57 protein-coding genes (2 of these 57 cut by a window edge) are annotated in these 56710 nt (G+C 59.8%); 17 read left to right on the forward strand and 40 right to left on the reverse strand.

Annotated features, from left to right (window positions below; all coding sequences use genetic code 11):
* Positions 1 to 553 carry the 5' portion of a L,D-transpeptidase gene (locus AC07UB_RS08120; RefSeq protein ID WP_494652649.1) on the reverse strand. It extends 686 nt beyond the left edge of the window, so the window shows 553 of its 1239 coding nt (coding positions 1–553); it begins with the start codon at positions 551 to 553; its stop codon lies off the left edge, out of view.
* 387 nt (positions 554 to 940) lie between these two features.
* Between AC07UB_RS08120 and AC07UB_RS08125 the strand changes: the two genes are divergently transcribed.
* Positions 941 to 1903: a hypothetical protein gene (locus tag AC07UB_RS08125; RefSeq protein WP_494651430.1), complete on the forward strand. Its 963-nt coding sequence runs from the start codon at positions 941 to 943 to the stop codon at positions 1901 to 1903.
* A 42-nt stretch (positions 1904 to 1945) separates the two neighbouring features.
* Here the strand turns inward: AC07UB_RS08125 and AC07UB_RS08130 are convergent, their stop codons facing one another.
* The 5 genes from AC07UB_RS08130 to AC07UB_RS08150 all read right to left on the reverse strand — a co-directional run bounded on the left by AC07UB_RS08130 (position 1946) and on the right by AC07UB_RS08150 (position 6226).
* The gene (locus tag AC07UB_RS08130; protein ID WP_492792457.1) at positions 1946 to 2416 is read right to left on the reverse strand and encodes a GNAT family N-acetyltransferase; all 471 of its coding nucleotides are present in this window, start codon (positions 2414 to 2416) and stop codon (positions 1946 to 1948) included.
* Positions 2417 to 2448: 32 nt separating this feature from the next.
* A complete protein-coding gene (sseA, locus tag AC07UB_RS08135; RefSeq protein ID WP_492792456.1) occupies positions 2449 to 3300 on the reverse strand; it encodes a 3-mercaptopyruvate sulfurtransferase in 852 nt (283 codons plus the stop codon).
* Positions 3301 to 3346: 46 nt separating this feature from the next.
* The gene (locus AC07UB_RS08140) at positions 3347 to 4354 is read right to left on the reverse strand and encodes an NADP-dependent oxidoreductase (RefSeq protein ID WP_492792455.1); all 1008 of its coding nucleotides are present in this window, start codon (positions 4352 to 4354) and stop codon (positions 3347 to 3349) included.
* A 63-nt stretch (positions 4355 to 4417) separates the two neighbouring features.
* On the reverse strand, positions 4418 to 4846 hold the full coding sequence (locus AC07UB_RS08145; protein WP_492792454.1) for a rhodanese-like domain-containing protein: 429 nt from the start codon (positions 4844 to 4846) through the stop codon (positions 4418 to 4420).
* Between the two features lie 204 nt (positions 4847 to 5050).
* On the reverse strand, positions 5051 to 6226 hold the full coding sequence (locus AC07UB_RS08150; RefSeq protein ID WP_492792453.1) for a vWA domain-containing protein: 1176 nt from the start codon (positions 6224 to 6226) through the stop codon (positions 5051 to 5053).
* Positions 6227 to 6477: 251 nt separating this feature from the next.
* Here AC07UB_RS08150 and AC07UB_RS08155 point away from each other — a divergent pair, with 251 nt between their 5' ends.
* Together AC07UB_RS08155 and AC07UB_RS08160 are read left to right on the forward strand one after the other, a co-directional pair.
* Positions 6478 to 6732 carry a GlsB/YeaQ/YmgE family stress response membrane protein gene (locus AC07UB_RS08155; RefSeq protein WP_492792452.1) on the forward strand — a complete coding sequence of 85 codons (255 nt, stop codon included), beginning with the start codon at positions 6478 to 6480 and terminating at the stop codon, positions 6730 to 6732.
* A gap of 109 nt (positions 6733 to 6841) precedes the next feature.
* Complete coding sequence (locus AC07UB_RS08160; protein ID WP_492792451.1) at positions 6842 to 7684, forward strand: AAA family ATPase; 843 nt, start codon at positions 6842 to 6844, stop codon at positions 7682 to 7684.
* A 90-nt stretch (positions 7685 to 7774) separates the two neighbouring features.
* Here AC07UB_RS08160 and AC07UB_RS08165 read toward each other — a convergent pair whose 3' ends face one another.
* Complete coding sequence (locus AC07UB_RS08165) at positions 7775 to 8098, reverse strand: hypothetical protein (protein ID WP_494651427.1); 324 nt, start codon at positions 8096 to 8098, stop codon at positions 7775 to 7777.
* Positions 8099 to 8276: 178 nt separating this feature from the next.
* Between AC07UB_RS08165 and AC07UB_RS08170 the strand changes: the two genes are divergently transcribed.
* Positions 8277 to 9698, forward strand: coding sequence for an alpha/beta fold hydrolase (locus AC07UB_RS08170; RefSeq protein ID WP_494651425.1), 1422 nt, complete (start codon positions 8277 to 8279; stop codon positions 9696 to 9698).
* 469 nt (positions 9699 to 10167) lie between these two features.
* Here the strand turns inward: AC07UB_RS08170 and AC07UB_RS08175 are convergent, their stop codons facing one another.
* The 5 genes from AC07UB_RS08175 to AC07UB_RS08195 all read right to left on the reverse strand — a co-directional run bounded on the left by AC07UB_RS08175 (position 10168) and on the right by AC07UB_RS08195 (position 14171).
* Positions 10168 to 10758 carry a GNAT family N-acetyltransferase gene (locus tag AC07UB_RS08175; protein WP_494651424.1) on the reverse strand — a complete coding sequence of 197 codons (591 nt, stop codon included), beginning with the start codon at positions 10756 to 10758 and terminating at the stop codon, positions 10168 to 10170.
* Positions 10759 to 10910: 152 nt separating this feature from the next.
* Positions 10911 to 11843 carry an SMP-30/gluconolactonase/LRE family protein gene (locus AC07UB_RS08180; RefSeq protein WP_494651422.1) on the reverse strand — a complete coding sequence of 311 codons (933 nt, stop codon included), beginning with the start codon at positions 11841 to 11843 and terminating at the stop codon, positions 10911 to 10913.
* A 272-nt stretch (positions 11844 to 12115) separates the two neighbouring features.
* Complete coding sequence (lhpI, locus tag AC07UB_RS08185) at positions 12116 to 13081, reverse strand: bifunctional Delta(1)-pyrroline-2-carboxylate/Delta(1)-piperideine-2-carboxylate reductase (RefSeq protein WP_494651420.1); 966 nt, start codon at positions 13079 to 13081, stop codon at positions 12116 to 12118.
* Positions 13082 to 13473: 392 nt separating this feature from the next.
* The gene (locus AC07UB_RS08190; protein WP_492792799.1) at positions 13474 to 13725 is read right to left on the reverse strand and encodes a GIY-YIG nuclease family protein; all 252 of its coding nucleotides are present in this window, start codon (positions 13723 to 13725) and stop codon (positions 13474 to 13476) included.
* Between the two features lie 92 nt (positions 13726 to 13817).
* On the reverse strand, positions 13818 to 14171 hold the full coding sequence (locus AC07UB_RS08195; protein WP_494652647.1) for a hypothetical protein: 354 nt from the start codon (positions 14169 to 14171) through the stop codon (positions 13818 to 13820).
* Positions 14172 to 14482: 311 nt separating this feature from the next.
* On the opposite strand from AC07UB_RS08195, the gene AC07UB_RS08200 reads away from it, so the two are divergent.
* The 3 genes from AC07UB_RS08200 to AC07UB_RS08210 all read left to right on the forward strand — a co-directional run bounded on the left by AC07UB_RS08200 (position 14483) and on the right by AC07UB_RS08210 (position 15872).
* Positions 14483 to 15385 carry a dihydrodipicolinate synthase family protein gene (locus AC07UB_RS08200; RefSeq protein ID WP_494651418.1) on the forward strand — a complete coding sequence of 301 codons (903 nt, stop codon included), beginning with the start codon at positions 14483 to 14485 and terminating at the stop codon, positions 15383 to 15385.
* 26 nt (positions 15386 to 15411) lie between these two features.
* The gene (locus AC07UB_RS08205) at positions 15412 to 15663 is read left to right on the forward strand and encodes a DUF2188 domain-containing protein (RefSeq protein ID WP_492792444.1); all 252 of its coding nucleotides are present in this window, start codon (positions 15412 to 15414) and stop codon (positions 15661 to 15663) included.
* 74 nt (positions 15664 to 15737) lie between these two features.
* Positions 15738 to 15872: a hypothetical protein gene (locus AC07UB_RS08210; RefSeq protein ID WP_492792443.1), complete on the forward strand. Its 135-nt coding sequence runs from the start codon at positions 15738 to 15740 to the stop codon at positions 15870 to 15872.
* Between the two features lie 15 nt (positions 15873 to 15887).
* Here AC07UB_RS08210 and AC07UB_RS08215 read toward each other — a convergent pair whose 3' ends face one another.
* Genes AC07UB_RS08215 through AC07UB_RS08225 form a run of 3 tightly spaced genes read right to left on the reverse strand, consistent with a single transcriptional unit; the run spans position 15888 to position 16974 of the window.
* Positions 15888 to 16130, reverse strand: coding sequence for a DUF3297 family protein (locus tag AC07UB_RS08215; protein ID WP_494651415.1), 243 nt, complete (start codon positions 16128 to 16130; stop codon positions 15888 to 15890).
* A gap of 58 nt (positions 16131 to 16188) precedes the next feature.
* Positions 16189 to 16668 (reverse strand): glutathione peroxidase, encoded by a 480-nt coding sequence (locus tag AC07UB_RS08220; RefSeq protein WP_492792441.1) that lies wholly within the window; start codon positions 16666 to 16668, stop codon positions 16189 to 16191.
* A 12-nt stretch (positions 16669 to 16680) separates the two neighbouring features.
* Positions 16681 to 16974: a hypothetical protein gene (locus AC07UB_RS08225; RefSeq protein WP_492792440.1), complete on the reverse strand. Its 294-nt coding sequence runs from the start codon at positions 16972 to 16974 to the stop codon at positions 16681 to 16683.
* 274 nt (positions 16975 to 17248) lie between these two features.
* On the opposite strand from AC07UB_RS08225, the gene AC07UB_RS08230 reads away from it, so the two are divergent.
* Complete coding sequence (locus tag AC07UB_RS08230) at positions 17249 to 17905, forward strand: hypothetical protein (RefSeq protein ID WP_492792439.1); 657 nt, start codon at positions 17249 to 17251, stop codon at positions 17903 to 17905.
* Between the two features lie 110 nt (positions 17906 to 18015).
* On the opposite strand, the gene AC07UB_RS08235 is transcribed toward AC07UB_RS08230, so the two are convergent.
* The 12 genes from AC07UB_RS08235 to AC07UB_RS08290 form a co-directional block, all read right to left on the reverse strand.
* Entirely contained in the window at positions 18016 to 18789 is a 774-nt protein-coding gene (locus AC07UB_RS08235; RefSeq protein ID WP_494651414.1) for a fumarylacetoacetate hydrolase family protein, read from the reverse strand.
* Between the two features lie 225 nt (positions 18790 to 19014).
* On the reverse strand, positions 19015 to 19989 hold the full coding sequence (locus AC07UB_RS08240; RefSeq protein WP_492792437.1) for a 2-dehydropantoate 2-reductase: 975 nt from the start codon (positions 19987 to 19989) through the stop codon (positions 19015 to 19017).
* Between the two features lie 202 nt (positions 19990 to 20191).
* The gene (locus AC07UB_RS08245; RefSeq protein WP_492792436.1) at positions 20192 to 20638 is read right to left on the reverse strand and encodes a CBS domain-containing protein; all 447 of its coding nucleotides are present in this window, start codon (positions 20636 to 20638) and stop codon (positions 20192 to 20194) included.
* A gap of 573 nt (positions 20639 to 21211) precedes the next feature.
* On the reverse strand, positions 21212 to 22096 hold the full coding sequence (gene sucD / locus AC07UB_RS08250) for a succinate--CoA ligase subunit alpha (protein ID WP_492792435.1): 885 nt from the start codon (positions 22094 to 22096) through the stop codon (positions 21212 to 21214).
* A complete protein-coding gene (gene sucC / locus AC07UB_RS08255) occupies positions 22096 to 23298 on the reverse strand; it encodes an ADP-forming succinate--CoA ligase subunit beta (RefSeq protein WP_494651412.1) in 1203 nt (400 codons plus the stop codon). Before sucC ends, sucD begins: the two co-directional genes overlap by 1 nt.
* A gap of 201 nt (positions 23299 to 23499) precedes the next feature.
* Positions 23500 to 24795: an oxalate/formate MFS antiporter gene (oxlT, locus tag AC07UB_RS08260; RefSeq protein WP_494651411.1), complete on the reverse strand. Its 1296-nt coding sequence runs from the start codon at positions 24793 to 24795 to the stop codon at positions 23500 to 23502.
* A 313-nt stretch (positions 24796 to 25108) separates the two neighbouring features.
* Positions 25109 to 26620: a tripartite tricarboxylate transporter permease gene (locus tag AC07UB_RS08265; RefSeq protein WP_492792432.1), complete on the reverse strand. Its 1512-nt coding sequence runs from the start codon at positions 26618 to 26620 to the stop codon at positions 25109 to 25111.
* Positions 26621 to 26650: 30 nt separating this feature from the next.
* Positions 26651 to 27157: a tripartite tricarboxylate transporter TctB family protein gene (locus AC07UB_RS08270; protein ID WP_492792431.1), complete on the reverse strand. Its 507-nt coding sequence runs from the start codon at positions 27155 to 27157 to the stop codon at positions 26651 to 26653.
* Between the two features lie 65 nt (positions 27158 to 27222).
* A complete protein-coding gene (locus tag AC07UB_RS08275; RefSeq protein ID WP_492792430.1) occupies positions 27223 to 28239 on the reverse strand; it encodes a Bug family tripartite tricarboxylate transporter substrate binding protein in 1017 nt (338 codons plus the stop codon).
* A 905-nt stretch (positions 28240 to 29144) separates the two neighbouring features.
* The gene (gene frc / locus AC07UB_RS08280; RefSeq protein ID WP_492792429.1) at positions 29145 to 30425 is read right to left on the reverse strand and encodes a formyl-CoA transferase; all 1281 of its coding nucleotides are present in this window, start codon (positions 30423 to 30425) and stop codon (positions 29145 to 29147) included.
* A 90-nt stretch (positions 30426 to 30515) separates the two neighbouring features.
* Positions 30516 to 32258 (reverse strand): oxalyl-CoA decarboxylase, encoded by a 1743-nt coding sequence (oxc, locus tag AC07UB_RS08285; protein WP_492792428.1) that lies wholly within the window; start codon positions 32256 to 32258, stop codon positions 30516 to 30518.
* Positions 32259 to 32294: 36 nt separating this feature from the next.
* Complete coding sequence (locus AC07UB_RS08290) at positions 32295 to 33020, reverse strand: GntR family transcriptional regulator (RefSeq protein ID WP_492792427.1); 726 nt, start codon at positions 33018 to 33020, stop codon at positions 32295 to 32297.
* A gap of 295 nt (positions 33021 to 33315) precedes the next feature.
* Between AC07UB_RS08290 and AC07UB_RS08295 the strand changes: the two genes are divergently transcribed.
* From AC07UB_RS08295 to ppa, 7 genes are all read left to right on the forward strand, one after another.
* The gene (locus AC07UB_RS08295) at positions 33316 to 35484 is read left to right on the forward strand and encodes an acetate--CoA ligase family protein (protein ID WP_492792426.1); all 2169 of its coding nucleotides are present in this window, start codon (positions 33316 to 33318) and stop codon (positions 35482 to 35484) included.
* Positions 35485 to 35596: 112 nt separating this feature from the next.
* A complete protein-coding gene (locus AC07UB_RS08300) occupies positions 35597 to 36448 on the forward strand; it encodes an IclR family transcriptional regulator (protein WP_492792425.1) in 852 nt (283 codons plus the stop codon).
* Positions 36449 to 36595: 147 nt separating this feature from the next.
* Positions 36596 to 38395: a glyoxylate carboligase gene (gene gcl / locus AC07UB_RS08305; protein WP_494651409.1), complete on the forward strand. Its 1800-nt coding sequence runs from the start codon at positions 36596 to 36598 to the stop codon at positions 38393 to 38395.
* Positions 38396 to 38449: 54 nt separating this feature from the next.
* Positions 38450 to 39235, forward strand: coding sequence for a hydroxypyruvate isomerase (gene hyi, locus AC07UB_RS08310; RefSeq protein ID WP_494651407.1), 786 nt, complete (start codon positions 38450 to 38452; stop codon positions 39233 to 39235).
* A gap of 22 nt (positions 39236 to 39257) precedes the next feature.
* Complete coding sequence (locus tag AC07UB_RS08315; RefSeq protein WP_494651405.1) at positions 39258 to 40145, forward strand: 2-hydroxy-3-oxopropionate reductase; 888 nt, start codon at positions 39258 to 39260, stop codon at positions 40143 to 40145.
* Positions 40146 to 40304: 159 nt separating this feature from the next.
* Positions 40305 to 40604: a putative quinol monooxygenase gene (locus tag AC07UB_RS08320; RefSeq protein ID WP_494651403.1), complete on the forward strand. Its 300-nt coding sequence runs from the start codon at positions 40305 to 40307 to the stop codon at positions 40602 to 40604.
* A gap of 63 nt (positions 40605 to 40667) precedes the next feature.
* A complete protein-coding gene (gene ppa, locus AC07UB_RS08325; RefSeq protein WP_492792420.1) occupies positions 40668 to 41195 on the forward strand; it encodes an inorganic diphosphatase in 528 nt (175 codons plus the stop codon).
* Between the two features lie 108 nt (positions 41196 to 41303).
* Here the strand turns inward: ppa and AC07UB_RS08330 are convergent, their stop codons facing one another.
* The 4 genes from AC07UB_RS08330 to AC07UB_RS08345 form a co-directional block, all read right to left on the reverse strand.
* Positions 41304 to 41528 carry a hypothetical protein gene (locus AC07UB_RS08330; protein WP_492792419.1) on the reverse strand — a complete coding sequence of 75 codons (225 nt, stop codon included), beginning with the start codon at positions 41526 to 41528 and terminating at the stop codon, positions 41304 to 41306.
* 175 nt (positions 41529 to 41703) lie between these two features.
* On the reverse strand, positions 41704 to 42504 hold the full coding sequence (locus AC07UB_RS08335) for a crotonase/enoyl-CoA hydratase family protein (protein WP_494651401.1): 801 nt from the start codon (positions 42502 to 42504) through the stop codon (positions 41704 to 41706).
* A 5-nt stretch (positions 42505 to 42509) separates the two neighbouring features.
* Positions 42510 to 44294, reverse strand: a complete 1785-nt coding sequence (locus AC07UB_RS08340) for a feruloyl-CoA synthase (RefSeq protein ID WP_494651400.1) — start codon at positions 44292 to 44294, stop codon at positions 42510 to 42512.
* Between the two features lie 79 nt (positions 44295 to 44373).
* Complete coding sequence (locus AC07UB_RS08345) at positions 44374 to 45591, reverse strand: ABC transporter substrate-binding protein (protein ID WP_492792416.1); 1218 nt, start codon at positions 45589 to 45591, stop codon at positions 44374 to 44376.
* A gap of 114 nt (positions 45592 to 45705) precedes the next feature.
* On the opposite strand from AC07UB_RS08345, the gene AC07UB_RS08350 reads away from it, so the two are divergent.
* Positions 45706 to 46209, forward strand: coding sequence for a MarR family winged helix-turn-helix transcriptional regulator (locus tag AC07UB_RS08350; RefSeq protein ID WP_492792415.1), 504 nt, complete (start codon positions 45706 to 45708; stop codon positions 46207 to 46209).
* Between the two features lie 142 nt (positions 46210 to 46351).
* The gene (locus tag AC07UB_RS08355) at positions 46352 to 47221 is read left to right on the forward strand and encodes an amidohydrolase family protein (RefSeq protein ID WP_492792414.1); all 870 of its coding nucleotides are present in this window, start codon (positions 46352 to 46354) and stop codon (positions 47219 to 47221) included.
* 36 nt (positions 47222 to 47257) lie between these two features.
* On the opposite strand, the gene AC07UB_RS08360 is transcribed toward AC07UB_RS08355, so the two are convergent.
* The 9 genes from AC07UB_RS08360 to AC07UB_RS08400 all read right to left on the reverse strand — a co-directional run.
* Positions 47258 to 48160, reverse strand: coding sequence for an NAD(P)-dependent oxidoreductase (locus AC07UB_RS08360; RefSeq protein ID WP_492792413.1), 903 nt, complete (start codon positions 48158 to 48160; stop codon positions 47258 to 47260).
* 189 nt (positions 48161 to 48349) lie between these two features.
* Positions 48350 to 50059, reverse strand: coding sequence for a thiamine pyrophosphate-requiring protein (locus AC07UB_RS08365; RefSeq protein ID WP_492792412.1), 1710 nt, complete (start codon positions 50057 to 50059; stop codon positions 48350 to 48352).
* Positions 50060 to 50110: 51 nt separating this feature from the next.
* Positions 50111 to 50572, reverse strand: a complete 462-nt coding sequence (locus tag AC07UB_RS08370; RefSeq protein ID WP_492792411.1) for a DUF3237 domain-containing protein — start codon at positions 50570 to 50572, stop codon at positions 50111 to 50113.
* Between the two features lie 3 nt (positions 50573 to 50575).
* The gene (locus tag AC07UB_RS08375) at positions 50576 to 51880 is read right to left on the reverse strand and encodes a TRAP transporter large permease (protein WP_492792410.1); all 1305 of its coding nucleotides are present in this window, start codon (positions 51878 to 51880) and stop codon (positions 50576 to 50578) included.
* Between the two features lie 6 nt (positions 51881 to 51886).
* Positions 51887 to 52381 carry a TRAP transporter small permease gene (locus AC07UB_RS08380; protein WP_492792797.1) on the reverse strand — a complete coding sequence of 165 codons (495 nt, stop codon included), beginning with the start codon at positions 52379 to 52381 and terminating at the stop codon, positions 51887 to 51889.
* A gap of 142 nt (positions 52382 to 52523) precedes the next feature.
* Complete coding sequence (locus tag AC07UB_RS08385; protein WP_492792409.1) at positions 52524 to 53534, reverse strand: TRAP transporter substrate-binding protein; 1011 nt, start codon at positions 53532 to 53534, stop codon at positions 52524 to 52526.
* A 318-nt stretch (positions 53535 to 53852) separates the two neighbouring features.
* Entirely contained in the window at positions 53853 to 54626 is a 774-nt protein-coding gene (locus AC07UB_RS08390; RefSeq protein WP_492792408.1) for an SDR family NAD(P)-dependent oxidoreductase, read from the reverse strand.
* On the reverse strand, positions 54623 to 55930 hold the full coding sequence (gene hisD, locus AC07UB_RS08395) for a histidinol dehydrogenase (RefSeq protein ID WP_492792407.1): 1308 nt from the start codon (positions 55928 to 55930) through the stop codon (positions 54623 to 54625). The genes AC07UB_RS08390 and hisD overlap by 4 nt, the downstream gene beginning before the upstream one ends.
* Before the next feature lie 15 nt (positions 55931 to 55945).
* Positions 55946 to 56710, reverse strand: partial view of a cyclase family protein gene (locus tag AC07UB_RS08400; protein ID WP_492792406.1) — the 3' portion only. Its footprint extends 186 nt past the window's final position; only the last 765 of its 951 coding nucleotides appear in the window; its start codon lies beyond the right edge, outside the window; it ends in the stop codon at positions 55946 to 55948.

Below are 56710 nucleotides of genomic sequence, written 5' to 3' on the forward strand. Positions count from 1 at the left end.
ACAGCATCAGCGGACGGCCATCGCTGCCGATAGCGCCCTGCTGCGGCTGAACTGCGCTGGCCGCGCCACTATCGACTGCACCCGGCGGACGCGGACGATCGGTAAAATCGGCGCCCTGCGGCGGGCCACGGTCGGAGTAGATCGGCGCAGGGCCGCGATCCGAATTGGCGGGCGAAGGCCCGGAATAAATGGTTGGCCGGCCATAGCGCGGATCGTCCGGCGACATCACCGGGCCGCGCGGGTCCAGTCCCGGCTGCTGGTAGCTCTGTTGCTGCGGAGCGGACTGCTGGTAATTCGGCTGCTGCTGATAGCCCGGAGGCGACAGCGCGGTGGAACGGTCGTCTTCATCCAGCCGGTCGAAATCGGGCACGCCGCGGTCGCCGCGATAACCACCCGGCGCGCCATAGGGCGCGGGCTGCATCGGCTGTGAATAGCCGGGAGGCGGCGGATAAGACTGCGCCAGGGCCGCAGGTGCAGCCAGGCCAGCCACTGCAGAGACGGCAAAAGCCGTCGCGAGAGAACTCGCAAAAGAGTTGGAAAGGCGATTGAACATCATGCCCCTTGTATAGTGCGTAACCCGCCACCGTATCGTTAACGGCAGATCGCTCAGGATAGCGGCGCATTCAAGACATTACCGGAAAATATGGCCTGAATTGGCTGACTTTTTCGCGAGATCTTCGCGAGATTGCAGCCGGGCAACAGGTTCCCGCCAATATGGCGAAGTGCCGGGGGCGGTTGAACTTTTCTGCGGGTCCGTGTTGCCGCTTGCGGTATTCTTTCATCAGGCCTGATTCGCGGCCTTTTGCCTGCCATCCCAGCCGTGTTCCGGCCTCGTTTTTGCGTGCCGCGTATCGTTTTCCCGGTGTGGTGTTTTCCAGTGTTCGCAAGCGTCCCGTTTGGGTTCGATGATTTTCGTCACTGAAGGCAGGACTTAACCGACATGCTTCCCGGTTTCCGGTTTTTGTTCGCAACGGTTGTTCTCGCGGTCTCCGTGCTGGTGTTCGGCCTTGGGGCTGCGGCGCTGCTGCGCGCGGCGCATGAGGAATTCGTGAACCTGCCGTCGTGGCGGCTGGCCCAGCAGCCGGTGCTCGCGCCGCAGTTCGAAATGAGCGGGCCGACACTGGCAATGCTGCGGATCGAGGCGCTGGCGGCGAAGCCGTCGCTGGATAAGCCGCGGCAGCAGGCGATCATCCGGGACATCCCGCGCGATCTTCCGGACGCCAAGGCAGCCGAGACCGCCGCGCAGGACCGCAGGCTGTCCTTCGCTGCACCGGACATCGCCAAGCCGGACGTCATCCCGCAGGACGCCGTCCAGCAAGACATCGTCAAGCCGGACATCGTCACCCCGCAAAACATCCCGCAGGACAGAAGCGACGCGCCCGGGGAGACCGAACAGGTTGCAGCGCCGCAGGCGGTGCAGTTCGCCCTGAACGCGCAGGCCAGCGTCGTGGATCCTGCGCCATCCGAACAATCCGCGACCGAGCAAGCCAGCACCGACGAAGGCAAGACCGAAACCGTCAAAACCACCGAAACCAGAGTTGCCGAAACCAGAACCGCCGCTCTCTCCGAAGTCGCGAAGCCTGCGGGTGCCGCGGCGGCGTCCGAGTCGAAATCCTTCGAGGCCAAATCCTTTGAGGAAAAATCAGGCGCGAGCGAAGCCTCCGAACCGCGATCGACGGAAAGGATCGCCGCGATCGACCGATCGTCGGAAGCCACCGCATCCGCCACGCTGCCCGGTCCCGTGGTGAAGAAAGTCAGGCGCACCAACGTCCGCGCCATCCGGCAACGCCGCGCCGCCGCGATCGCCCGCGCACGGGCCGCCGCCCGCGCGCGCGCCATTCAGCAGCAGCAGGGACAGGCCTCCGATCCGTTCGGACTGTTCGGCACCGCGCCGCGTAGCTGACGGCATCTTGAATGCGGGCGGATCGTTCGCAGCGCCGCCGGATCAGACAGCCGTCAGCCGCTTGAACATCGGATAGCTCTCCGTACCGAACTTGAAGAACGGCGTTCCGCCGTCGCGATAGCCTGCCGCGCGGTAGAACCCGTGCGCGGTCTTCGTGCTGAACAGCGTCGCGCCGGCGTTTCCCTGCTTGAGGCTGACGCCTTCGAGACCCGCAAGCATCCTTTTGCTCACACCCTGAAACCGGAAATCCGGCGACACGTAGTTGCACGTGATCTCGCCGTCGTTGTTCACAGCCCCGACAGAGGCAATCAGCCCGCCGCGGTCCGCCACCAGAACCGTGTTGCCGGTATCCTTGAGCCACGCGGCGAAAACATCCGGCGTCTTGTTCGCCAGCCAGCGGCCGAGAATCGCGGTGTCGCCCCGGTGATCTGCGACGCACAACTCGGCGATCGAGCGCCGCATGGTCTCGCAGGCTTTCACGGCATCACTTAAAACGGCGGGGCGAATGTGCATCGGCGTTTTCTATCGGATGCTGGTGCTGCCGGCTACGCCGGCCCCGTCGCGACCGGAGGCCCGCCCTGCTCGCCCCACTCCGACCATGAGCCGTCGTAGAGCGCCGTGTCGGCGATGCCGAGCCGGTACAGCGCCAGCGTCAGCACGCCCGCCGACACGCCGGAGCCGCAACTCGTGACGATGGGCCTGTTCAGATCGACACCCGCGCCGGAAAATGCCGCGCGCAGGTCGTCCAGCGACTTCATCGCGCCGGTGCTGGCATCGAACAGGCCCGCGTAAGGCACGCTGCGCGCGCCGGGAATATGTCCGCCGCGCAGACCGGGGCGCGGCTCGGGCACGCTGCCCTCGAAGCGCGCGCTCGGCCGCGCATCGATCACCTGCTCGGCCTTGCTCTCAAGATTTCCGATCAGCTGCGCCATGCTACGCACGCGCTTCGCATCGAACGTCGCCTTGAACGTCGCGGGCTTAGGCAACGCCTCGCCGCTCTCGATTGTGCGGCCTTCCAGCAGCCACTTCTTCAATCCGCCGTCGAGCACGCGCACATTGGCGTGCCCGAACGACAGGAACATCCACCAGGCGCGGGGCGCCGCGACCCAGCCGCCACCATCATACACCACAACGGTATCGTCGTTGCCGATGCCGAGCGCACCAACATCGCGGCCGAACTGCGCGGCGTCCGGAAACATATGCGGCAACGAGCTTGAGTGATCCGACACGGCGTCGACATCGAAGAACACAGCGCCCGGAATGTGCTGCTGGAGATAATCCTCCTTCGGCAGCGGCGTGACGCCGGGCAGCTTGAACGACGCATCGATAATTTTCACGCGCGGGTCGTTGAGGTGCGCGGCCAGCCATTCGGTGGAAACGAGAGGATCGGTTGTCATGCTGATGCTAATTCCTGCTGAATGAAATTTCGGGACGTGAAGTGCGTCAGGCATCCATCGAGACGACGACCTTGCCCTTCGCGCGTCCGCTTTCGACATAGGCGAGAGCCTCGGAAATCTGCGCAAATGGAAATGTGCGATCGAGGATAACCTTGAGCTTTCTGCCTTCGATCAACGAGCCGAGTTCGGACAATCCGGCTCCGCTCGGATGCATGAAAAGATAGCGATAGGTCACGTTTGCGTCGCGGGCCTGCTGCCGGATTTTCAGGCTGATGATCCAGAACAAGAATGCGAGAAAGCGCCGGCCGCCGAGATCCTTCATCGCCGTCTCGGGCTCCGGCAGTGCGCCGACCGAAACAACCGTGGTGCCGGGCTTCATGATGCGGAACATTTTCGCCAGCGTCTCGCCGCCGATCAGATCGAACCCCGCATCGAATTGACGCCCGGCTTCCGCAATGTCCTGCGAGGTGTAATCGATGATGTCGTCGCAGCCGAGCGAGCGCACCAGGGCTTCGCCGCGTTTCGATGCCGTGGTCGTCACATGCGCACCAAGCCATTTGGCGAGCTGGATCGCAAAGGTGCCGACACCGCCTGCACCGCCTGAGATGAAGACCTTCTGCCCCGGCTTGATCTTGAGTTCGTCCCGCAGCGCCTGCAACGCGGTCAGGCCCGCCAGGGGGACCGCCGCGGCGGTGACGAAATCGATGTTCGCCGGAATATGCGCGGCGTAGTCCGCGTCGATACATGCCTGTTCGGCGAACGCGCCGCCACCTTCCTTCGCGACGCGTGCATACACACGATCGCCCGGACGAAAGGCTTTCACATCCTTGCCCACGGCAATCACTTCGCCAGCCAGTTCATTTCCAAGCACGAAAGGCAGCCGGGGCCGGTAAATCGCGCGAAGCTTTCCCTCGCGGAATTTGAAATCGACCGGATTCAACCCGGCGGCGCGAACCTTCACAAGAATTTCGTGAGGCGCGGGCGAAGGCGCGGGCACGTCCTCCAGCTTCGCGCCATCAGACCCGCCATAACGATGGAGAACGTAGGCCAGCATTCGCGTTCCTCTGCTCACCGTTCGAGAGTTCTACCGCCTTCGAGATGCCGATGAAGCCGCGGATCAATCCTTCTTCTTCGGCTCGACCTTCTCGATCGGGCCGCCCGCTTCACGCCACGCAGTGAAGCCGCCGCCGAGATGCGCGACCGGAGACAGCCCCATGTCCTGCGCGGTCTTGGCGGCCAGCGCGGAGCGCCAGCCCGACGCGCACTGGAAGACAAACTTCTTGTCCTCCTGAAAAATCGGCTTGGCGTAGGGACTTTCCGGATCGATCCAGAATTCCAGCATGCCGCGCGGACAGTGAAACGCGCCGGGAATGCGCCCCTCGCGCTCGATCTCGCGCGGATCGCGCAGATCGACGATCACCACATCGCTCAGGCCGACGCCGCCGTTGGGAAAACGTTCGACGGCTTCCGCCGCGTTGATGGTTTCGACCTGCCCGTTGGCCTCGTCGAGCAGCTTCTTGTAACCGCGGGTGATGGTGGATGGCATGGGGACTCGCTGATAAAAACGGGACGAAAAGCCTACCACGTTTCTCTCAACGAGTCGTCCCCGCGAAGACCGAGAATAGTATCTCCGTCATTCCGGAGCGCGAGCTTTTGCGAGCGAACCCGGAATCCAGTAGTCGGCCCGATGAACTCTTCGAGATTCCGGGCCCGCGCAAAGAGCGCGTCCCGGAATGACAATGCGGAGAACCTACCGCGTCAATTCCTTCATCGCGCCTTCGAGGCCCTCAAGCGTCAGCGGGAACATGCGTTCATTGAACGCCCGGCGGATGATCGTTGTGGACTCCGAATAGTCCCAGTGCTTGCGCGCGACGGGATTGAGCCAGACCGCGTGCGGATAGGTCCGCGTTACCCGCTCCAGCCAGACCGAGCCCGGCTCCTCGTTGACGTGCTCGACCGAACCGCCCGGCACCACGATCTCATACGGCGACATCGAAGCGTCGCCGACGAACACGACCTTATAGTCGTGCGGGTACTTGTGCAGAATATCCCAGGTCGGCGTGCGGTCGGTGAAGCGCCGCCGGTTGCTCTTCCACACGCCCTCATAGAGGCAGTTGTGGAAGTAGAAATATTCCATGTGCTTGAACTCGGTCTTCGCCGCCGAGAACAGTTCCTCGACCTGCTTGATGTGACCGTCCATCGAGCCACCGATATCGAAGAAGATCAGGACCTTCACCGCGTTGCGCCGCTCCGGGCGCATGTGCACATCGAGGTAGCCGTGGTTCACGGTTTCCTTGATCGTGGTGTCGAGATCGAGTTCGTCCGGCGCACCGGTGCGCGCGAACTTGCGCAGGCGGCGCAGCGCCACCTTGATGTTGCGGATGCCGAGTTCGACGTTGCCGTCGAGATCCTTGAACTCGCGCTTGTCCCAGACCTTGACCGCGGAGAAGTTGCGGTTCTTCTCCTGGCCGATGCGGATGCCCTCGGGATTGTAGCCGTTGGCGCCGAAGGGAGATGTGCCGCCGGTGCCGATCCACTTGTTGCCGCCCTCGTGGCGTTTCTTCTGTTCCTCGAGGCGCTTCTTGAGGGTCTCCATGAGCTTGTCCCAGCCCATGGCCTCGATCTGTTTCTTCTCTTCCTCGGTGAGATATTTCTCGGCCGCCTTGCGCAGCCACTCCGCCGGGATCTCGGCTTTCTCCATGGCGTCGAGCAGGCTTTCCAGCCCCTTGAACACCGTGCCGAACACGCGGTCGAACTTGTCGAGATTGCGCTCGTCCTTCACCAGCGAAGTGCGCGCGAGATAATAAAAATGCTCGACGCTCTGATCCGCGAGGTTGGCGTCGAGCGCCTCCATCAGCGTCAGATACTCGCGCAGCGTGACCGGAACCTGCGCGTCGCGCAGCGATGTGAAGAATTGCAGGAACATGTGTCTTAAATCGCCCGCGCCCATCCCCCCGTCAAGGGTTCGCCCCGTTCGCTGGGCGGGAAACCCTCCCCCGCAATGCTGGATTGCGTTCAAAAACAGCACTAGCCCCCGCTAGCGCCCCGTGCCATTTCATTTAAACTGTTGTTTGACGCCACCGGACCGCTCCAGCCGGAGACGATTCGCGGCGTTGACCGGGGACGCGATGGTTCCGGCGACGGACGCAATCGCGTTTAAAACAAGGGGTGTCGTTCATGGGCATTGAATCCATTATCGTTTGGCTGATCGTCGGCGCGATTGCCGGCTGGCTGGCCGGGTTGATCGTGAAAGGCGGCGGCTTCGGCCTGCTCGGGAACATCGTTATCGGCATCATCGGCGCGGTCGTCGCAGGCTGGCTGCTGCCGCAACTCGGCATCAATCTCGGCACCGGCATTGTCCGCGCCATCATCAACGCAGCCATTGGCGGCGTCATCGTTCTGGTCATCCTGTCATTGATCCGGCGGGCCTGACGAACTAAGCAGTTTTGGAAGCGACCGCCTCACAAAGCGGTCGCTTCTTGTTTGACGACACGGCGGCGGCATTCACTCCAGAGACAAAAAAATCACAAGGCAGACTTCGATGAAATTTACCGGCACCAAGAATTACGTCGCCACCGATGATCTGAAAGTCGCGGTCAACGCCGCGATCGTACTCGAACGCCCGTTGCTGGTGAAGGGCGAGCCCGGCACCGGCAAGACCGTGCTGGCCGAGGAAGTCGCGCAGGCGCTCGATGCGCCGCTGCTGACCTGGCACATCAAGTCCACAACCAAGGCGCAGCAGGGCCTCTACGAATACGACGCGGTGTCGCGGCTGCGCGACAGCCAGCTTGGCGATCCGCGCGTGTCCGACATTTCCAACTACATCAAGCGCGGCAAGCTGTGGGAGGCATTCACCAGCGCGAAGCGCCCAGTGCTGCTGATCGACGAAATCGACAAGGCCGACATCGAATTCCCGAACGACCTCTTGCTCGAACTCGACCGGATGGAATTCCACGTCTACGAGACCGGCGAAACCATCAAGGCGGCACAGCGCCCGATCATCATGATCACCTCGAACAACGAGAAGGAACTGCCGGACGCGTTCCTGCGCCGCTGTTTCTTCCACTACATCAAGTTCCCCGACATCGACACCATGAACGCCATCGTGGAAGTCCACTTCCCCGACATCAAGAAGCGCCTGGTGCAGGAAGCCATGAAGATCTTCTTCGAGGTGCGCGACGTGCCGGGCCTCAAGAAGAAGCCGTCGACCTCGGAGCTGCTCGACTGGCTCAAGCTCTTGCTCAACGAGGAGATGACGGTGGAGCAGCTCCGCGAACGCGATCCGCGCAAGCTGATCCCGCCGCTGCATGGCGCGCTGCTCAAGAACGAGCAGGACGTCCATCTGTTCGAGCGGCTGGCGTTCCTGAGCCGCCGGGAAGTTTAAGGCGGCGTCTCAATCGCCAAGTTGAATCAAGGCGAGAGAGCCCCGGCTCTCTCGCTTTTTCGATTCCGGGATTGATTTCAGACCTGCGAATTAGAACGGCACGCCGGCGCCGGCGCGGAATGCGCCGCTGCGTCCGTCATCGACGCCAACTGCGCCCTTCAGAATAACGGTCTTGTCGCCCACGCGAACGCCTAAGCCGCCGTTCCAGTCGCCGCCTACACCTGCCGAACCGTTGAGCGCCGAATAAGGATTCGCGCCGCCACCTGCGACGGTTCCAGCGGCGCCTCCCAGCACAGATCCCGCCACACCACCCGCTGCGCCGGTGACCCGGCTCGGAACCGATTGCGCCTGGGCACCAGAGGCGAACACCAGGGCAACGCAAATCACCCCATGCCTCAATGCAGATACCAACATGCTGGAACCCCCATGACCATCGAAACCAAACCGTGTCAGGAGTTTCACCCCAGAATGACGACAATTTCAATGTTCCATGTTCAAAGAAAATCCGCGTCGGCCAGTCAGCGCTCGAAGCAGCGATCCCACACTGGCCACTGCCGCCCGGCCCGCCTAAACTGGCCGCCTCGGATGCGAGGTGACCGTGACCAAAAAGCACGTCGATCGCCGCCTGGCCGCCATTTTCGCCGCGGACGTCGCCGGCTATAGCCGGCTGATGGGCGCTGACGAGGAAGGCACCCACGCACAATTGAAGGCGCACCGCCACGACCTGATCGACCGGCGGATCAAGAAGCACCGCGGACGCATCATCAACACCGCCGGCGATGGATTGCTGGCGGAATTCGCCAGTGCGGTCGACGCGGTGCGGTGCGGAGTCGAAATCCAGCGCGCGATGATCGAGCGAAACGCGAACGTGCCCGCCGAGAGCCGGCTCGAATTCCGCATCGGCATCAACATCGGCGACGTGATCGGGGATGGCAGCGAAATCTTCGGTGACGGCGTCAATGTCGCAGCCCGGCTGGAGAGTATCGCGCCGAGCGGCGGCATCTGTATTTCCCGGCAGGTGCTCGACCAGATCGAGGGCAAGCTCAGGCTTCAGTTCCGCGAGATGGGTCGCCAGAACCTGAAGAACATCGCACGGCCGATCGAGGTCTTTGCGATCGATCTTCATGACGGCGCATCCAAGGCGGCGCGCATCCTGACCGGCGCGAACCTCAAGCAGGAGATCCGCTATTGCAGGGCCGCCGATGGCGTCCGGCTGGCTTTTGCGAAGGTCGGCAACGGCCCGCCCTTGCTGCGAACGGCGCACTGGCTGGGACATCTCGAATACGACTGGGAGCTGCCGATCTTTCGCCGCCTCCTGCTCGAGCTGGCCTCGACCTTCTCGCTGGTCCGCTTCGACGCGCGCGGCAACGGGCTGTCGGATTGGGATGTCGGCAACATCTCGCTGGATCACTGGGTGAGCGATATGGAGAGCGTCGCAGACGCGGCGGGCCTCGACCGGTTTCCGATATTGGCGTTGTCGCAGGGATGCGCGGTCGCGATCGCGTTCGCGATCCGGCATCCGGAACGGGTGTCCCATCTGATCCTGTATGGAGGGTTTGCCGCCGGCATCTACAAAAGCCCGAACGTGACGCCCGCTGCGCGCGAGCAGTTCGACGCGATGAAAACGCTGATGAAGCTCGGCTGGGGCGCGAACCAGCCAACCTTCCGCCAGCTCTTCACGGCGTCGATGATCCCGACCGCGACGAAGGAACAGATGGACGCCTTCAACGAGGCCCAGCGCGTCAGCGCGTCGGCGGAGTGCGCCGTCAGATATCTGGAAACTGTTATAAATTTCGACGTCCGCGATCTGCTGCCCCAAGTCAAGGTACCCACCCTCGTCATGCATGTCCGCGATGACAGCAGAGTGCCGATTGCGTCTGGCCGCGAGATGGCGGCAGCCATTCCCGGTGCGCGGTTCGTCACGCTGCCCGGCAAAAACCATATCCCGCTCGAACAGGACCCCAGCCTGCCGATCTTTCTCGACGAGGTTCGCAGATTCCTCGGCAGCACCTAGCCGCGCCTGACCCGCTCACATTCTGCGGCGGAGCTTTTCCCGGTGCATGACGACAAGATGAGATCGCAGGCCGTAGCCGACGCCGATGCCTGCGGCGAACGCCAGGACAAGAAGAAATGCGGCCTCGGACATGGGCACCTCGCAAATGAGGGCCGCCGGACGCAGTATACCGGCCGACGGCCCCGCCGTGCTGGTTGCGGACGGGGGCAATTGTCCGCGATCGAACGTTAGTCCGACGGCATGCGCGCGCAATGACAGTTGTATTTAAACCTTAATGTCCGCTGCGCGGGTTAATTCTGGAACCGGGCTTGCTGCAATTGCAGCGTCATCCTGAGGTGCGCGTTCTTGCTTGCGGGCCTCGAAGGATGGCGACACTCACCAGAACTGTCATCCTTCGAGGCTCGCCGAAGTCGGCTCGCACCTCAGGATGACGCATCGCGCAGCATTCGCCCGCTCACGCTGCCGGCTGTTACCGCGCCTTCTCCAGCTGATACGTCAGATGCGCTTTCACCGTCGGCCATTCGGACGCGATGATGCTGTAGACCACCGTGTCGCGCAGCGTGCCGTTTCCCGCGATCTGGTGATTGCGCAGGATGCCGTCCTGTTTCGCCCCCAGTCGCTCGATACCGCGCCGCGACTGGTGATTGAAGAAGTGCGTGCGGAATTCCACCGCGATGCAGTCCAGTTGTTCAAACGCATGGGTGAGCAGCAGCAGCTTGCATTGCGTGTTGAGCGGCGTTCGCTGAACCCGCGCCGCGTACCAGGTCGAGCCGATCTCGACGCGGCGGTTGGCGGCATCCACATTCATGTAGGTCGACATGCCGGCGATGTTGCCGGCCGCGTCCTTCACCGTAAATGGCAGCATCGCGCCGCTGGCCTGCAAGCCCAGACGCCGCTCGATCTCGGTCTGCATCTTTTCGGGCGCAGGGATTGACGTGTACCAGAGCTTCCACAACTCGCCGTCCTTCACAGCATCAATCAGCCCGTCGCGATGGGACAGCGACAGCGGCTCAAGCCGCGCGTGAGGGCCGGTTAAGGTAACTGATTCAAGCCAAGGCATGTATGCTTCCCTTTGCCGGTCGATCATCTGCTCCCTCTCCCCGCTTGCGGGGAGAGGGTTGGGGTGAGGGGCATTTCAGTATTGGAGAAAACGCCCCTCACCCGACCGCGTTGCGGTCGACCTCTCCCCGTAAGAACGGGGCGAGGTAAGAGTCACTTGTTCAGAAAATTCAGCGGCAACCCGCCGCGCGGCCAGTCCATCGCCACCAGTTCGCCCTTGCCGGACAGCGTGATATAGGCGGTCTTCAAATCCGGCCCGCCGAACGCGATGTTGGTGGTGACGTTGTCGCCGGTCGGCACCTGCTCGACCAGTTTGCCGTCCGGCGCGATCACCGAGATGCAGCCCGTGATCAGCGTCGCGACACAGATGTTGCCGGAGGCTTCCACCGCGAGCGAGTCGAACATCTGGTAGCCGCCGAGACCCGCGAGCGGCTTGCCCATCTCGCCGCGATAGATCACAGGACCGGCCTTCACTTCACCGGGATTGCCGATATCGAACGCCCACAGCCGCGCGGTCGGCGTCTCGGCGACATAGACGGTCTTTTCATCCGGCGAAATGCCGACGCCGTTGGCGGGCAGCAGCGGATGCACCGCCTCGATCACTTCGGTCGCATTCGGCTTCATGTAATAGAGCGCGCCGACATCCATGTCGCGCGGGCGGCGCTTGCCGAGGTCGGTGAACCACAGCCCACCCTGCCTGTCGAACACCAGATCGTTCGGCCCTTTCAGCGGATGCTCGCCGCAATGGGTGAACAGCGTTTCGATCTTGCCGCTTTGCAGATCCACCCGCTGCAACGAACCGCCGATATATTCCGACGGGCGCGGCGCGCCGGGCATCAGATTGCCGCGCGGACCGGGCGCCCACGAGAAGCCGCCGTTGTTGCAGATGTACATCTTGCCGTCGGGGCCCAGTGCCGCGCCATTCGGCCCGCCGGGAATTTTCGCGATGGTCTCCTTGCGCCCGTCGGGATAAACGCGCGTCAGCTTCTGGGCGCGGATTTCCACCAGCACCACCGAGCCGTCGGGCATCACCACCGGTCCTTCGGGGAATTCGAGACCGGTTGCGAGCACGCGAAGATTTGACATGGAGACCTCCCGGACGAGTATTTTTGATTTTTGAGGCGCGAAACCTAGCGCGCGGTTTTGCCGATGACCAGCGCGCGGGCGCAGGGCTGGCTTGTCGGACGCCGAGGCGATCAGAGCGTTAGTTCACTGCGTCGTCCCCGCGAAAGCGGGGACCCATAACCACCGACCCGTCTATTCAAGACGGAAGCCAACCCCGCACACCATCGCAAGATGACAGGGATTATGGGTCCCCGCTTTCGCGGGGACGACATCGGATGTGTGGCTCAAACGCACTAGAGCCGCTCAATATTGAAATCCCGGTACACCAATCCCGCCGCCGCGATGTCCGACAGCGCGTTGCCGACCGCCTTGAAGACGGTGATCTCCTTGTCGCTCGCCCTGCCCTTGCGCTCGCCGCGGCACAGTTCGGCAACCGAACCGGCGACGTCATCGGCCTTGATGACGCTGTCGCGGATCGGATCGAGCAGTTCGCCGCTTTCCTTCAGCGCGTCATAGGTATCGAGCCAGACGCGGCCTTTGCGAAATACCTCATCGTCCGCCTCGCGCATGAACGGCGTGAAGCTGCCGATCAGGTCGAGGTGCACGCCCGGCTTCAGCCATGCGCCCTTGATGACCGGCCGCTCGGCCAGCGTCGCGCAGCTCACGATGTCCGCCTCGCCCACCGCCCGCTCAAGGTCCTGCACCACATGGGCGTCGATGCCCTTGGCGCGCAGGTCGAACACCAGCCGCGCGGCGCCGGCCTCGTTGATATTCCACACCGCGACTTTTCCGATCGGCCGCACCGCGCGGAACGCATCCGCCGCAAGGCTCGCGATGCGGCCTGAACCGACCACCAGCAGCTTTGTTGCATCCTTGCGCGCGAGAAAATCCGCGCCGAGCGCGGCAATCCCCGCCGTTCGCCGCGACGTGATCTCGTTGCCGTCGATCAGCGCGATATGCTGCCCGGTTTCGCCGTCACACAGCAGATAGCTCGAGAACAACCCCGGCAGCGCGCGCTTGCCGTTCTCCGGAAAAATGGTGACGATCTTGATGCCGATGAAGGCTCGCTGCCATGCCGGCATGATCAGGATGGTCGCGGTCGAGCCATCCGGCTGCGGCATGAAATGATGATGTCGCAGCGGCACGTCGGCGCCCACTGTAAAAGCCTCGCGCAGCGCCGCGATCAGTCGATCGAACGGCAGGCTGGCGCGGGTCTGAGCTGCGTCGATCACGACGGGGGATGCGGTGGCCGGGGTCACTTCGCGATGTCTCCAGGTCCCAAATGAAAAGCTACATTGAAAAGCTACATTAATGTCTATCTGCGAAACTGTCTCCAAGGGAGGAATTCGCCTTGGACGATTCATTTTTAATCAGATGCACGAAGTGCAAGGGAAGCTTCCGGGACAAGGCGCGGAGAATCCAAAATGGATATTCCCGGCAATGCCCCATGTGCGAACGTGTTCTGTTCTTCGAAGAGGGCACGCCGGACAAGAATGTCCAAAAAGCACTCGTCGAAGCGAGACAGTTGCGAAAAGCGCTCCGCGAATACGAGGCTCCCAAACGATCGGCGCCGTTCAAGTTCGGGCGATAAACACGTTGAGATTTTCCATGAATCTCACGTAAGTCCTGCCTGCCTCGCGCTTACACTCATTCAAGATACAGTCTGCGCCGTCCGCACCGCGTCCATCAGTTTCTTCCGGAATGCGCGGTCACGCTTGAGATGCCATTCGCGGCTCATGGCGGCGTTGCGCGTTTTGAAAGCCTCGGTGTGCAGCAGCGTCCAGACCCGTCCACGCGTCGAGCGCGCGCCGGTGCCCGCATTGTGCTTGCCGAGCCGCAGCGCGACGTCGTTGGTCCAGCCCACATAGGACGAGTAGCGGCCCTTGTGGAAACACCCGAGCACATAGACGAACGCAACGGGTTTGGATTTTGCCGCGCGTACTTTTGCTGCACGCGGTTTGGCCTTCGCTGCGCGAGGCTTGGCCACCGCCCGCTTCACTTCGCGGGCGAACCATTCGCCGGCGCTTTCGGCGCATCCTTCGCCGGCTCCGCAGGCTTCTTGCCCTGCGCCTGAACCTGCCCCTGCAACTGCGCGACGGTGTTCTGCAAACCGATCACGGCGGCCTTCAGCGCATCGATCTGCCGGTTGGCGGCATCGATCTTCTGCTGGCTCTCCAGCGAGGCCTTGGTCAGCGAGGCTTTCAGGAAATTGACGTTGCTTTGCAGGCAGCCGGTGCGGCGCTCCATGGTCTTTTCGGCGGTGCAGATCTCGATGCCGGGCACGTCCTGCGCCAGCGCGCCGCCCGCCGTCAGCGACAGCAGCCCCGCAAACATCATCCGCTTCATCATGCCGAACCTCATCGTTGCCGTGTCCGTATCGTGCGGCGTCGCGGCTTCCGGCGCAAACTGTCTCATAACGTGACGGCCATGCCGGTGCGGCGGTTGCCAAAAATTGCAAAGCCTTAAGCTTTGGAACGCGAGTGGAACGAAACGCGCCCGAATCAGCGATTCATACCATGAGCGGCTTTGTTCGCACCGACATCTTGTGTCGCAGCCGCGCATCGTGTCCAGATCAAGCGACGCCATTCGCCAAACATCCGCAAGATGTGCTTCAATCGTTAACGCCAACCGCAAGACCAATAACAAGAGTGACCCCCACAATGACCGACCTGCATGGTGTGTTTCCCTACCTCGTCTCCCCGATCACTGCCGACGGCGCCATCAAGACCGATGTTCTGGGCAGGCTCTGCGACGATCTCATCAAGTCCGGCGTCCATGGTCTGACGCCGCTGGGATCGACCGGCGAGTTCGCCTATCTGTCCGCTGCGCAGCGCACGACGGTGGTGAAGGCGACGGTGGAAGCCGCCGCAAGGCGCGTGCCGGTGGTCGCGGGCGTGGTCTCGACCTCCACCGCCGACGCAGTGGCGCAGGCGAAATCGTATCAGGCGCTCGGCGCGGACGGCATTCTGGCGATTCTCGAAGCTTATTTCCCGGTGAAGGACGCGCAGGTCGAGGCGTATTTCCGCGCCATCGCCGACGCGGTCGATATTCCGGTGGTGATGTACACCAATCCGAATTTCCAGCGCTCGGATCTCACGCTCGATGTCATCGCGCGGCTCGCGGAACATCCGCGCATCGTCGGCATCAAGGATGCCTCGAACAACACCGGCCGCCTGCTGTCGATCATGAATCGCTGCGGCGACAAGCTGAAAGTCCATGCAGCATCCGCGCATATCCCCGCCGCCGTCATGCTGATCGGCGGCGTCGGCTGGATGGCGGGCCCGGCCTGCATCGTGCCGCGCGAAAGCGTGCAACTCTATAACCTGTGCAAGGCCGGACGCTGGGACGAGGCGATGACGCTCCAGCGCAAGCTCTGGCGCATCAACGAGGTGTTCGCGCGGTTCAATCTCGCCGCCTGTATCAAGGCCGGGCTTGAAACCCAGGGTTACGCCGTCGGCGATCCGGTCCCGCCGCAGGCGCCCCTGACCGCCGAGGAACGCAAGATCGTCGAAGGCGTGTTGCGCGGGTTGGATTCCGCAAAACCGGCCATATCTACGGTCTAGTCAGGCCGCGAACCGAGGGTGCCAGCATGGTCAAGGTCGTTTACGAGGTGGTCGAGCACGATGGTGGCTGGGCTTACAAGTTCAACAACGTGTTTTCGGAGACCTTTCCGACCCATGAGGCCGCCCGCGCCGCGGCCGCCCGCGCCGCCGCCGAGCAGCGCGTGCCGGGCCGGACCGAAACGATCCAGTTCGAGGACGGTCAGGGCAACTGGCGCGAGGAAACCGCGCGGGGCAACGACCGGCCGGTCACCGAGGTGGTGGACAAAAAGACGCGGTAGCCGGGTTTAATTTGCGGCTCCCTGCGATCAGCGGAGCGATTGCAAGACGCTGCGGGGCCGTTTAGAAAGCCGCCATGGGCGTCGCAAGATCATTGCAGAACTGGCTGGATTCGCACGGGCTGGGCGCGATCATCGCCGCCGTGCTCGGCGTCATTGTCACGCTGGCGGTGATACTCGTGGTCGGCGGGTACTGGTACGTGACGCCGTAGGCGCGCGATCCAATCCTACTTCGCATCCCGGAAATACGGCTCGACGTCGCCGGTCAGCTTCATGGTCACCGGATTGCCGTGACGGTCCTTCGACGAACCCACCGCCACGCGCACCCATTTCTCGCTGACGCAGTATTCCTCGACGTTGTTTTTCTCGATGCCCTTGAAACGGATGCCGACATCGCGCGACAGCACCTCGGCGTTGTAATAGGGGCTGTTGGGATCGGTGGAGAGGCGGTCGGGCAGCTGGTCGGTCATGATCTCTTGTCCTGGTCTCATATCCTGAAGTGATGTCCTGAAGTAACAGTGTCCTGCTCTACAGCAGTTGTTCGATTTCTTTGGTCAGCGCCTGCGGCGGCGTGGTCGATCCGTGCCGCGCCACGACATTGCCGCTGCGATCCACCAGGAACTTGGTGAAGTTCCATTTGATCGCGGTCGAGCCGAGAAATCCCGGCTTCTGCTTTTTCAGATGCTCGAACAGCGGCAGCGCATTGTCGCCGTTCACGTCGACCTTGCCGAACATCGGAAACGTCACGTCATATTTCGTCGAACAGAACTCCGCGATCTGCTGCGCGCTGCCCGGCTCCTGTCCGCCGAACTGGTTGCAGGGAAATCCCAGCACCGAAAAACCGCGCGGCCCGAGTGTGCGCTGCAGTTCCTCGAGTTGCTGATACTGCGGCGTGAACCCGCACGCGCTCGCCGTGTTGACGATCAGCAGCACCTTGCCCTCGAAGGCCTTGAGCGGAAGCTCCTCGCCCTCCAGCGTCGCCGCCTTGAAATCGTAAACCGTCGTCACGGGTGTCGCTCCTTACGTCCGAAAGCCGCCCTTTTGCTGATCGGCGAGCCAGTCGGAGAGTTTCGCGGGCGCTGCCGCCTTGGTCTTTTTCGGAGCCGCACCCTTCTTCTTCACCGGAACCGCAGGCGCGGCGGCCGCTTCAGCCGCCTCCCTGGCGAGACGCAGCGCGCGCAGCTTTTCCATGTTGGCGCGCATGGCGCGGCCTTCGGCGTCGTATTGCGCCATCGCCTTCTCGCCTTCGCGCGCGCTGGTCTGCTTCTTCTCGAATTGCGCCTGACCGTTCGGTGTCCGCGTTTTCTCACTCATTGTTGCTCTCCGAATGGGGCATGATCCCGGAAAATGGAAACCGGCTTCGGACGAAATCATGCTCAAAACATCACACAAATCAGCGTCCAGCGGTTCCCTTTAGCCGATCCGGAATAGGATGTCTCCCCGCGCTGCGACAGCCGCCGCAAAGGGCCGGTTTACCCAATATCGGCAAACTGCGCGCCACGCCCCGCAGGATTTGGTAGCTTTGGAAAGCCACAATTATTCGGCATTTTGGCCCTAACGCGACGGGTTTCCGCAACAGAGCAAACGCTTGGCGATCAGGACAACATATCTGGTGCTGATAGGCGCGGCCGGCATCGCAGCCGGCGTCGGCGGCTGGCTGCTCGGTGATCAGTTGTTCTTCCAGCGCGCGTCGGCGTCGCTGACGCCCGGCGAATCGGTTTTCGATTCGCGCTATCCGGTCTCGAACGTGACGATGAAGCAGGACCGCGTGATCGTCTCTCCTCGCCCGCCGGAGCCCGAAGCCGGCCCGCCGAACGACATGTACGAGACCGCACGCGCGTGGATCAACGCCCCGGTCACGCTGCCGCGCTCGGTGACCGCGCGAGCCGAAAAGCCGTCGCGGCTGTTCCTCAACGATACGCAGATCGCGGGCATCAAGAAGCGGCTGAACCTCACCGCCGCGCAGCAGAAATACTGGCCGCCGGTCGAGAGCGCGATGCGCGAGGTCACGCTGCAGATCGAGGACTACCAGAAGCGCATGAAGAAATCGCGTGACGATTCGTTCGACACCGACAGCCCCGCGATCCAGCGCCTGAAGACCGCGACCCGCGCGCTCTACGCGCAGCTCAACGGCACGCAGAAGAATGACATTTCGCTGCTGGTGCGCATGGCCGGGCTTGGTCCGGCCTTCGCCGAACTGACCGGCACCAAGGTGACGAAGAACGAGCCGGAAAATTCGCGGTGAGACTCACAACGTCATTGCGAGCGAAGCGAAGCAATCCAAACTTCGGACATGCAAGAAAAATGGATTGCTTCGTCGCAATTGCTCCTCGCAATGACGGCGAATAATCGTCCCTAATTCCGGTACTCGTTGCTCAACTCGCCGATGCCGTCGATCGCGACCACGACGGTGTTCACCGGATCCTTCATCGCACCGACGCCCAGTGACGTGCCGCAGGCGATGATGTCGCCCGGCAGCAGCGTCATGTCGTGCGAGATCTTGCTGACCAGTTCCTGCGCCGAGAAGATCATGTCCGAAATCTTGTAGGACTGCCGCTCCGCGCCGTTAAGGATCGTGCGCACCGTGAGCGTCGCCGGATCGATGCCTGTGACGATGGCGGGGCCGAACGGACAGAAATCGTCGAAGCCCTTGGCGCGCGCCCACTGCGCAAAGGTCGCGTCCTTGCCGATGATATCGGCGGCGGTGATATCGTTGACGCAGGTGTAGCCGTGAATGTAAGCCCCCGCCTCCGCGACGGAGACGTTGCTGCATGTCCTGCCTATCACGATGGCGAGTTCGCCCTCATAGACCACCTTGCCGTCGTAGGACTTCGGCCGCCGCACCACGGCGTTGGGCGCGGTGACGGTGGTCGGCGCTTTTAACAGATACAGCGGCTCGGCGGGTTCGGCGACATTCAGCTTCGCCGCCAGCGCGTGAAAATTATTCCACAGCGCGATGACCTTCGACGGCGTGCAGGGCGCCAGCAGTTCGACATCCGCCAGCGTCAGCCGCTTGCCGTTGGCCTTCGGGCTCTCGAACATGTCGCCGTGATGCACGACGATGTCCTGGCCCGACAGCGTGCCGAAACCGGTCTGGTCCTGATGGCGAAAGCGAATCCACTGCGTCACGGTTGAAACTCCAGATGAAAAGAAATGATTAGAAGACGGAGCCCCCTTCACCTCTCCCCGTTTACGGGGAGAGGTCGGAGACGAGCGAAGCGAGGTCTCCGGGTGAGGGGCTTTAGCTTCAGTAATGATTGCAAGGTGCCCCTCACCCCACCCCTCTCCCCGCAAGAGCGGGGCGAGGGAGCGTATCGCGCTTGCTTCATCTCCTCATCATGAGAACAATTCCACTCAATAAAGCTCCGCGACCTTGGCGCGCTGCGCGATCAGCGCCAGCACGATGTCGATCGACGGCGTCGGGGTTTTCGACAATGAGCCCATCTCCTGAACCACTGTGACCAGCGGATCGATTTCCATCGGCCGGCCGCGTTCGAGATCCTGCAACATCGAGGTCTTGTGCGCGCCGACCTTGCGCGCGCCTTCGATGCGCCGCTCGACATCGACACGGAACTTGACGCCGAACGTCTCGGCGATGGTCTGCGCCTCCACCATCATCGACTTCGCCACCGCCCGCGTACCCCGGTCGCTGCCGATCACATCGAGCGTGGCATGGGTCAGCGCGCTGATCGGATTGAAGCAGACGTTGCCCCACAGCTTGAGCCAGATTTCGTCGCGGATGTTCTCCATGACCGGCGCCTTGAGACCGGCCTTCTCGAACAGCGCCGACAATGCCATGACGTCCGCGCTCTTCTCGCCCGAGGGCTCGCCGAGCGGAAACCTGTCGCCGTAGACATGGCGGATGACGCCGGGCGCTTCGATCTCGGTGGCGGGATAAACCACGCAGCCGATGGCGCGCTCGGGGCCGAGTTCTTTCCACTGCCGTCCGCCCGGGTCGATGCTTTCCAGCGTCGAGCCTTCGCAAGCGTTGCCGTGCTTGTAGAAGTACCAGTAGGGAATGCCGTTCACGGCGGTCACCACACGGGTCTTCGGCCCGAGCAGCGGCTTCATCGCGTCCAGCACGCCGGTGATCGAATGCGCCTTGAGGCAGATGATGACGACATCCTGCACGCCGAGGTCGGCGGGATTGTCGGTGCAGCGCGGATGCACCACACGCTCCTCGTCGCCGATCAGGAGCTTCAAGCCGTTGGCCTTCATCGCCGCAAGGTGTGCGCCACGCGCCACCAGGCTGACGTCGGCGCCGGCCTGCGCGAGCTGCACGCCGAGATAGCCTCCGATTGCGCCTGCGCCGTAAATACAAATCTTCATGGCATGTCCCGAAATAAGTTGCCCAAGAACAATCTGAAGAACCATCTCAAGCTGCGTTTTTGCCTATGACTGCCCGTTAACGGCCGCGTTCACAGACCATTCGCCACGACAGCAAAAGCGTTTTTCAATGCGAGAAAAAGAACAGGGCGCAATCGACAAACCGGGGATGGCTTTGAAGATTGCGCCCTGCAGGGAGAACCGGTCAGGCAAACGCAGGGACGGCTGGTCGTGACTCTGGGCGGGCCATCGCGCCGATGTCGCCGGCAGAAATGATGTCCCTCATGCTGATCACGCCGATCAACGTGTGATCGTCGATGACAGGCAGATGGCGGATGTGATTGGCGTCCATCAGCTCGCGCACATGATCGAGCGTGTCGGTGGACTGGCACGACACCAGTTTCTGCACCGAGATCAGCGCCGAAACTTTCATGTTGATGCCGGACGGACCGTGCTCGGCGACGGCGCGAACCACGTCGCGTTCCGAAAACATGCCGACGGCGACGTTGCCTTCGGTGCGGCAGACGTCCTTGACCACAAGGGCGCCGATGTTCTCGGTCCGGAGCAGCCGCGCTGCAGTGCCGACGGTCTCGTTCATGCGGACGGTGGCGATACGGGTGCTCTTCCTGTTCAGGACGTCTCCGACTCTCATCACAACCTCCGTGGTTTGAACTGAAGTCTTGGTGGGGATGATCGTCCCCGGGGCTCGTCAGATCCGGGGACGGATGTCCTCGCTGACGGATCGATATTGGTATACATTATGCCACGAGTCAATCGGGAAATATTCCTATTTTGTGGTGGCGTCCCACGACTCTCCGGAAGGGTTTTTGGGTCCGGCGCGGAGGATCTTCACGGACGGACAATGGCCACCACGCCGTCACCGTCCTGCCTTTTGCAGCGAAGTCCGCCGCCGTTTCGCCTTATGCAACGGTGCGAGCCGTGAATAGCGATCAAGGCATTGAGGGTGCGCTGGATTCTCTCATTCATCGTCTTCATCGTTCTGGCGAAGGCACGAACGGAAAATCAGCCTCGTCATTGCGAGAAGCGCTTTGCGACGCGTAATTCATCTGTGTGAAAAATCATCTTGTCCGGATTTCTTCGCTGCGCTCGCAATGACGAAGAAGATCTCAAAAAAAATGCCCGGGACAAGCCCGGGCATCACGATGATTGGTAACTGGGGAAAACAGATTGACGTCGATGTTCGCGCGACCGCTCGCGCGCCAACTCATCCCTTCAGCACATCCACCAGCGTCTTGCCGAGACGCGCAGGCGACGGCGAGACGCGGATGCCGGCGGCTTCCATCGCCGCGATCTTCGACTCCGCATCGCCCTTCCCGCCCGAGATGATCGCGCCGGCGTGGCCCATGCGGCGGCCTGGAGGTGCTGTGCGGCCCGCGATGAAACCGACCATCGGTTTCTTGCGGCCGCGCTTCGCTTCGTCCTTGATGAACTGCGCGGCGTCTTCTTCCGACGATCCGCCGATCTCGCCGATCATCACGATCGACTTCGTATCCGGATCGGCGAGAAACAACTCCAGCATCGAGATGAAATCGGTGCCTTTCACCGGATCGCCGCCGATGCCGACCGCCGTGGTCTGGCCGAGACCTTCGGCCGTGGTCTGATACACCGCTTCATAGGTCAGCGTGCCGGAGCGTGAGACGATTCCCACATTGCCCTTCTTGAAAATGTTGCCGGGCATGATTCCGATCTTGCATTCGCCCGCCGTCATGACGCCCGGACAGTTCGGACCGATCAGCCGCGAGCTTGAGCCATCGAGCGCACGCTTAACGCGCACCATGTCCGCGACCGGAATGCCTTCGGTGATGCAGACAATCAGTGGCACTTCCGCGTCGACCGCTTCGCAGATCGCGTCCGCCGCACCCGGCGGCGGCACGTAGATCACGCTGGCGTCGGCGCCGGTCTTCGCACGCGCTTCCGCCACCGTATCGAACACCGGCAGCCCGAGATGCTGACTGCCGCCCTTGCCGGGCGACGTGCCGCCCACCATGCGCGTGCCGTAAAGCGCGGCCTGCTCGGAGTGAAAAGTGCCGTTTTTGCCGGTAAAACCCTGACAAATGACCTTGGTGTTGCTATCGATAAGAATGGACATTACGCGGCTGCCTTTCGTGTGGCGCGAACGATTTTCTGCGCGGCATCGTCGAGATCGTCGGCGGCGACGACGTTCAAGCCTGACTCCGCAATGACCTTCTTGCCGAGTTCGACATTGGTGCCCTCGAGGCGCACCACCAGCGGAACGCTGAGACCAACCTCGCGCACTGCGGCGACAACGCCTTCTGCGACCACGTCGCAACGCATGATGCCGCCGAAGATGTTGACCAGGATGCCCTGCACGTTCGGATCGGAGGTGATGATCTTGAACGCGGCCGCGACCTTCTCCTTGGTCGCGCCGCCGCCGACGTCGAGGAAGTTCGCCGGCGTCGCGCCATAGAGCTTGATGATGTCCATGGTCGCCATGGCAAGGCCTGCGCCGTTGACCATGCAGCCGATGGTGCCTTCAAGCGCGATATAGTTGAGGTCGTATTTCGACGCCTCGATTTCCTTCTCATCCTCTTCGGTGAGATCGCGCAGCTTCACCAACTCATGGTGACGGTAAAGCGCGTTGGAATCAAAACTGATCTTGGCGTCGAGACAGCGCAACTCGCCCTGCTTCGTCACGACCAGTGGATTGATCTCGAGCATCGCCATGTCGGTCGTAGTGAACGCCGCGTAGAGTTGCGCAGTGAGCTTTTCGGCCTGCTTCGCGAGATCGCCCGTGAGCCCGAGCACCTGCGCGACCTTGCGGCCGTGATGCGACATCACGCCAGTCGCGGGATCGACGGAGAACGTCACGATCTTGTCGGGCGTATCGTGCGCCACCTTCTCGATGTCCATGCCGCCTTCGGTGGAGACCACAAACGCGACACGTGATGTTTCGCGATCGACCAGCATCGAGAGATAGAATTCCTTCGCGATCTCCGAGCCGTCTTCGATGTAGAGCCGGTTGACCTGCTTGCCGATCGGCCCGGTTTGCTCGGTAACGAGCGTGCGTCCGAGCATTTCCTTGGCGAAGCCTGCGACTTCATCGACCGACTTCGCCAGACGCACGCCGCCTTTCGCATCCGCCGGCAAGCCTTTGAACTTTCCCTTGCCGCGACCGCCGGCATGGATCTGCGATTTGACGACATACACCGGACCCGGCAACGCCTTCGCTGCGGCAATCGCTTCGTCGACCGTGAAGGCCGGCGCACCCGCCGAGACCGTCACTCCGAAATTTTTCAGGACCGCCTTGCCCTGATACTCGTGAATATTCATGGCTTCCTCCGTCATGACCGAAGTCAAGAAACGCCCTGTTTGCAGGGCTTATATGAGTCGTCTGCCGTCTTGTATTATGTATACCAGAGATTGCCTGTGGTCCCGGCCCGAGTCAATCGATTTTGCGGCATCAATTCGGGAAAAGAAAAACGCGCCCATCCGGAGATGAGCGCGCTTTTTGAGCCATCTGATGCGGTCGTATCAGGCCATCGCTTGCGACTTGGCGACGACCGCCTTGCGCCACGGTTTCAGCACCACAACGGCGAGCAGCGAGGCGAGAATGTTCGCGCCGGCCGCGATGAGAAACACGTTGTCCCAGTTGCCCGACGATTGCTGCATGTAGTTTGCGACAGGGACGAGCAAGGCTGCCGTTCCTTTCGCCGTGTAGAGCAAGCCGGCGTTGGTCGTTGCGAACTTCGATCCGAACGTATCCGTGCATGTCGAGGGGAAGAGCGAATAGATCTCACCCCAGGCAAAGAACACGAAGCCCGACAGCAGCACGAACCAGATCGGATCCTGGCCCCAGAGGTAGAGCAGATAGATGCCGACGCCTTCCATGCCGAACGCGATGAACATCGTGTTCTCGCGACCGATCATATCGGAGATCCAGCCGAAGAATGGGCGCGTCAAACCGTTGAGCACGCGATCGATGGTCGCCGCGAACGTCACCGCAGTCATCGTCATCGCCATCAGCGTGACAGGCGTGTTGTCGATTTTCCAGTCCGCCGCGATCGGCTTCAGGTTCGCCGTCACCATCAATCCGCCCGCGCCGACAATCACGAACATGAAGTACATCAGCCAGAAAATAGGGTGCCGGATGACTTCGGTCGGCAGGTAGTTGCGGCGGGTCTGCTGGAGATTTGCGTTCACCACTGGCGGCGGCACTTGCCCCGACTTCGGCGCGAACAGGAAGAACGACAGGATCACGATGATGATGCCCTGCCCCAGACCGAAATAGAGGAAGGTGTTCTGGAAGCCATCGTTCTTGATCATCGCCTGGATCGGCGCGACCGTGAGCGCGGAGCCCGCGCCAAATCCTGCCGCGGTGATGCCGGCCGCAAGGCCGCGCTTGTCAGGAAACCACTTCAGCGCGTTGCCGACGCAGGTGCCGTACACGCCACCGGCGCCGATGCCCGCGATGATCATGCCGAGATAGAAACCGTTGAGCGATGTTGCTTGCGCGTTGATGGCCCAGCCGATCGCGCAGAGAACGCCGCCGACGAGGACGACGATGCGCGGGCCGTACTTGTCGACAAACCAGCCTTCAACCGGGACCAGCCACGTTTCGAACAGAACGAACAACGTGAAAGCCCACTGGATCGACGCGCGATCCCATCCGAATTTTTTCTGAATGTCGGGGACGAAGAACGTCCAGCCATACTGATAGTTGGCGATCATGACCATCGCGCCGACGCCGATAGCCAATTGCATCCAGCGATAGGTATCGCTGACTCGTCCGTCCGCCGGGGCGACGGTGGTGTGTACAGTGTCAGTCATTGTTCCTCCCGAGTGCCCTGTTCTGTTGAAATTTCGACAGGAGCTGTCAGAAGGCCAGCTTGGTATATGATATGCCAGAGCGCAAGAGGTATTCTGGGATGCTGCCTGGTTTTTTTATCCTGCGATATTTCAGGCGGTTAGCTAGGAAATCGGCGAAGAAAAAGGCTCCGGCGATAAGCCGGAGCCTTTTGTAAAGAAGCAGTCAGCGAAGACGAGAGCGACTTGTGCTGGGCTCCAATGCTCGAATGCTTGCCTTCGGCGAACAGGCCTCGGTTTCGATTCGAACGACTGGAGTCCAGCTTTCTCCCTGCTCTTATGTCGCGATCTTCGGCGTTCGCGATAGCAACCGCGACCAACCCGCAGAAATCAACGGCCAGAACAACGAGATCAATCCAAGCGTCATGATCGTGCTAACCAGCGTATTGGAGAAGAAGACGCCGAGGCTGCCCTGCGAGCCCAACAGTGCTTGCCGGAACGCCTCCTCGGCCTTGTCCCCCAGCACGATGGCAAGAACCAGCGGCGCCATGGGATAGTTGCATTTCTTCATCACGTATCCGACCACGCCGAACACCATCATCATCACCACGTCGAAGGTGTTGTTGTGCACGGTGTAGGCACCGATCGCGCACAGCACGAGAATGACAGGCGCGATAATGCTGAAGGGAATGCGCAGGATCGCTGCGAACAGCGGCACACAGGTCAGCACGATGATCAGGCCGACGAAATTGCCAAGGTACATGCTGGCAATCAGTCCCCAGACGAACTCCTTCTGCTCGACAAACAGCAGTGGCCCGGGCTGCAATCCCCAGATCAGCAAGCCGCCAAGCAGCACCGCTGCCGTCGGAGAACCAGGAACGCCGAGGGACAGCATCGGCAGCAACGCAGCCGTGCCTGCCGCGTGCGCGGCGGTCTCGGGCGCGACCACGCCTTCGATTTCACCCTTGCCGAAGTTCGCACCCTGCTTCGACATGCGCTTGGCGATGCCATAGCTCATGAAAGATGCAGGCGTTGCTCCGGCAGGCGAAACTCCCATCCACACGCCAATGAAACACGAGCGCAATGACGTCGCCCAGTAGCGCGGGAGTTCTTTCCATGTCTCCCATACTACCTTTGCGTTGATCTTGGCGGGCTTGCCCCGGAAGTTCAGTCCTTCTTCCATGGTCAGAAGGATTTCGCCGATTCCGAACAGTCCGATTACCGCGATCAGGAAATCGAATCCGCTGAGCATTTCGGAGAAGCCGAATGTCAGGCGCAGTTGTCCCGTAATACTGTCAAGGCCGACCGCCGCGAGCGCAAAACCGATCATCATCGCGACAATTGTTTTGAATGGCGGCTCCTTGCCCATGCCGATGAAACTGCAAAACGCGATGAAGAACACCGCGAATTTTTCCGCCGGGCCGAACTGAAGCGCAAACTTCGCAACCAGCGGCGCAACCAGCGTGATCATGATCACCGCGAACAATGCGCCGACGAACGACGACGTGAATGCGGCAGTCAACGCCTCCCCGGCCTTGCCCTTTTGCGCCATCGGATGGCCGTCGAATGTCGTGGCTACGGACCACGGCTCACCGGGAATGTTGAACAACACCGATGTGATGGCGCCCCCGAACAGCGCTCCCCAGTAAATGCATGACAGCATGATAATCGCCGACGTCGGCGGCATACTGAATGTCAGAGGCAACAGAATCGCCACGCCATTGGCGCCGCCCAGCCCCGGCAGCACGCCGATGACCACGCCGAGCACGATACCGATGACCATGACCAGAATGTTGAACGGCTGCAGTACCGTCGCGAAGCCGTGAAACAGATTTACGATTTCTTCCATGTCGATTTCCTCAACCGAAACTTGAAATTTCTAGAGACCAAGCAGGTCTTCCAACGGTCCTTTTGGCAACGGAATGAGGAACCATTTTTCGAAGAACAGATAGATCGCGAACGGCGTGCCCAGCGCGATGGCCGCTGTGATCGTCCATGGATATTTGCCGAGCCATTTCATGAACAGCGCGATGAGAATAACCGACGCAACATAGATGCCGAGATACGGAATGCTCAGGGCATAAATTGTCGTCGGCACGAGAACGCACATCACCTGACCGAGTTCGCCCCAGTTTGCGAACAGCTTTCCGTCGTCAGGCTCCATTAAAAGCTGAATGGCATTTACAGCGCTCGCCAGCACAATGATGACGCCGACGTAAAAGGGAAAGAACCCGGACTTCGGACCTTCGGGACCCCAGCCGCTTCCCGCTTTCATACTACCGATGATCGTGATGGCACCGAACAGGATGCAGAATGCCGCGACGCCCAACTCGGTCCATCGATGCGACGGTCCGCGACGGCCAACCTCAGAAGAATGCTCGCTCATGTTTTTTTCCAAGTTAAAAAAATCTGCCGGCGGAAGCATCCGCCGGCAGTGTTGACCTTTGAGATTTACTGTGGGGCAGCCAGGAAACCGGCTTCCTTCATGAGCGCCTGATGCCGCTTCTCTTCGTTCTCGACCCATGCCGTGTATTCGGGGCCGACCATCAGAGTCTGGTTGAAGGCGCCATCCTTCATCAAGGCCTGCCATTCGGGAGTTTCACGAACCTTCTTGAGCACATCAACGTAGTAGTCGACTTGCTCCTTGGTGGCCTTGGGCGAGGTGAAGAATCCGCGCAACATCACATATTCGACGTCGAGTCCTTGTGACTTGCACGTCGGAATGTCGCCCCACGACTTACCGTCAGCCATGACGTCCTTGTACGGCAGTTGCTTGGCGTCAAACACACACAGCGGGCGGACAGCGCCACCGCGCCACTGGGCGACAGCCTCGATCGGATTGTTGACGCTCGAGTCGATATGCTTGCCGACCAACTGGACCGCGACTTCGCCGCCGCCACGATAGGGAATGTATGTGAACTTGGTCCCGGAAGCCTTCTCGATGGCGACCGTGATGATCTGGTCTTCCTGCTTCGAACCCGTGCCGCCCATCTTGAATTCGCCGGGCTTCGACTTCGCCGCCGCGATGTAATCCTTCACGGTCTTGTAGGGGCTGTCGGCGTTGACCCAGAGGATGAATTCATCGAGCGCCATCATCGCAACCGGCGTCAGGTCCTTGTAGCTGAAGGGAATGCCGGTTCCCAAGGGTGTGGTGAAAAGGTTGGACAGCGTGATGACCAGCTTGTGCGGATTACCGGCCGAACCCTTGACGTCAAGGAAGCCTTCGCCACCGGCGCCGCCAGCCTTGTTGATCACGACCAGCGGCTGCTTCATCAGCTGATGTTTGGTGATGATCCCCTGGATGGTCCGGGCCATCTGATCCGCACCGCCACCAGTGCCCGCAGGCACGATGATCTCGACCGGCCGTGTGGGCTCCCAGGCCGCGGAAGCGGGCAACGGAGCAAGAGCTCCCACCGCAACCCCGAGACCCAGGACAAGACCTAACGTTTGACTAGACGATCGCATCATTACGTTTTCTCCCAACCGTTGTTTTAATGCCGCTCGATGGCGGCTTGAGTCCAAAGACCGCTCCGGAGTTTTCTCCAGAGCTCTTTTCATAGCATTGTGCCTTCACCTGCCTCCTGGAATGTTCAAGCGTATCACTGTGCAGGCACATGGCCGCTGCGCTGCTATGCGTGCGCATCGGTCATGTGCGGTCATTGTCAGGGAGTTTGCGCGAATAACTATGCCGACCTTCGTCGCCCCTCGGGACAACCGCTGCGGCACGGCAAGAACGGTTTCTGCCATCGTCTCTCTCCCCAGGCGGGCCGTTCCATTAAGTAAGCGACGACCGCTGCCTGAAGCGCATCCTTGTATGCGATATGCCAGCACACAAGAGCTATTCTGAGTTTATTTGTCTGGCGCTGCGGTATCGAATCCAAGCCAAACAACAAAAAGGCCCCGGAAAACCGGAGCCTTTTGCAGTTGTCTTGATTTTCGCTCTCGCAAATATCTGCGAGGCGTCAGTGACTTAATCTTTTCAGAGACCGAACCTTGGGAGATCGCCATTCCGAACTGAAATCTGCGCGCTCTTCATCAGGAGATTGTCAATGAAAGCAATGATCTGCCCCAACAAACCATTGGACGAAGCGAGACCGAGCGAAGCAGTTTTGGACATGACGGGAGCCTTTCGAAACCGATGAGTTCAGCAGCAACGCCATACCGATGGCGTCGTGTTGAACAGATCATAGGTATACAAGATACCAGTCACAACGGACCGTTTTGCATGGCAGCATTATCGATGGTGCATCGCACCAGAAACTCGGCCTGAGACAAGATGTCTCAATTTATCCAAGGTTCGCACCGGGCGACGCGGCCACGAAAAAGCCGGCGGGAGCTCCCGCCGGCTTTCATCAGATTCGTGTCTTCAGCCGTTATTCAGCTGCTTCGACTTTCCGCGGCGGCGCAAGCGCACCCGAGTTGTGGGTTTCAGCGACCTGGTTGTCGTTGAAGCCCAGCACCTGTTTCAGGATTTCATCGGTGTGCTCACCCAGAAGCGGCGAACGCGTGACAACGGTCGGGCTGTCCGAGAGTTTAATCGGGTTACCGATCGAAATGTACTTGCCGCGCGTCGGATGATCCACCTCAACCAGCGTGCCGGTGGCATAGAGAGACTTGTCCTCGGAAATTTCCTTCATCGAAAGGATAGGACCGCACGGAATGTCATCCTTGTTGAGAATCTCCATGGCCTCGAACTTCGTCTTGGTCATCGTCCACTGTTCGATGCGCGCGAAGATTTCATTCAGACGCGGCAAACGCGCGGCCGGCTTGGCGTAATCTGGATGCGTCTTCCAGCCAGGCTCACCAATCACATCGCAGATCTTTTCCCAGACCGGAGCCTGGGTGATGAAATAAAGGTAAGCGTTGGGATCGCTCTCCCAGCCCTTGCACTTCAGGATGCGGCCCGGCTGACCTCCGCCGGAATCGTTACCTGCGCGCGGCACAGCATCACCGAACGGAATGCCTTCACCAAACTGGCTGTATTCCTTGAGCGGACCATGTGCGAGACGTTGCTGGTCACGCATCTTGACGCGCGCGAGGTTGAGCACACCGTCCTGCATCGCCGCAGTGACCTTCTGTCCCTTGCCGGTGACCGTGCGCTGATAAAGCGCGGTCACGATGCCGAGCGCCAGATGCAGGCCCGTGCCGCTGTCGCCGATCTGGGCGCCCGTGACCAAAGGCAGGCCATCACGGAAGCCTGTGGTCGACGCCGCACCGCCGGTGCACTGGGCGACGTTCTCATAGACCTTGCAGTCTTCGTAAGGTCCAGGACCGAAACCCTTGATCGAGGCGACGATCAGCTTCGGATTGATCTTTTGAATGGTCTCCCAAGGGAAACCCATGCGATCCAGCACGCCGGGGCCGAAGTTCTCGACCAGCACGTCGCACTTCTTCATCAACTCGGTCAGGACTTCCTTGCCCTTCGGATTTTTAGTGTCGAGTGTGATCGAGCGCTTGTTGTGATTGAGCATCGTGAAATAGAGGCTGTCCGCATTCGGTACATCCTGCAACTGACCGCGGGTGATGTCACCGACGCCGGGACGCTCCACCTTGATCACGTCGGCGCCGAACCATGCCAGCAATTGCGTACAAGTCGGGCCCGACTGAACGTGAGTGAAATCAAGAATCCGAACGCCCTTCAGCGCCTGTGTCATTGTCTGCTCCGTATCGGTCGACGCCTTCTGACGCCGAGTGCGAGGATTGAAATTGGCTGGAAGCAACATGCTCCCAGTCGTGTGACTTGATTATTTCTTCTTCAAGATGCTTTGCGGATTGAGATTACCGATGCGTCCGCTTTCGCTACCCGCAGCCGGGTCGATCACCGCATTGATAAGCGTCGGCTTGCCGGAATCCATTGCCGCGTTAACCGCGCGCTTCAGCTCATCGGGGGTCGTTGCGTTGACGCCGACGCCGCCGAAAGCTTCCATCATCTTGTCGTAGCGCGCACCCTTTACGAAAACGGTCGGCGCAACATCCGAACTGCCCGAGGGATTGACGTCGGTGCCGCGATAGATGCCGTCATTGTTGAAAATCACAACGCAAACCGGCAGCTTGTAGCGGCAGATCGTTTCGACTTCCATGCCGGAGAAGCCGAATGCGCTGTCGCCTTCCACCGCTAGCACCGGCTTGCCGGTCTCGATCGCCGCAGCGATGGAATAACCCATGCCGATACCCATGATACCCCAGGTGCCGACGTCGATGCGCTTGCGCGGCTGATACATGTCAATGATACCACGCGCGAGGTCGAGCGTATTGGCACCTTCGTTGACCAGGATCGCCTCCGGGCGCTCCTTGATGATCGTTCGCAGCACGCCGAGCGCGCCATGATAATCCATCGGCGAGTTGTTGTTCATCAGGCGCGGCGCCATTTTGGCGATATTGTCGTCACGTTTTGTTTGAATGGATTTGGTCCAATCCGCCGACGGGGCCGCCCAGTTGCCGCCCATGCCCTGCAGAAGCGCCGAGACGCACGAACCGATGTCACCGACGACAGGCGCCACGATTTCGACGTTCGAGTCCATTTCCTTCGGCTCGATGTCGATCTGGATGAATTTTTTCGGAGCGTCACCCCAGGTCTTGCCCTTGCCGTGCGACAGCAGCCAATTCAGCCGCGCGCCGATCAGCAGGACAACGTCGGAATCCTTCAGCACCGTCGAGCGCGCAGCACCTGCGCACTGCGGATGTGTATCGGGCAGCAGGCCCTTCGCCATGCTCATCGGCAGGAAAGGAATGCCGCTTTTTTCAACAAACGAACGGATCGCATCATCGGCCTGCGCGTAGGCAGCGCCCTTGCCGAGAATGATGAGCGGCTTCTTCGCCGATTTCAGCACGTCGAGCGCGCGTTTGACCGACTCAGGCGCCGGGATCTGGGCCGGCGCCGCGTCGATAACTTTCACCAGCGACTTCTTGCCGGCGTCCGCATTCATCACCTGTCCGAACAGCTTGGCCGGAAGGTCGAGATACACGCCGCCGGGACGGCCCGAGACGGCGGCACGGATCGCACGCGCAACACCGATGCCGATGTCGGCAGCGTGCAGCACACGGAACGCCGCCTTGCACAGCGGCTTGGCGATCGCGAGCTGATCCATTTCCTCATAGTCGCCCTGCTGCAGGTCGACGATCTCGCGCTCCGACGATCCGGAAATCAGAATCATCGGGAAGCAATTGGTCGTGGCGTGAGCAAGCGCAGTCAGACCGTTGAGGAAGCCCGGCGCCGACACCGTCAGACAGACGCCCGGCTTCTTCGTCAGAAAACCTGCGATCGACGCGGCATAGCCGGCATTCTGTTCGTGGCGAAACGAAAGAACGCGAATGCCTTCTGCCTGCGCCATGCGGCCGAAGTCCGTAATCGGAATACCCGGCACACCGTAGATCGTGTTGAGGCCGTTAAGTTTGAGCGCATCGATGATCAGATGAAAGCCATCTGTCAGCTCCTGCTCCGCGTCGTTCGCAACCGTCGTCTCTGCCTTGTTTGCTGCCGTCAGCATCGGTGGCCTCCCTAGTCTCTTTTTTTGATCGTTGGTCTAAGTGAAAATTTCCTGCCCGTGGGTTTCGACATAAGTCGCAAGCCCAAGCGTGTGGTCGCGCGCGCGCTTCTCCGCAAGTTCGGTATCGCGTTCTTCGAGCGCCTCGATGATTGAAAGATGTTCAGGCAACGACACCGCTGTGCGGTCCGTCCGGCCGATCGTCAGCTGCCGGTAGCCACGAACATGCAGCAAGATGTCGTTGGTCATATCGACCAGAACCGGGGACTCGCTCAGCGAGATCAGCGCCTGATGGAACGCGATATTCGCTTTCGAATATTCCGCGATGTGATCCTGCGGCAGGCGATCCTTGTTGAAGTCCTTGAAGAAGTTGCGAAGCGCCGAAATGTCCTTCTTGCGCGCGGTCGTCGTAATAAGACGCGCGGCCATGCTCTCAAGCGCAGCCCAAGCCCGGATCATGTCGACGATCTCAGCCTTCGTCTTGCGAACAACGATGATTCCACGGCGCGGAACTGTTTTGACGAAACCGTCCTGTTCCAGCATCGCGATCGCCTCGCGAATTGGCGTGCGGCTCACGCCGAGATGTTCCGACAATGCACGCTCGTCGAGCATGACCGGCTCGGGCGACGCATAGATGTCCATCCTGAGAATGGCTTCTTTCAGCGCGTCATAAGCCTTATTCTTGAAACTTGCCTCGGGCGCGATGCGCACGATTGCAATGTCCTGCTCGGTCAGTGGCGCTTTTGAAATTTTTTGGGTAGCCATGAATCATCTCCCTCTCTCTGCCTGAGGGCTGTATACCACGGGAGTGTTGTTTATGTTCTTGGCATACCAGATGCCAAAGTGTCAAGCAGACCCTACGGGTCGAGAAAGCTCACCTTACAGGCTTGACAAAGTTGGTTCTTGGCATACCAAATGCCAAATGTAGACTTTTCGCCTGCGGGTTCCAAAATGCACGCGGGTTAAAGACCACGACATGGTGCTGAAGCGCTCGGGAATACCGTCCGACAACTCGCGCGCGATCCCAGATTTCAAAAAATGGACGTGACAGGAGGAAGTAATGGCTCATTCACAGGACGCCGCCCGCAAGGTCGATCTCGGACAGCAGGCAAAAGCCGACGTTCGGAAAATTCTCGATGCGGTAAAGGCAGATAAGCGCACCAGCCTGACGGCGCCGGAAGGCAAACTGGTCTGCGACGCTTACGGAATTCCAGTCCCCAAGGAAGGCGTCGCGAAATCGGCCGCCGAAGCCGCCAAGATGGCGGACGGCATGGGCTTTCCCGTGGTGATGAAAATCGTATCCCCTGACATTCTTCACAAGACCGAAGCCGGCGGCGTGATCGTCGGGGTCAAGACCGCAGCCGAGGCCGAGAAGGCCTATGACACCATTCTCGCAAACGCGAAGAAATACAAAGCCGATGCCAAGATCGAGGGCATCCAGGTTCAGCAGATGCTGCTGGGCGGCACCGAAGTCATCGTCGGTTCGATCACCGACGGCTCGTTCGGCAAGCTCGTGGCGTTCGGCCTCGGCGGCGTCCTCGTCGAAGTGCTCAAGGACGTAACCTTCCGCCTTGCGCCCGCGACCAATGAAGATGCGCTGTCGATGCTCGACGGCATTCAGGCCCACGAAATGCTGCACGGCGTGCGCGGCGGCGATCCGGTGAATCGCGAGGCGCTCGCCTCGATCATCGTCAATGTTTCCCAGCTTGTCAGCGACTTCCCTGAAATCGTCGAACTCGACCTCAATCCGGTGTTCGCGACCAAGAAGGACGCGATTGCCGCCGACGTGCGCATCGTCGTCGACTTCGACTACAAGCCGCGCCCTGCTCCGCGCTCGAACGAAGAAATCGTGACTGCGATGAACCGCATCATGATGCCGAAATCCGTTGCGGTGATCGGTGCATCGGCCGAGGACGGCAAGATCGGCAACTCGGTGATGAAGAACCTCATCAACGGTGGTTACAAGGGCGATATCTATCCTATTCACCCCAAGGCCGACGAGATCATGGGCCGCAAGGCTTACAAGAGCGTCAAGGATGTGCCGGGCGTCATCGACACTGCCGTGTTCGCGATTCCTGCCAAGTTCGTGGCTGGCGCGCTGATCGAATGCGGTGAGAAGAAAATTCCGGGCGCGGTCCTGATCCCGTCGGGTTTTGCAGAAGCGAACGAGCCTGCCTTGCAGGAAGAAATCGTCGCGATCGGCAACAAATACAACGTCCGCCTGATGGGACCGAACATTTACGGCTTCTACTATACTCCGGCCAATCTCTGCGCGACGTTCTGCACGGCCTATGATGTGAAGGGTTCGACCGCGTTGTCGTCGCAATCCGGCGGCATCGGCATGGCGATCATCGGCTTCTCGCGATCCGCCAAGATGGGCGTGTCGGCGATCGTTGGCCTTGGCAACAAGTCCGATATCGATGAAGACGATTTGCTCGCCTTCTTCGAGCAGGACAAGAATACCAACATCATCGCGATGCATTGCGAAGACCTGAAAGATGGCCGCGCCTTTGCGGATGCCGCCAAGCGCGTCTCCAAGAAGAAGCCGGTCGTTGTGCTGAAGGCGGGCCGCACGTCGGCGGGTGCCAAGGCGGCGGCGTCGCATACCGGCGCGCTGGCCGGCAACGACAAGATCTATGAGGATGTCCTGCAGCAATCGGGGGTGATCCGCGCCCGCTCGCTGCGTCAGCTTCTTGAGTTTGCACGCGGCATCCCCAAGCTGCCGACCCCGAAGGGCGAAAACGTCCTGATCATCACCGGCGCCGGTGGCTCCGGCGTGCTGCTGTCCGACGCGGTTGTCGATAACGGCATGTCCCTGATGAAAATGCCGGACGATCTCGATAAGGCGTTCCGCAAGTTCATCCCGCCGTTCGGCGCTGCCGGCAACCCGGTAGACATCACCGGTGGCGAACCGCCGATCACTTACGTCAACACGGTGAAACTCGGCCTGACTGACGATCGCATTCACTCTCTGATCCTCGGCTACTGGCACACCATCGTTACTCCGCCGATGGTGTTCGCGCGGAACATGGTTGAGGTGAAGAAGGAGATGGAAGCGAAAGGCATCAGCAAGCCGATGGTCGCTTCGCTCGCCGGCGACATCGAGGTCGAGGAAGCCGCTGAATATCTCTACCAGAACGGCATCCCGGCTTACGCCTATTCGACCGAACTTCCGGTCGAAGTGCTCGGCGCGAAGTACAAGTGGGCGCGCGGCGCGGGCCTTCTGTAAATCCAGACTATCGGGTGTCGCCCTCACGGGCGGCACCCGTATTCTTTGCAAACAAGCAAGTATCATTCGACGCAAAGCAACCTTCACACCACAATTGCGGGAGTTGGTAGCGATGAAAAAAGACCCGATCCGACGAAGGCACGTCGAGCCCCGCTCCGCGCCAGACAACGAAACCGATACCAAAGACGGCGGCGTGCAGTCGGTTGACCGCGCGATGCTGCTGATCGAGACGCTGGCTGAGGATGACGAAGGCTATCGCCTGACCGATCTTGCGATTCGCACCGGCCTCTCGCCTTCGACCATCCATCGCCTGCTGACGACTCTGGAGAAGCGCCGCTTCGTCCAGTTCGATCGCGATCAATCCGTGTGGCACATCGGTGCGCAGAGCTTCGCGGTGGGCGCAACATTCGCGCGCCGCCGCAACTTCGTGACGCAAGCCATGCCTTTTTTGCGCAAGCTGCGCGACCAATCTCGCGAAACTGCGAATCTCGCGGTCATCGATGACGGGGCGATGGTGATCCTGACACGCGTCGAGAGCCGCGAGATCATGCGGTCGGTAACCAAGGTCGGCGGCCGCGCGCCAATGGTCGCCTCCGGCCTCGGCAAAGCATTGCTTTCAACCTACACAGAAGAAGATGTTTTTGCGGTTATCCGCCGCGAAGGCATGCCGCGGTTGACATCCAAATCGATCGTGCGGGCCGGAGAGTTGTGCAAATCGCTCCACGATATTCGGGAGCGCGGCTATTCAATTGACGATGAGGAAGCCCAGGTCGGCCTGCGTTGCGTGTCGGCCGTGGTGTACGATGATTGCAGCGAGCCGTTGGCTGCAATTTCGGTGTCGGGCAAGGCATCCCGCGTCTCCGACGACCGTTTGCCCGTGCTCGGCAAGTTCGTGCAGGAAGTCGCCACCGAGATGACCCGCGCGCTCGGCGGCACAATGCCGATGACCGCAAAAGCGCCCTGAATTTCTTTCACCCTGGCGACGACCTAATTGCCTGTTTTTACGCAGGTTTTTTCGTCCGTTCCGCCTGTCGGAAAACAAAATCAGCCGCGTTGAGAACGCGTGTTCTCGCCGTGATGATCGCTCCGAACCAATTGACCGGAGTCCAACATGGCCAAGATGAGAGCAATCGATGCGGCGGTGCGCGTACTCGAGAAGGAAGGCGTCGTCTGCGCGTTCGGCGTTCCGGGCGCTGCGATCAATCCACTTTACTCGGCGCTGAAGAAGCGCGGATCGATCAATCACATTCTGGCGCGCCACGTCGAAGGCGCGTCGCACATGGCCGAGGGCTATACCCGCGCCAAGGCGGGCAACATCGGCGTCTGCATCGGCACCTCCGGTCCGGCCGGCACCGACATGATTACCGGGCTGTATTCGGCGATCGCGGATTCGATCCCGATTCTGTGCATCACCGGACAAGCGCCCCGCGCGCGCATCTACAAGGAAGACTTTCAGGCAGTTGATATTGAATCGATCGCCAAGCCCGTCACCAAATGGGCCGTCACCGTGCGCGAGCCCGCGCTGGTGCCGCGTGTGTTTGCGCAGGCGTTTCACATCATGCGTTCGGGACGCCCCGGCCCCGTGCTGATCGACCTGCCGCTGGACGTGCAACTCGCCGAGATCGAATTCGACGACGAAACCTATGAGCCGCTTTCGGTCTACAAACCCGCCGCCACGCGCCGTCAGATCGAGAAGGCGCTCGATATGCTCAATGCCGCCGAGCGGCCGCTGATTGTCGCCGGCGGCGGCGTCATCAATGCTGATGCGTCCGACCTTCTCGTGGCGTTCGCCGAGATCATCAATGTTCCCGTGGTGCCGACGCTGATGGGCTGGGGTGCGATCCCGGACGATCATGTTTTGATGGCCGGAATGGTCGGCCTTCAGACCAGCCACCGCTACGGAAATGCGACCATGCTCGAATCCGATTTCGTGCTTGGCATCGGAAACCGCTGGGCCAACCGTCACACCGGATCGATCGAAACCTACACCAAGGGCCGCACTTTTGTGCATGTCGACATCGAGCCCACGCAGATCGGCCGCGTGTTCAATCCGGATTTCGGCATCGTTTCGGATGCGAAGGCAGCGCTCGAACTGTTCGTCTCGGTCGCAAAGGAATGGCGCAAGGCCGGTAAACTGAAGGAACGTCAGGCATGGCCGGCAGCCTGTCAGGACCGCAAGCGCACGATGCTGCGCAAGAGTCATTTCGACAATGTGCCGATCAAGCCGCAGCGCGTTTACGAAGAGATGAGCAAGGCGTTTGGGCGCGACACCTGCTACGTCAGCGTGATCGGTCTCTCGCAAATTGCAGGCGCGCAATTCCTCGGCGTCTACAAGCCGCGCAACTGGATTAACGCCGGGCAGGCAGGACCGCTTGGCTGGACCCTCCCCGCTGCGCTCGGTATCCGCGCGGCCGACCCGACGCGCGAGATCGTGGCGCTTTCCGGCGATTACGATTTCCAGTTCCTGATCGAGGAACTTGCGGTCGGCGCGCAGTTCAAGCTGCCCTACATCCACGTCGTCGTGAACAACTCGTATCTGGGCCTAATCCGTCAGGCTCAGCGCGGCTTCGAGATGGACTATCATGTCCAGCTGTCGTTCGAGAACATCAACGCACCGGAGCTTGGCGTCTACGGCGTCGATCACGTCGCGGTCGCCGAAGGACTGGGATGCAAGGCAATCCGCGTTCGCGATCCGAACGACGCACAGGCTGCATTTGCCACCGCCCGTGCCTTAATGGCGGAGCATCGCGTGCCAGTGGTTGTTGAGTTCATTCTCGAACGTGTCACCAACATCGCGATGGGCACGGAGATCGATAACATCGTCGAGTTCGAGGAGGTTCTCGATCTTCCGCTCGACGATGCGCCAACAACCCCGGAGAAGACCGGTCGCGGCAAATTGCTGCCGGTCTGAAACACGCGCGCCCTCTATCGCAAAACAAGACAAACAAGAAAAGGACATTCCGCCGTGCCGAAATTTGCAGCGAACCTGACAATGCTATTCAATGAACTGCCGTTCCTCGACCGCTTCGCGGCGGCCAAGGCGGCAGGATTCGCCGGCGTGGAATATCTGTTTCCCTACGACTTCGAGAAGGGCGTGCTGGGCGAACAGCTCCAACAACACGGGCTGACACAAGTGCTGCATAATCTTCCTGCGGGCAATTGGGGTGCAGGCGAACGAGGTATTGCCATACTTCCAGATCGCGCCGCTGAATTCCGCGACGGCGTCGGCCGCGCCATCGAATACGCAAAAGCACTGGGCTGCCGTCAGGTGAATTGCCTCGCTGGGATCGCACCCGCAGGCGCCGAGCCGGCGGAGCTTCATGCCGCGCTGATCGAGAATCTTCGTTACGCCGCGAATGCTCTCGCAAAACAGTCAATCAAATTGCTGATCGAGCCGATCAACACCCGCGACATTCCCGGCTTTTTCCTGACCGGAACGGATCAGGCAGCGCAGATCGTTTCCGAAGTCGGCTCCGCGAACCTCTTTATCCAGTATGACATCTATCACATGCAGATTATGGAGGGTGATCTCGCCCCCACCATGAAGAAGCATCTCGACCGCATTGCACACATCCAGCTGGCGGATAATCCCGGCCGCAACGAGCCCGGTACCGGCGAAATCAACTATCCCTTCCTGTTTCGCTATCTTGACGAGATCGGCTATCGTGGCTGGATCGGCTGCGAATACAAGCCGAAGACCACCACGGCTGAAGGTCTCGGGTGGTACGAGCCGCACACCGTCGGCGCGTAAATCAAGAAGAAGGGAAAAGGGAATGACCGACATCGGTTTTATCGGACTCGGAATCATGGGACGCCCGATGGCGGGCCACTTGCAGGCCGCGGGACATCGTCTGTTCGTCCTGGAGACGTCTGCCGCCGCAAAGGACATGGTTGCCGCCGGTGCCACCGCCTGCAAATCAGGCAAGGAAATTGCGGAAAAATCCAGCGTCGTGATTATCATGGTGCCGGATACACCGGACGTCGAAACCGTTCTCTTCAAGTCCGGTGGCGTCGCAGAAGGTCTTTCCAAAGGAAAAATCGTCGTCGACATGAGCTCGATTTCGCCGATCGCGACGAAAGAGTTTGCCAAAAAGGTCAACACGAAAGGCGCTGACTATCTGGACGCGCCCGTCTCAGGTGGCGAAGTCGGCGCAAAGGCTGCGTCACTGACCATCATGGTGGGCGGGCCGCAAGGTGCGTTCGACACCGTCAAGCCGCTATTCGACAAGATGGGCAAGAACGTCACCCTGTTAGGCGGCAATGGCGACGGCCAGACCACCAAGGTCGCCAACCAGATCATCGTCGCACTCACCATAGAGGCCGTCGCCGAGGGCTTGCTGTTCGCATCAAAGGCGGGCGCCGATCCGGCGCTGGTTCGGCAGGCGCTGATGGGCGGACTTGCCACCTCGCGCATTCTGGAATTGCACGGGGAACGCATGATCAAGCGAACCTTCAATCCCGGCTTCCGTATCGAGCTGCACCAGAAGGATCTCAATCTGGCATTGGAGGGCGCACGGGCGCTTGGCGTCTCGCTGCCGAACACGTCGATGGCCCAACAGCTCTTCAATTCCTGCGCAGCCCAGGGCGGCAAAGCATGGGATCATTCCGCAATGGTGAAGGCACTGGAGACAATGGCCAATCACGAGGTGGCCAAAGCTTAACCACGCAAGCCCCTGAGGGGTTCAAGCCGGCCGTAGGCCGCTGCTGGCGGTGCGCAGAACAAGCTATTTGTGTTATTTTCGCCGCGGCAGGCAAACGGCCCGCCGCGGCTTTTTATTGCGCCTGCGGTAGCCAACAATGAAAAACTTCAGGAGGAAGGCATGATTGTGGTGACCGGCGACGCGCTTGCCAAACCCGATACATTCGATGAGGCGCGCCGGTTAAGCCTTGAGCACGTTCATCGCTCCCGCGCCGAACCAGGCTGTATTTCCCACGCGGTCCATATCGACTGCGAAAATCCGCTCCGTCTGGTTTTCGTCGAACAATGGGCGGACAAGCAGGCCTTGATGGTTCATTTCCAGGTGCCGGCGTCCGGTGCATTCGTAAAGGCCCTCCGTACCCTGCTGACAAGGCCGGCGACTATTCAAATTTACGACGCAACGCAGCTGCAAATGCCATAATGTCGCTTCAACGGGCGGCTAGTTGCCGCTGCAACCGAATACAAGAGAGAGAGCAACGGCATCATGAATATCGATGCGATCCGGATTGGCAACAATCCACCGGACGACGTCAATGTCATCGTGGAGGTCCCCATCGGGGGCGAACCCATCAAGTACGAAATGGACAAGGCCGCGGGGACGCTGGTGGTCGACCGGTTTCTGCATACCCCAATGCGCTATCCCGGAAACTACGGCTTCGTGCCTCACACGTTGTCAGACGACGGCGATCCCATCGACGTGCTGGTCGCCAATACGCGCCCGATCGTACCGGGCGCGGTGATCAACGTGCGCCCGATCGGCGTCCTCAAGATGCAGGATGACGGCGGCGGCGACGAAAAGATCATCGCAGTTCCCGTGCCGAAGCTGACCAAGCGCTACGAGAATGTTCACAACTATACCGATTTGCCGACCATCACGCGCGAGCAAATCCAGCACTTCTTCGAGCACTACAAGGATCTCGAACCCGGAAAATGGGTCAAGCTGATCGGCTGGGGTGATGCCACGGAGGCACGCCAACTTATCGTCGAGGCGATTGCACGCGCAAAGAAATAGCTGACGATCCTGGAATCAACGTCGGGCTGAACGTGGGCAGCCCGACGATCTGACGCAGAAGATGTCTTCGCGCTAAAGAGCGAAGCGCCCGCTACCACTCAAGTTCTTTCAGGAGAACTTGGTCCGCTCCCGCTTCGCTGCATCGTAGATTTCGATTTGCAGCATCTTATACCGGTTAAGTAATTCCGCAGCGGCAACTTTAGCCGCAGCTTCATCTGCAAATTGCGTCTTGAAGTGACCATCGACCACGAGCGTAAACCCCTCGGCTGGCGCGATGTCGGCACGTTGAATCTTGCGCGGCTCTTCTTCCGGCAGAGTGAGTGGCTTCTTCATGTCGTCTCCGGTTTCCGCTGAAAGCACGGTTGAGCCTGCAGGAACCTGCGACCAAGACCGCTATATGCGAGCCTGTCTACCAATACCACCGGGAGAAATCAAAGAGTGAGAGTCCGCCCGGCGATGTTTGTTCCATCCATATCGGCCGTTTACACACCCACGCAGGCCAATCGGTTCAGGAGCCCTTTCGCAAGGCCCCAACCGCTGGTTTGGCGACACGTTTCTTGGCAAAGCCATTTAATCGCTCGGTGGCTTCCGGACTGGTTTGTGTAAAAGCGGCAACCAGACTCTCAACAAAAAGCCCGTCATCCTGTGCCATATCCTGAATGCGCGGCAAGGCATTGGTAATGGCGAAATTGGACAGCGGTGCATTGGACGCGATCTGGCTAGCCAGTTCGCACGCCCTGTCTAGGGCCTTTCCAGCCCCGACAACATAATTCAGGAGGTTAAACCGTTCGGCTTCATGAACATCTAGCACGCGGCCGGTCAACATGAGGTCGGTCATGCGCGCCGCCGTCATCATGCGCGCGATCCGCACCGAACCGCTGCCGCCCACGAAGATGCCTCGCTGCCCCTCCGGCAGCGCGAAGAAGGCCGTCTCATCCGCGACCCTCACATGAGTCGAAGCAGCGAGTTCGAGGCCGCCACCGATCACTGCCCCATGCAGCGCCGAAACGAACGGAATTCTGCCGCGCTGAATTTGATCGAAAACCGCATGCCAGCGGCGCGATCCCTGTATGCCTTCAATCGGCGTCTTCTTGGCATGTTCCGACAGATCGAGCCCTGCGCAAAAATGATCACCATGCCCGAAAATAACGCCGACCCTCGCACTGGCTTGCGCCCGGCGCACCACGGTCTCGAGAGCATCGATGACGGCATCGTTGATCGCGTTTCGCTTTGCGGGACGGTTGAGACCGATCCGAGCGACATTCTCACGCAATTCATATGTGAAGAAATCGTTTTCCATAAGGGGCATATAACTCAGCAGACCTTGATGATTTCAGGATGGGTATCGCGATAGAGCGCTTCGACGACGTCGCTGCGGCGCTCGCGAATAAGGCGCGAATTCAGCGAGCCTTTTTCGGTGATCTCGCCGGAGTCGAATGTCGGTGGATCACGCAAGATGATAGCTCTTGCGATACGCTGTGATGCACCCGTGACGCCTTTATTGATCGCAGCAAGCGAGGTGCGTAACTTTCCCTTGTAGGCCGGATCATCGGCTGAATGAGCTGGCGCTGGAACGATCAGCAACCCGACATCGTTACGATCCGCGCCGGTGACGACAACATCGGCTATGAGACCAGCAAGTACGGAATGGGCCCGCAACCTGATCGCAGCCACGTCGACCCATGTTCCGGTCAACAACTTGAAATCTTCGGTGGTTCGTCCGTCGAACATCAATCCCTGCGCAGGATCGTCCGGATCCGCGAAGGCGACTGCGTCGCCGGTACAGAAGAAGCCTTCATCGTCGAATGGGCTGGCCGCCTCCCCCGCGTTCCAGTAGCCGCGCATGACATTTGGTCCTCGGACGCGAGCCTCAAGCTTCCCCTGATGCGGCACCAGCTTCAGTTCCAGCCCCGGCAAGGGAATCCCGATGTTTCCCGGCGTCAGCCCGGATCGATTGACCATCGTGATTGACGGAGCGGTCTCGGTAAGTCCCCAGCTAGTCGTCATCGGAATATCGCGACCGGTCGTCGCGCGCCCAAGTTCGACCAGTCGCTTCCACAATGGCGCGGGCAGGCTGGCACCTGCATAGAACATCAAGGTGAGATCGCCGAAGAAGTTCTGGCAGGCAACCTCGTCAGACTGAAGCTGCGCCAACAGAAGCTCGTAGCCCTTTGGAACATTCCAATAGTGAGTCGGCCTGATCTCCCGCAGATTGCGGATGGTCCGACCAATCTCGCCGGGGAGCGGCTTTCCGTCATCGATATAGAGCGTCCCGCCATAACGAAGGATTGTGTTCACCGTGTAGGAGCCGCCGAACACATGGCTCCAGGGCAGCCAGTCGAGAAACACCGGTGTTTGAAGCGCCATGAAGGGCCAGACGGCCTCGATCTGCGACAGCGATGTGCACATCATGCGATGCGTTGTCGGCACGCCTTTCGGCGTCCCCGTCGATCCGGACGTAAACAGGATTTTGGCAACGGTGTCCGGCGAGAGACCGCTGGTGCCACTGGCTTCCGGCGGATGTTCAAGCAGGCTGGAGAGTGAAACAGCGTTGTCGAGACGCTTTTCGCCTCCGACAACAATCTCACGCCCCTTCATTTCATCGATTGCAAGCGCGCGCGCAAAAGGCGCCGCCGTCGATGCGAAGACCAGTCCGGGGTCGAGTATCTTCAGAATAGTCCGCAGCTTACCAAAATCGCCACTCATCGTTGAATACGCCACCGACAACGGCGTGTAAGGAATGCCAGCCCGCATTGCAGCCAAAGCTATGAGCTGGTGCTCGATGCTGTTTCCCGACAGGATAAGAATGGGACGGTCCGGCCCCAGCCCGCGCCCGGCGAGCGAAGACGCAAGCCGCTCTACTTTATCATGGGCCTCGGCGTAACTGATTGTCTTCCAGCCGTCGCCAGCTGCATTCCGCTCAGCAAGAAACGTTTGACGGGGACGAGCTTCAGCCCACTGTTTCAGGTGATCGTGCGTCAGCATATCCGGCGCCGCCAATGGCGCTTCCGTGCGCAATATCACCGTGCCGTCTGGGCGCGTCTCCCGACGCACATTCGCGGCGAGAAACTGGAGCCCGATTGCTGGCTGATCTGTCACAGCTTCTTCCATCATAAGCCTCAAAAATGCGGGACGCCGAGTGGGACGCAGATTGTTCGCAATCAAACAGCTTCGGCATTTAGTTCGACAGCGGGCAATTTCCATCTTTTTCCGGTCTGAATGCGTCTTCGCCGGGAATTGTCGCGACGACCTTCAGCAGATCCCACTTGGATGTGGAGTCGTCCGGTTTCTTGACCTCAAGAAGATATAGCGGATGAATCTTCCGCCCATCTTTGCGGATATAACCTTTGCCGAACAAGGGATCGTCGGCCGGGATCGCCTTCATAGCCTCCACGACGGCTCTTCCGTCCACGGCACCGCCAACCTTGTCGACCGCCTTCAGATAGTGAATGACTGAGGCGTACACACCGGCTTGCATGTCATTCGGGTAGTTGCGCTGCGGGTGACGCTCGGCAAATCGCTTCGCAAATGAGCGGGTCCCGTCGTTGAGATTCCAGTAGAATGGATTCATAATCTGGGCACCTTGCGCGGCCTGAAGCGTGAGCGCCGGAAGACCATTCATTCCAAGAATCAGTCCAACCAGTTTCTGCTTTTTCGTGAGGCCGAATTCTGCCGCCTGCTTCATGGAGGTGATGGTATCGTCGCCGGCATTGGCAATTCCAATGACATCCGCTCCCGAGGCCTGCGCCTGGAGCAGGAACGATGCGTAGTCCGCGGCTCCGAGCGGATGACGAACCGCTCCGACCACCTCGCCCCCATTCGCCTTGACGGCCTCCATGGCCTGCTTTTCGAGATCATGTCCGAATGCATAATCAGCGGTCAGAAAGAACCACTTCTTGCCACCCTGCGCGACAACGGCTTTGCCAAGGCCTCGTCCGTAAGCGTATGTATCGTAGGTCCAGTGCACCGTGTTCGGCGTGCATTTCTCACCCGTCAGAAGAGCTGTCCCGGCACCCGAACCGATGAAGACCTTGTTTTTCTGCAAGCTCATGTTCGCGACGGCGAGCGCGATCGCGGAATTTGGCAAATCGAAGATCGCATCGACGTTCTCATTCTCATACCAACGGCGCGCAATCGCGACACCAATGTCAGCCTTGTTCTGGTGATCCGCCGCAACTACCTCGACTTTCTTGCCGGCGGCCTTGCCGCCGTAGTCCTCGACCGCCATTTGTGCCGCGATGACCGAACCGATCCCCTGATAGGTAGCAAAAACGCCTGATTGGTCGTTCAAAACGCCAATCCTCACATCCTCTTGCGCCTGCGCAAGGCTGGCAATCAGCAGACCACCCGCCGCGACGGCAGCCGTGACTTTGGCACGACAAAAAATATGTCCCATGGAAAGCTCCCTGTGTTTACAACCCTGACGGCAGTCTAACCGCTGCCTGAAATTACTTATATTTTATAAGTTGTTTTGAAAGAGTCAATCCACCCTCAAACCACGAGCTTTGGAATGAACAAAAAAGCGAAAACCGAAACGCCCCCAAAGCAGCCGGCCGAGAAACCCGTGGGACGGAAAGGCCTGGAACAACAGTTGGATTTGACCACGCTGCAGCGCGCGCCGGGTTTCATGATCCGGTTGCTCCAGCTGCAAATATTCGAGGAATTTTTCGAGTTTTTCGCCGAGGTCGGACTTTCCCCGGCAGAACATTCGATCCTGATGATCGTTCGCGACAACCCGTCTGTGACCCAAAGCAAGCTCGCGGCAGCGCTCCGGATTCAGCTCCCTAACCTCGTGAAGATCCTGGCTAAACTGGAGACGTCGTCCGTTATAAGCCGAAAGCGGGCGACGACCGACAAGCGGGCCGTTGAACTTACCTTGACCAGCAAGGGCAAAAGACTGACGGAACAGGCAGCTCGTCTGGCTGACAATTTCAATCTTAAAACGCTGTCGGTGCTCAATGAGAACGAGCGTGAGCAGTTCCTTCGAACACTCATCCGCCTGGTCAGGTTTTGACGCTGGCTGGTGGACACCGTTGGATACATTTTTTGTGATCGCAAACCGGAATCATCCACTTTCAATCGCGAACGTACTTTGTTATATAATATAAGCAATTATTTCAACGATCCCTTTGGGCTGGTCTGACAGGACGCTGCAAATGCTGAACATCGAGGACGTCGTCGCAATCGACATTCATACCCATGCCGAAGAACCTTGCGGCACGCATGGCGACGATGGCTATGACGATTTTCAAGCGGCGATGTCCGAGTATTTCAAGTCTCCGCACAAACATCCGCCGACCGTTCCTGAAACCGCGGCGTATTACCGCGCCAAGAAAATCGCTGCCGTCATCTTCCCGGTCGACGCCGAACGCGAGACCGGCTTTCGCCGATACAACAATTACGAGATGGCGGAACTGGCGGCGCAGAATTCAGACGTACTGATTCCGTTTGCCAGCATTGACCCCGCCAAGGGCAAGCTCGGCGCCCGCGAAGCCCGCAAGCTGATCGCGGACTACGGCATCAAGGGATTCAAGTTTCATCCCACCATGCAAGGCTTCTATCCAAACGACCGCATGGCGTATCCGCTTTACGAGGCAATCGCGGAAGCCGGCTCCATCGCGCTGTTTCATACCGGCCAGACCGGCGTCGGCTCCGGAATGCGCGGCGGCAACGGAATGCGGCTGAAATATTCCAACCCGATGTATATCGACGATGTCGCGGTGGATTTCCCGGACATGAAGATCATTCTCGCGCATCCATCCTTCCCGTGGCAGGAAGAAGCGCTTTCGGTCGCAACTCATAAGCCGAACGTTTATATCGATCTCTCCGGCTGGTCGCCGAAATACTTTCCACCGATCCTCGTGCGCTACGTCAATACGATCTTACAAGACAAGATGCTGTTCGGCTCGGACTGGCCCGTGATCACGCCAGACCGATGGATGGCGGATTTCGAGAAACTCGATATTCGCGATGACGTGCGGCCAAAGGTGCTGAAAGCGAACGCCCGGAAGTTGTTGGGCATCTAGCGTACTCGCGACTCAAGCATCGATGCGGCGGCCACTTTATCGGTCCCCGGCTCCGGCTTCGATGAACCGATAGATCGCCGTATGATCTGCTCCCTTGTCGAGAGATTCCTTCGCATTTTCCCACAGCTTCGCGATCGTTTCGGCATGCGAGGGATCGACGCCCACGATCTTTGACAGATCGGCGGCGATACGCAGATCTTTCGCCATCAACGCAAGCGAGAAACCGGACGCAAAACTCTCCGAGATTACAAATTGCTTCATCTTGACGTCGGTCGAGTTGTTCTTGCCGGTTGACGCGTTGAGCACATCAATAATGGTGTCGGGCGTCAGGCCAAATCGCCGGCCAATCAGCAGCGCCTCACACGCGGCGACAAGACCAGCAGCCGACACGTAGTTATTGAGCGCCTTCATGGCGTGGCCTGAGCCGATCGGGCCGGTCGCGAACACCGACTTCGCCATCGCCTGCAGCAAGGGGCGTGCGCGTTCGACCAGCGCGGCATCACCTCCCGCCATGATCGAGAGCGTGCCATCCACGGCTCGCTTCACCCCGCCCGACACGGGCGCATCGATCAATCCGATACCTAGCTCAGCCAGTGCCTTGCCGAGCGACTGGGTGTCGACCGGCACCGATGAACTCATGTCGATGATGAGTGCGTCCTTCGCAAGCACACCTGCGACACCATTGGCGCCGAGCACGGCCTCGCGCACGATCTTGCTGTCAGGCAGCATCGTGATAATCACAGATGCGCCTGCTGCGGCCTCCTTTCCAGTTGCAAATGCTTTGCCACCCGAAACTGCGAGCGCGTCGCGTGCCGACGCGAAGGGATCCGCGCCACGAACCTCAAAGCCTGCAGCGATGCAGCGCTTCGCCATCGGCAGGCCCATTTGTCCAAGACCGATGAAGACGACGATGTCGGGCGGCGTTATAACCTTATTCAATGACCAAATCCTCGAAGGTTTTATGCATCAGGCAGAAGCTGCCGATGCCGGCAGGTATTCCACAATAACAGGAAACTTGCGGGAAAATCTTCTTTCGTTTGTCCCTGGAAACGATGTTCTGAAAACATCGCGAATGTGCAGGCTCGTTCATGCCGCCTGCTCAATGCAGCGATACTGATCGTGATTTTTCTATGAACCGATCCGGATATCGACCAGTGCGTGGGTTCGTTCGCGGCTGATGTGATCGATCGCGGCCGCAAGCGCCGCCGGTAACTCGCTTCCCTTCTCAACACGCGTTGCAAATGCCCGGCTCGCTTGCGCGATCATCATAAAATCCGGCGTTGGCTGGAGCGACACCAAGGGCATGGCGTTGGAACGGGAGGCGTATCCGTGTGGATACACGTCGAGCACGGAACGCCGAACAGCCCCCCACTCCGAGTTGTTCAGCACAAGAATCAGGAGGGGCAGGCCCAGCGCTTCGGCGATCTGATGGCACGCCACCGGATTACTGAACATGTAAGAGCCGTCGCCCATTGTCGCGACGATCAGGCGATCGGGCTCCGCGAGTTGCATTCCAAGTCCGCACGGAAACGACCAACCGAGACCGCCCGAATGCGGCTCCTGATACCACGTCCCGTGACCCTGCAAAGTGAGCGGATCGAGTGGGCAACCGAGTTCGGACAAGACCGTCGCAGGCTTTCCTTCAATGGCTTTTGAAAGACAATGACTGACCCATTCCTTGGTCATCATGTCGCCGCCACCCGCCGCCGATCTTTTTTGGACTTCCTGCCGGGTGGCTTGCGTAATCTTGGCAACACGCGTTCGGCGCTCATCTCGCCTTTGTTGTGTCTCAGCGAGTTCTGCGTTCATCGAGACCGCAAGACTGATGATACAATTGTCGGTCTCACCGACGAGCGAAACATCCGCATGGAAATTACGAACCGGAAACCGTGCGTAAAGTGGATCCTGCCCAACTTGTATGACTTTGCAGTTCGCAGGGACGTCATGAACAGCCGGGGACCACGGCGCTAGTGAATCGATAATCACGACCACATCGGCGTCCTTCAGCCAGCGGGAAGGGTCGCTGCCCGCCGCCATCGGATGATCTTGTGCAATGGCAAGCTGAATTGCCCAATACTGAACAACCGGAATGCCCCAGCCGAGCGCCAATTCGGCAAGCGCAGAAAACCCCTCCGGCGAGCCTGCACCTCTTTGCGCAATGATAACCGGCCGCTCCGCCGCAGCCAAAATGCGCGCCGCTTCTGCAAGCGCGCCTGCGGCCGGCGCAGCTATCGCCGGCTGAATCCGGCTTGGAGCCTCGATATTTTCGGCTGGACAGAGTTCACACAAAACTTCCCGTGGAAGACTGAGATAAACCGGCCCCTTCGGCGTTGAACACGCGATCGCGTGTGCCCGGTCAACAATGTCGAGAGCCTGCTCCGGGAACCTGAGTTCATAATCCCATTTGGTCGCTTCGCGCACCAACGCGGTCTGGTCGCGCATTTCCTGGCCCCAACCGATCGGCACTGTCCGTGACCCCAACCGCCCCTGCTCGGTCACCGGCGTCCGCCCTGAAAAGAGAATGATCGGAACACGTTCGGTCGCGGCGTTGATTGCACCCATGGCGCAGTTGGCGAGACCGACGTTGGTATGCGCCATGACAGCTTGCGCACGCCCCGTCGCAAGGAAATAACCATGCGCCATCCCCATAGCGGCGCTCTCGTGAGGAATGACGATGGCCTTCGGCAACGAGATGTCTTTTGCCGATGCCTCAGCCAGCCCTTCAATGATCGGCGGGAAATCCGTTCCGGAATTTGCGAAAATGTAATCGACGCCAACCGCCTTGAGGCGCGCAAGAATCGCGCCTCCAGCGGTTATCTTGTTTGGTTCATGAGTCATGCTGGTCTCAAAGCTGATGAAGAAATGCCGATACCGACTTGATCGGACACCTTACAGAATCTGATGCACATCGATCTGGACCCTATCCGGGTGCCGCTCCCCTACCCCGACAAAAAGCGATTCCATCAACCAGCGGTACCCTTCGCTGCCGGTTTCGAACCGCGGCATGGTCCGAAAATAGATCAACTTCTGGTCCACCGGCTCGCCGCGCTTGATCTTGTCGAGCGCCTCCTTCGACCCAAAACGAACGCCCACGTTTTCGATATAGACAACGGCACCATCGTCCATCTCAACCGCATACTTGGCCTCGACTTCCGTAAAGCCGTTCGGACGAATGATCTGAAAATCCGCTCCCGCGGGCAATATGTTTCCGCGCATACCCTCACCCCGCAATTCTCCGCCGAGAATCGGAATGACGCGGCGCGTCGCATAGCCGAAGTCTCCTGCGACGATGGGCTCGTCGATCTTTATCGACAGACTGAAAACATACTTCGTCGAGAGAGAAGGTCTCATCGTCTATCCGATCATACGCTGAGGAAGCCAGATCGCCAGCAGCGGAAACAGAATCAGAAGAACGAGCCGTATCAGGTCCGTCACGACAAACGGCAGCACCCCGACAAAGATCGTCGACATGTCGACATCCTTGATCACGCTTTTGATAACAAAGACGTTCATGCCCACGGGTGGATGAATAAGTCCAAGCTCCACTGTCATCACGATAATGACACCAAACCAGATCGGATCGAACCCGAGCGCTGTGATGACGGGAAAGACAATCGGCACAGTAAGAATGACCATTGCCATCGCATCCATCAAGCAGCCGAGCACGAGATACATCAGCAGGATCAGCGCGAGAACACCATATCTGCCGATCCCGAGCCCGGTCAGAAACTCCGTCACATGCTGTGGCGTTTGCGTGATGGTCAGGAAGTAGCCGAAACACAACGCGCCGATCAGAATCGTGAATACCGCGGCCGCCGTGCGCGTCGCCTGCAACAGCGATTGCAGAATGCCGTCCTTCGTCAGTTTCCCGCGCAGGACACCGATGAGAAATGCACCGACGGCACCGACCGCACCCGCCTCCGTCGGAATGAAGAAGCCACCATAGAGCCCGCCAATCACAAATACGAACAGCAGCAGGGGCGACCAAACGTCCCGCAACGCCGCCAATCGCTCAGGCCAAGAACTTTTCGGGCCGGCAGGCAAGAATCCCGGCTTCACGACGCCAATGATGGCAATCGTGATCATGTGCATCACGATGGCCAGCAGCCCCGGGATAACGCCTGCGATAAACAGCTTGCCGATGTCCTGCTGGGTAATGATTCCATAGACCGCGAGAACTGTCGAAGGCGGCAACATCGCACCGAGCGTGCCGCCGACCGCGATCACACCGGTCGCGAACGACTGCGGATAGCCGAACCGGCGCATCTCGGGGTAAGCGACGGCGGAAAAGGTTGCTGCGGTCGCGACGGAGGACCCCGAAATCGCAGCAAATCCGCCGCAAGCGGCGATGGTGGCAATCCCAAGCCCACCCTTCCAGTGTCCAACGAACGTATTCGCAGCACGAAACAGTTCGCGGCTGATACCGGAGACGGAAACAAACGCGCCCATCAGCAGGAACATCGGAATCACGCCGAACGTGTAATCCGTCACAGTGCGCATCGTCGTCTGGCCGACGAGCTTCATCGCAGGCGCAAAACCGGTGAGATAACCGAAGCCTGTGATCCCGACGAGGCCCATAGCCATGCCGACCGGCACGCGCAACAGCATCAGCACAAACAAGGACACAAAGCCTATGAGAGCGACCGCTTCATTGCTCACGATCGCTCACTCCGCCGTCTTGATCTTGGGATCGTGCATCAGCTCTGGATGAAAGATGAGCCGCCAAGTCCGTATCGCAATCAGCAGAACAGCCGAGACGTCGCCGATCCAGGCGACAGCGAAAAATGGCCAGTTTGGAAGCCGAAGATCGTAAGTGAGAACGTTGTCTGCGCGGGTCTGAACGACCTTGTCGAACAAGGTGACCGTTTGAACCGTGACCACAAAGAGAAGCACAAGGGTCGCGAAAATATCAATCCACCTCTGGTACTTTGGGGGTGAATTGGCCCAGACCAGATCGACCGTAATGTGCGTACCCCGGTAGCTCGTGGCGGCAATCCCCCAGAAAATGAGAATGCCCAGCAAGAGCCGGCCAAAATCGTAGTAATCCGGAATCGAGATTGCAAAGAACTTGCGCAGGAATACCGCGATAAAGGTATTCAGCGCCACGATGCCGACAAAGGCAGCGGCAATCCATTCAATGGAATCGATGAACCGATCCATCGCACTTTTCTTCGGCTCCGGAACTTCGGGAATGCCGAGAACGCCATCGCTGGAGATTTGCGGTGTCGCGGTCATGATTCACCGGTTCATGAGAGGAAAATCGCGGCAGAGACCTGCCGCGTTCACGTCATGCGCTGTCTGGCTAAAGAGCCGCGTCGAACTTCTTGAGCGCAGCCTTCAGTTCCGCGTCGATAGCCGCCGCGTCGCCACCGGCTTTTTTGACGCTTTCCGCCCAGCTGTCGCGAAGCGGCGCCGTTGCCTTCTTCCATTGGTCAAGCTGCTCGGCCGTCAGCGGATAAACCTCATGACCCGCCAGCGCTTTCATCTTCACTCGGCCATTGGCTTCAAACTCGGTCCACGGATCGGATATCTTGGCTGCCCACTCCGGCGAGCAATGGTCATCCATCACTTTTTTCTGGGCGGGGGAAAGCGAGTCGTAAGTCTTCAGATTGATATTGTAGGTAAACACCGTCGAGTAGAGCGGCGCGTCAATGTGATACTTCGTGACCTTGTCGATACCGAAAAGGAATATCGATCCCCATGGGAAGGCGATCTCGTCAGCCACACCACGCTCGATCGCATCGCGCGCTTCCGGCGCCGAGGCCTGCACGTTGGTGCCGCCCAGCAACTTCACCATTTCGCCGATCGTGCTTTGCGCAGGCCGTACTTTGACGCCGTTCAGGTCCCCCGGAACCACGATCTTTTTCTTGCCATGGATCGAGCCGGGATCGTGGATGAACGCAAAGCACAGCTTGGTGTCTTTCATTTCGGTCGCGGCGTATTTCTTGTACCACTCGTTCAGCGCCTGCGTGCCTTTCTTGCCGTCGTTGAAGGTAAAGGGAAGTTGCCCAGCCGCGATAATCGGGAATCGTCCAGGCTGATAACCCGGATTGATGTAGGTGATGTCGGCGATGCCGTCGCGCGCCATGTCGTAGTGATCGAACGCCTTCCCGAGCTGTTCCGACGGAAAGATTGTCATCTTGATGGTGCCGCCCGACGCCTTATCGATGTCAGCGGCCCAGGCTTGCGTCGCGGGCACCAATGGATGGGCGGGCGGCAGCCAGATCGACACCTTCATGTTCACGGTCTTGTCCTGCGCGAACGCAGGCGTCATGCTTGCGGCCAATAGTGCCGCCAACAGTGCTTTCCTCATGGACCCGGCTCCCTGATATGACAATCACGGGCTCTTTGGCGGCCCGGTCCAGCATTGTTATATATTGTAATCGATTTGGCAAAATCCTTGGTCTTGTCCGACTAAATCAAGCCACACGATCCCGCAGGGCCGGGATCAGAAAGGCGAAGCCCGACGTGGGAGCGCCGGGACCAGTCACGACAGATACTCAAAACATAAGGGAAATGCGCCTTGTGCAGCGCAAAATGACAGGCAACCGTATGCGCCTTAGACCGCTATGCTCTCGCCTTGCGGAGTCATCACGCAAGGACCCAGAAAGATCAGCGACAATAACAACGTTCAGTCTGCCGTCCAGCCTCCGTCGATGACGAGAGACGATCCCGTCATCAGCGACGATGCATCGCCGGCAAGAAACACGATCGCACCCATCAGATCCTCGACGGTGCCGAGCCGTCCGAGTTTGATTTTCGAAAGTACGCTCTCCTTGAACGCAGCATTTTCAAAGAACGGCCTTGTCATCGGCGTTTCGATGAAGGTTGGGCACAACGTGTTGACCCGAATACCATGCGGGGCCAGATCGATCGCCATCGCCTTTGAGAAACCTTCCATCGCCCATTTCGAGGCGCAATAAAGTGAACGGTTGGCTCCGCCGACATGTCCCATCTGTGAGGACATATTGATGATCGATCCTCTTGTCCCGGTTGCGATCATCCGCTGTGCGATAGTCTGAGCCGCGAAATAAGCGGCACGCACGTTCAGGTTCATCACGACATCGAAATCCTCCACCGGCACATCGGTGAACGAGTTCGGCCTGTTCGTACCGGCATTGTTGACAAGGACATGGTACATCTCACGGGCTTCAATCGCCGAGCGGAATGACGCAACGTCCGTCACATCGAGCGTGAGCGTATCCGCCTGAAAACCCTGCTCTCGAAGCGCCGCAGCCGCCAGCTCAATTTCACTTGCCGTGCGGGCGCAAAGCGTGACGTGCGCACCCGCCTCGGCCAGCGCGGCAGCCGCGGCAACCCCGATGCCCCGGCCCGCCCCGGTGACCAGTGCACGGCGCCCGTCCAGCCGGAATGTCGGAGTTTTCGGCAGCGGCTGGGCGGTCATTCAGCAGCGCTCGCATACGGCACGTTGCGGCCACCATAACGCCGGACGCGAACGTTGGCCTGCTCGGCATGACCGGCGAAGCCCTCAAGCATACAAAGACGCGAACAGTACTCGCCGATCATGGCTGACGCCTCATCGGTCAACACGCGCTGATAGGTTACGGTTTTGAGGAACTTGCCGACCCACAATCCACCGGTATAACGCGCCGCCTTATGGGTCGGGAGCGTGTGATTGGTGCCAATCACCTTGTCGCCATAAGCCACGTTCGTACGTGGTCCGAGAAACAAGGCGCCGTAGTTGGTCATGTTGTTGAGAAAGTAATCCGGATTGCGTGTCATCACCTGCACGTGTTCGGAAGCGATGCGATCCGCCTCCCTCACCATCTCATCTTCGGAGTCGCAGACGATGACTTCGCCGTAGTCTTCCCAGGCCTTGGCGGCAACAGCGCCAGTCGGCAGGATTTTTAGAAGACGCTCAATTTCAGCCATCGTATCGCGGGCAAGCTTTTCGGAGTTGGTCAGCAAAATCGCGGGTGAGTTCGGTCCATGCTCCGCCTGACCGAGAAGATCGGTCGCGCACAACTCACCGTCCACCGTATCGTCTGCGATCACCAGCGTTTCCGTCGGCCCGGCGAAAAGGTCGATACCGACGCGACCGAAGAGTTGCCGTTTCGCCTCCGCCACGAAGGCGTTGCCGGGGCCAACCAGCATATCCACAGGCGCAATCGATGCCGTGCCGAGAGCCATTGCACCAACGGCCTGGATTCCACCGAGACAGTAGATGACATCGGCGCCCGCGAGATGCTGTGCGGCGACGATGGCTGGCGCAGGCTTGCCCTGAAACGGTGGTGCGCAGGTGATGATACGCGCAACACCGGCAACTTTCGCGGTGATCACCGACATATGCGCAGAAGCCAGAAGCGGATACTTGCCGCCCGGAACATAACAGCCCACGGAATTAACCGGTATGTTCTTGTGACCCAGCACGACGCCGGGCAAGGTTTCCACCTCGACATCCTTCATCGAGTCGCGCTGGTGCTGAGCGAAGTTGCGCACCTGCTCTTGCGCGAATTTGATGTCGTCAATGTTCCGCTTGGACAACTGTGCGACGCAGTCCTTGATCTCCGCGTCGGTCAACCGGTAGTCCTTGCGGTCCCACTGGTCGAACTTTATCGACAATTCACGAACCGCGTCATCGCCGCGCTTTTCGATATCGGCAAGAATGCCTTCGACAGTCGCGCGAACCTTGGAATCGTCGTCAGCCCGCTGTGCTGCGTCGCGGCTACGCTTGAGGTGTTTGGCCATTAAAATTCTCCGCGGTTACTTGATCGCCTGAGGATTGATCGGCGAACCGGCAGCGCCGGGCAAATGCATCGGCGGTGCGGCGAAAAAGAACTCATAGATCTTGTCTTGCGCACAATCTTCCGCAAGCTCCTTCAGGTAGAAAATCTCGCCCATCGAAATTCCGATGGCCGGGATCACCACCCAGTGCCAGGGCTGGTTGGCTTCGTTGGTTTCGTTCGGGCGCACCTCGCACCCCCACGTATCGGTGCAGATCGCGGCGATGTCCTTCTCCCGGATCCAGTAGCAGGTCTCGAATGCCATACCCGGGGCATCCCCACCGGCATATCCCGACCAATCCTTCTTCTTCAGGCAACGCTCCTGATGACCGGTACGAACAATCACGAAGTCGCCCTTGCGAATTTCAACGCCTTGCTGTTTGGCGCAAGCGTCGAGGTCTGCGTTGGTGATCGCATAGCCGTCGTCGAGCGAGTCCACACCCTTGAACCGCGCGATATCGAGCAGCACGCCGCGGCCTGCCATCTTGTCACGCGTATGCTCAATGCCGAGCTTCTTTGCGCCGCGCGCATCGACCAGCTTGGCATCATAGCCGTTATACATCTTGTCATCGAGGAAGATGTGACAAAGCGCATCCCATTGCGTCGACGCCTGGCACGGCATGTTGATCGCATCGTCCGCATAGCGAAGATACGGCGAAGGATCGTCCTGGTTGCCGGCTGCGGCATCTGTACCGGTCGCAAGCATGGTGTGGATCGGATTCCATCGACCGCCGAACAGACCCGA

The organism is Afipia sp. GW821-FHT04G03, from assembly GCF_059419985.1.

Excerpts from the sequence above, each read along its gene's own strand:
- AC07UB_RS08125 (WP_494651430.1), top strand. The coding sequence starts at position 941 with ATGCTTCCCGGTTTCCGGTTTTTGTTCGCAACGGTTGTTCTCGCGGTC.
- AC07UB_RS08130 (WP_492792457.1), bottom strand. The coding sequence starts at position 2,416 with ATGCACATTCGCCCCGCCGTTTTAAGTGATGCCGTGAAAGCCTGCGAG.
- sseA (WP_492792456.1), bottom strand. The coding sequence starts at position 3,300 with ATGACAACCGATCCTCTCGTTTCCACCGAATGGCTGGCCGCGCACCTC.
- AC07UB_RS08140 (WP_492792455.1), bottom strand. The coding sequence starts at position 4,354 with ATGCTGGCCTACGTTCTCCATCGTTATGGCGGGTCTGATGGCGCGAAG.
- AC07UB_RS08145 (WP_492792454.1), bottom strand. The coding sequence starts at position 4,846 with ATGCCATCCACCATCACCCGCGGTTACAAGAAGCTGCTCGACGAGGCC.
- AC07UB_RS08150 (WP_492792453.1), bottom strand. The coding sequence starts at position 6,226 with ATGTTCCTGCAATTCTTCACATCGCTGCGCGACGCGCAGGTTCCGGTC.
- AC07UB_RS08155 (WP_492792452.1), top strand. The coding sequence starts at position 6,478 with ATGGGCATTGAATCCATTATCGTTTGGCTGATCGTCGGCGCGATTGCC.
- AC07UB_RS08160 (WP_492792451.1), top strand. The coding sequence starts at position 6,842 with ATGAAATTTACCGGCACCAAGAATTACGTCGCCACCGATGATCTGAAA.
- AC07UB_RS08165 (WP_494651427.1), bottom strand. The coding sequence starts at position 8,098 with ATGTTGGTATCTGCATTGAGGCATGGGGTGATTTGCGTTGCCCTGGTG.
- AC07UB_RS08175 (WP_494651424.1), bottom strand. The coding sequence starts at position 10,758 with ATGCCTTGGCTTGAATCAGTTACCTTAACCGGCCCTCACGCGCGGCTT.
- AC07UB_RS08180 (WP_494651422.1), bottom strand. The coding sequence starts at position 11,843 with ATGTCAAATCTTCGCGTGCTCGCAACCGGTCTCGAATTCCCCGAAGGA.
- AC07UB_RS08195 (WP_494652647.1), bottom strand. The coding sequence starts at position 14,171 with ATGATGAAGCGGATGATGTTTGCGGGGCTGCTGTCGCTGACGGCGGGC.
- AC07UB_RS08200 (WP_494651418.1), top strand. The coding sequence starts at position 14,483 with ATGACCGACCTGCATGGTGTGTTTCCCTACCTCGTCTCCCCGATCACT.
- AC07UB_RS08205 (WP_492792444.1), top strand. The coding sequence starts at position 15,412 with ATGGTCAAGGTCGTTTACGAGGTGGTCGAGCACGATGGTGGCTGGGCT.
- AC07UB_RS08210 (WP_492792443.1), top strand. The coding sequence starts at position 15,738 with ATGGGCGTCGCAAGATCATTGCAGAACTGGCTGGATTCGCACGGGCTG.
- AC07UB_RS08215 (WP_494651415.1), bottom strand. The coding sequence starts at position 16,130 with ATGACCGACCAGCTGCCCGACCGCCTCTCCACCGATCCCAACAGCCCC.
- AC07UB_RS08225 (WP_492792440.1), bottom strand. The coding sequence starts at position 16,974 with ATGAGTGAGAAAACGCGGACACCGAACGGTCAGGCGCAATTCGAGAAG.
- AC07UB_RS08240 (WP_492792437.1), bottom strand. The coding sequence starts at position 19,989 with ATGAAGATTTGTATTTACGGCGCAGGCGCAATCGGAGGCTATCTCGGC.
- AC07UB_RS08245 (WP_492792436.1), bottom strand. The coding sequence starts at position 20,638 with ATGAGAGTCGGAGACGTCCTGAACAGGAAGAGCACCCGTATCGCCACC.
- sucD (WP_492792435.1), bottom strand. The coding sequence starts at position 22,096 with ATGTCCATTCTTATCGATAGCAACACCAAGGTCATTTGTCAGGGTTTT.
- sucC (WP_494651412.1), bottom strand. The coding sequence starts at position 23,298 with ATGAATATTCACGAGTATCAGGGCAAGGCGGTCCTGAAAAATTTCGGA.
- oxlT (WP_494651411.1), bottom strand. The coding sequence starts at position 24,795 with ATGACTGACACTGTACACACCACCGTCGCCCCGGCGGACGGACGAGTC.
- AC07UB_RS08265 (WP_492792432.1), bottom strand. The coding sequence starts at position 26,620 with ATGGAAGAAATCGTAAATCTGTTTCACGGCTTCGCGACGGTACTGCAG.
- AC07UB_RS08270 (WP_492792431.1), bottom strand. The coding sequence starts at position 27,157 with ATGAGCGAGCATTCTTCTGAGGTTGGCCGTCGCGGACCGTCGCATCGA.
- AC07UB_RS08275 (WP_492792430.1), bottom strand. The coding sequence starts at position 28,239 with ATGATGCGATCGTCTAGTCAAACGTTAGGTCTTGTCCTGGGTCTCGGG.
- frc (WP_492792429.1), bottom strand. The coding sequence starts at position 30,425 with ATGACACAGGCGCTGAAGGGCGTTCGGATTCTTGATTTCACTCACGTT.
- oxc (WP_492792428.1), bottom strand. The coding sequence starts at position 32,258 with ATGCTGACGGCAGCAAACAAGGCAGAGACGACGGTTGCGAACGACGCG.
- AC07UB_RS08290 (WP_492792427.1), bottom strand. The coding sequence starts at position 33,020 with ATGGCTACCCAAAAAATTTCAAAAGCGCCACTGACCGAGCAGGACATT.
- AC07UB_RS08295 (WP_492792426.1), top strand. The coding sequence starts at position 33,316 with ATGGCTCATTCACAGGACGCCGCCCGCAAGGTCGATCTCGGACAGCAG.
- AC07UB_RS08300 (WP_492792425.1), top strand. The coding sequence starts at position 35,597 with ATGAAAAAAGACCCGATCCGACGAAGGCACGTCGAGCCCCGCTCCGCG.
- gcl (WP_494651409.1), top strand. The coding sequence starts at position 36,596 with ATGGCCAAGATGAGAGCAATCGATGCGGCGGTGCGCGTACTCGAGAAG.
- AC07UB_RS08315 (WP_494651405.1), top strand. The coding sequence starts at position 39,258 with ATGACCGACATCGGTTTTATCGGACTCGGAATCATGGGACGCCCGATG.
- AC07UB_RS08320 (WP_494651403.1), top strand. The coding sequence starts at position 40,305 with ATGATTGTGGTGACCGGCGACGCGCTTGCCAAACCCGATACATTCGAT.
- ppa (WP_492792420.1), top strand. The coding sequence starts at position 40,668 with ATGAATATCGATGCGATCCGGATTGGCAACAATCCACCGGACGACGTC.
- AC07UB_RS08330 (WP_492792419.1), bottom strand. The coding sequence starts at position 41,528 with ATGAAGAAGCCACTCACTCTGCCGGAAGAAGAGCCGCGCAAGATTCAA.
- AC07UB_RS08335 (WP_494651401.1), bottom strand. The coding sequence starts at position 42,504 with ATGCCCCTTATGGAAAACGATTTCTTCACATATGAATTGCGTGAGAAT.
- AC07UB_RS08345 (WP_492792416.1), bottom strand. The coding sequence starts at position 45,591 with ATGGGACATATTTTTTGTCGTGCCAAAGTCACGGCTGCCGTCGCGGCG.
- AC07UB_RS08350 (WP_492792415.1), top strand. The coding sequence starts at position 45,706 with ATGAACAAAAAAGCGAAAACCGAAACGCCCCCAAAGCAGCCGGCCGAG.
- AC07UB_RS08355 (WP_492792414.1), top strand. The coding sequence starts at position 46,352 with ATGCTGAACATCGAGGACGTCGTCGCAATCGACATTCATACCCATGCC.
- AC07UB_RS08365 (WP_492792412.1), bottom strand. The coding sequence starts at position 50,059 with ATGACTCATGAACCAAACAAGATAACCGCTGGAGGCGCGATTCTTGCG.
- AC07UB_RS08370 (WP_492792411.1), bottom strand. The coding sequence starts at position 50,572 with ATGAGACCTTCTCTCTCGACGAAGTATGTTTTCAGTCTGTCGATAAAG.
- AC07UB_RS08380 (WP_492792797.1), bottom strand. The coding sequence starts at position 52,381 with ATGGATCGGTTCATCGATTCCATTGAATGGATTGCCGCTGCCTTTGTC.
- AC07UB_RS08385 (WP_492792409.1), bottom strand. The coding sequence starts at position 53,534 with ATGAGGAAAGCACTGTTGGCGGCACTATTGGCCGCAAGCATGACGCCT.
- AC07UB_RS08390 (WP_492792408.1), bottom strand. The coding sequence starts at position 54,626 with ATGACCGCCCAGCCGCTGCCGAAAACTCCGACATTCCGGCTGGACGGG.
- hisD (WP_492792407.1), bottom strand. The coding sequence starts at position 55,930 with ATGGCCAAACACCTCAAGCGTAGCCGCGACGCAGCACAGCGGGCTGAC.